General features: G+C 71.4%; 39 protein-coding genes, 2 pseudogenes and 1 riboswitch (1 of these 42 cut by a window edge). Of the genes and pseudogenes, 22 read left to right on the forward strand and 19 right to left on the reverse strand.

Annotation, left to right across the window (positions count from 1 at the left end):
- The 6 genes from ACZ7L1_RS25270 to ACZ7L1_RS25295 form a co-directional block, all read right to left on the reverse strand.
- A protein-coding gene (locus ACZ7L1_RS25270; protein ID WP_471440290.1) for a PP2C family protein-serine/threonine phosphatase crosses the window boundary here: on the reverse strand, positions 1-526 show its 5' portion. The gene continues 230 nt to the left of window position 1, outside the view; only the first 526 of its 756 coding nucleotides appear in the window; the start codon lies at positions 524-526; its stop codon lies beyond the left edge, outside the window.
- A 34-nt stretch (positions 527-560) separates the two neighbouring features.
- Complete coding sequence (locus tag ACZ7L1_RS25275) at positions 561-749, reverse strand: hypothetical protein (RefSeq protein WP_471440291.1); 189 nt, start codon at positions 747-749, stop codon at positions 561-563.
- A gap of 98 nt (positions 750-847) precedes the next feature.
- On the reverse strand, positions 848-1,522 hold the full coding sequence (locus tag ACZ7L1_RS25280) for a pentapeptide repeat-containing protein (protein WP_471440292.1): 675 nt from the start codon (positions 1,520-1,522) through the stop codon (positions 848-850).
- A gap of 53 nt (positions 1,523-1,575) precedes the next feature.
- The gene (locus ACZ7L1_RS25285; protein ID WP_471440293.1) at positions 1,576-2,076 is read right to left on the reverse strand and encodes a hypothetical protein; all 501 of its coding nucleotides are present in this window, start codon (positions 2,074-2,076) and stop codon (positions 1,576-1,578) included.
- Between the two features lie 13 nt (positions 2,077-2,089).
- Positions 2,090-2,602, reverse strand: coding sequence for a GNAT family N-acetyltransferase (locus ACZ7L1_RS25290; protein ID WP_471440294.1), 513 nt, complete (start codon positions 2,600-2,602; stop codon positions 2,090-2,092).
- A gap of 111 nt (positions 2,603-2,713) precedes the next feature.
- Positions 2,714-3,289: a TerD family protein gene (locus ACZ7L1_RS25295; RefSeq protein ID WP_471440295.1), complete on the reverse strand. Its 576-nt coding sequence runs from the start codon at positions 3,287-3,289 to the stop codon at positions 2,714-2,716.
- A gap of 151 nt (positions 3,290-3,440) precedes the next feature.
- Between ACZ7L1_RS25295 and arfB the strand changes: the two genes are divergently transcribed.
- On the forward strand, positions 3,441-3,878 hold the full coding sequence (arfB, locus tag ACZ7L1_RS25300) for an alternative ribosome rescue aminoacyl-tRNA hydrolase ArfB (RefSeq protein WP_471440296.1): 438 nt from the start codon (positions 3,441-3,443) through the stop codon (positions 3,876-3,878).
- 21 nt (positions 3,879-3,899) lie between these two features.
- Here arfB and ACZ7L1_RS25305 read toward each other — a convergent pair.
- A pseudogene (locus tag ACZ7L1_RS25305) lies at positions 3,900-4,114 on the reverse strand (GNAT family N-acetyltransferase); the annotation flags it as partial.
- 52 nt (positions 4,115-4,166) lie between these two features.
- Positions 4,167-4,742, reverse strand: a complete 576-nt coding sequence (locus tag ACZ7L1_RS25310; RefSeq protein ID WP_471440297.1) for a flavin reductase family protein — start codon at positions 4,740-4,742, stop codon at positions 4,167-4,169.
- A 376-nt stretch (positions 4,743-5,118) separates the two neighbouring features.
- Between ACZ7L1_RS25310 and cdgB the strand changes: the two genes are divergently transcribed.
- Positions 5,119-6,798, forward strand: coding sequence for a diguanylate cyclase CdgB (gene cdgB, locus ACZ7L1_RS25315; RefSeq protein ID WP_471440298.1), 1,680 nt, complete (start codon positions 5,119-5,121; stop codon positions 6,796-6,798).
- A gap of 117 nt (positions 6,799-6,915) precedes the next feature.
- Complete coding sequence (locus ACZ7L1_RS25320) at positions 6,916-7,854, forward strand: CBM35 domain-containing protein (RefSeq protein WP_471440299.1); 939 nt, start codon at positions 6,916-6,918, stop codon at positions 7,852-7,854.
- 22 nt (positions 7,855-7,876) lie between these two features.
- Here ACZ7L1_RS25320 and ACZ7L1_RS25325 read toward each other — a convergent pair whose 3' ends face one another.
- The 3 genes from ACZ7L1_RS25325 to ACZ7L1_RS25335 form a co-directional block, all read right to left on the reverse strand.
- Positions 7,877-8,806, reverse strand: coding sequence for a 1-phosphofructokinase family hexose kinase (locus tag ACZ7L1_RS25325; protein ID WP_471440300.1), 930 nt, complete (start codon positions 8,804-8,806; stop codon positions 7,877-7,879).
- A gap of 155 nt (positions 8,807-8,961) precedes the next feature.
- Positions 8,962-10,104 carry an N-acetylglucosamine-6-phosphate deacetylase gene (gene nagA / locus ACZ7L1_RS25330; protein ID WP_471440301.1) on the reverse strand — a complete coding sequence of 381 codons (1,143 nt, stop codon included), beginning with the start codon at positions 10,102-10,104 and terminating at the stop codon, positions 8,962-8,964.
- Positions 10,104-11,048, reverse strand: a complete 945-nt coding sequence (locus ACZ7L1_RS25335; RefSeq protein WP_471440302.1) for an ROK family protein — start codon at positions 11,046-11,048, stop codon at positions 10,104-10,106. The genes nagA and ACZ7L1_RS25335 overlap by 1 nt, the downstream gene beginning before the upstream one ends.
- 105 nt (positions 11,049-11,153) lie before the next feature.
- On the opposite strand from ACZ7L1_RS25335, the gene ACZ7L1_RS25340 reads away from it, so the two are divergent.
- The 3 genes from ACZ7L1_RS25340 to otsB all read left to right on the forward strand — a co-directional run bounded on the left by ACZ7L1_RS25340 (position 11,154) and on the right by otsB (position 13,649).
- A complete protein-coding gene (locus ACZ7L1_RS25340) occupies positions 11,154-12,446 on the forward strand; it encodes an ABC transporter substrate-binding protein (protein WP_471440303.1) in 1,293 nt (430 codons plus the stop codon).
- A gap of 49 nt (positions 12,447-12,495) precedes the next feature.
- Positions 12,496-12,723 (forward strand): DUF3263 domain-containing protein, encoded by a 228-nt coding sequence (locus ACZ7L1_RS25345; protein WP_103839790.1) that lies wholly within the window; start codon positions 12,496-12,498, stop codon positions 12,721-12,723.
- Positions 12,724-12,803: 80 nt separating this feature from the next.
- Complete coding sequence (gene otsB, locus ACZ7L1_RS25350; RefSeq protein ID WP_471440304.1) at positions 12,804-13,649, forward strand: trehalose-phosphatase; 846 nt, start codon at positions 12,804-12,806, stop codon at positions 13,647-13,649.
- A gap of 49 nt (positions 13,650-13,698) precedes the next feature.
- Here the strand turns inward: otsB and ACZ7L1_RS25355 are convergent, their stop codons facing one another.
- Entirely contained in the window at positions 13,699-15,132 is a 1,434-nt protein-coding gene (locus ACZ7L1_RS25355) for an alpha,alpha-trehalose-phosphate synthase (UDP-forming) (protein ID WP_471440305.1), read from the reverse strand.
- 105 nt (positions 15,133-15,237) lie between these two features.
- Positions 15,238-16,182 carry a glucosyl-3-phosphoglycerate synthase gene (locus tag ACZ7L1_RS25360; RefSeq protein WP_471440306.1) on the reverse strand — a complete coding sequence of 315 codons (945 nt, stop codon included), beginning with the start codon at positions 16,180-16,182 and terminating at the stop codon, positions 15,238-15,240.
- 192 nt (positions 16,183-16,374) lie between these two features.
- Positions 16,375-16,518, forward strand: a riboswitch (SAM riboswitch).
- Positions 16,519-16,536: 18 nt separating this feature from the next.
- Between ACZ7L1_RS25360 and thrC the strand changes: the two genes are divergently transcribed.
- From thrC to ACZ7L1_RS25405, 9 genes and pseudogenes are all read left to right on the forward strand, one after another.
- Complete coding sequence (gene thrC / locus ACZ7L1_RS25365) at positions 16,537-17,817, forward strand: threonine synthase (RefSeq protein WP_471440307.1); 1,281 nt, start codon at positions 16,537-16,539, stop codon at positions 17,815-17,817.
- A gap of 52 nt (positions 17,818-17,869) precedes the next feature.
- Entirely contained in the window at positions 17,870-18,145 is a 276-nt protein-coding gene (locus ACZ7L1_RS25370; RefSeq protein WP_389001487.1) for a MoaD/ThiS family protein, read from the forward strand.
- Positions 18,146-18,594: 449 nt separating this feature from the next.
- The gene (locus ACZ7L1_RS25375; RefSeq protein WP_004986573.1) at positions 18,595-18,798 is read left to right on the forward strand and encodes a cold-shock protein; all 204 of its coding nucleotides are present in this window, start codon (positions 18,595-18,597) and stop codon (positions 18,796-18,798) included.
- 349 nt (positions 18,799-19,147) lie between these two features.
- Positions 19,148-20,773 carry a chaperonin GroEL gene (gene groL / locus ACZ7L1_RS25380; RefSeq protein WP_471440308.1) on the forward strand — a complete coding sequence of 542 codons (1,626 nt, stop codon included), beginning with the start codon at positions 19,148-19,150 and terminating at the stop codon, positions 20,771-20,773.
- Positions 20,774-21,002: 229 nt separating this feature from the next.
- Positions 21,003-22,127: an NADH:flavin oxidoreductase gene (locus ACZ7L1_RS25385; protein ID WP_471440309.1), complete on the forward strand. Its 1,125-nt coding sequence runs from the start codon at positions 21,003-21,005 to the stop codon at positions 22,125-22,127.
- 127 nt (positions 22,128-22,254) lie between these two features.
- A pseudogene (locus tag ACZ7L1_RS25390) lies at positions 22,255-22,771 on the forward strand (MFS transporter); the annotation flags it as partial.
- Between the two features lie 135 nt (positions 22,772-22,906).
- A complete protein-coding gene (locus ACZ7L1_RS25395; RefSeq protein WP_471440310.1) occupies positions 22,907-24,460 on the forward strand; it encodes a carboxylesterase/lipase family protein in 1,554 nt (517 codons plus the stop codon).
- 86 nt (positions 24,461-24,546) lie between these two features.
- Positions 24,547-25,692 carry an FUSC family protein gene (locus ACZ7L1_RS25400; protein WP_471440311.1) on the forward strand — a complete coding sequence of 382 codons (1,146 nt, stop codon included), beginning with the start codon at positions 24,547-24,549 and terminating at the stop codon, positions 25,690-25,692.
- Positions 25,693-25,775: 83 nt separating this feature from the next.
- Complete coding sequence (locus ACZ7L1_RS25405; RefSeq protein WP_471440312.1) at positions 25,776-26,441, forward strand: DedA family protein; 666 nt, start codon at positions 25,776-25,778, stop codon at positions 26,439-26,441.
- Between the two features lie 142 nt (positions 26,442-26,583).
- Here the strand turns inward: ACZ7L1_RS25405 and ACZ7L1_RS25410 are convergent, their stop codons facing one another.
- Complete coding sequence (locus ACZ7L1_RS25410; protein WP_471440313.1) at positions 26,584-29,364, reverse strand: P-loop NTPase; 2,781 nt, start codon at positions 29,362-29,364, stop codon at positions 26,584-26,586.
- A 154-nt stretch (positions 29,365-29,518) separates the two neighbouring features.
- Here ACZ7L1_RS25410 and ACZ7L1_RS25415 point away from each other — a divergent pair, with 154 nt between their 5' ends.
- Positions 29,519-30,571: a macro domain-containing protein gene (locus tag ACZ7L1_RS25415; RefSeq protein WP_471440314.1), complete on the forward strand. Its 1,053-nt coding sequence runs from the start codon at positions 29,519-29,521 to the stop codon at positions 30,569-30,571.
- An 18-nt stretch (positions 30,572-30,589) separates the two neighbouring features.
- On the opposite strand, the gene ACZ7L1_RS25420 is transcribed toward ACZ7L1_RS25415, so the two are convergent.
- From ACZ7L1_RS25420 to ACZ7L1_RS25430, 3 genes are all read right to left on the reverse strand, one after another.
- Positions 30,590-32,050, reverse strand: coding sequence for a PTS transporter subunit EIIC (locus tag ACZ7L1_RS25420; protein ID WP_471440315.1), 1,461 nt, complete (start codon positions 32,048-32,050; stop codon positions 30,590-30,592).
- 78 nt (positions 32,051-32,128) lie between these two features.
- Positions 32,129-33,064, reverse strand: coding sequence for an N-acetylmuramic acid 6-phosphate etherase (gene murQ, locus ACZ7L1_RS25425; protein ID WP_471440316.1), 936 nt, complete (start codon positions 33,062-33,064; stop codon positions 32,129-32,131).
- Positions 33,065-33,116: 52 nt separating this feature from the next.
- Positions 33,117-34,055, reverse strand: a complete 939-nt coding sequence (locus ACZ7L1_RS25430) for a MurR/RpiR family transcriptional regulator (protein WP_471440317.1) — start codon at positions 34,053-34,055, stop codon at positions 33,117-33,119.
- A gap of 55 nt (positions 34,056-34,110) precedes the next feature.
- On the opposite strand from ACZ7L1_RS25430, the gene ACZ7L1_RS25435 reads away from it, so the two are divergent.
- Positions 34,111-34,494, forward strand: a complete 384-nt coding sequence (locus ACZ7L1_RS25435) for a hypothetical protein (protein ID WP_471440318.1) — start codon at positions 34,111-34,113, stop codon at positions 34,492-34,494.
- Positions 34,491-34,811, forward strand: coding sequence for a DUF4031 domain-containing protein (locus ACZ7L1_RS25440; RefSeq protein WP_471440319.1), 321 nt, complete (start codon positions 34,491-34,493; stop codon positions 34,809-34,811). The genes ACZ7L1_RS25435 and ACZ7L1_RS25440 overlap by 4 nt, the downstream gene beginning before the upstream one ends.
- On the opposite strand, the gene ACZ7L1_RS25445 is transcribed toward ACZ7L1_RS25440, so the two are convergent.
- Complete coding sequence (locus ACZ7L1_RS25445) at positions 34,759-35,823, reverse strand: GNAT family N-acetyltransferase (RefSeq protein WP_471440320.1); 1,065 nt, start codon at positions 35,821-35,823, stop codon at positions 34,759-34,761. The genes ACZ7L1_RS25440 and ACZ7L1_RS25445 overlap by 53 nt on opposite strands.
- Before the next feature lie 25 nt (positions 35,824-35,848).
- The gene (locus ACZ7L1_RS25450) at positions 35,849-36,496 is read right to left on the reverse strand and encodes an HD domain-containing protein (RefSeq protein ID WP_471440321.1); all 648 of its coding nucleotides are present in this window, start codon (positions 36,494-36,496) and stop codon (positions 35,849-35,851) included.
- 46 nt (positions 36,497-36,542) lie between these two features.
- Between ACZ7L1_RS25450 and ACZ7L1_RS25455 the strand changes: the two genes are divergently transcribed.
- The 4 genes from ACZ7L1_RS25455 (at position 36,543) to ACZ7L1_RS25470 (ending at position 41,798) form a co-directional block, all read left to right on the forward strand.
- On the forward strand, positions 36,543-37,220 hold the full coding sequence (locus tag ACZ7L1_RS25455) for a maleylpyruvate isomerase family mycothiol-dependent enzyme (protein ID WP_471440322.1): 678 nt from the start codon (positions 36,543-36,545) through the stop codon (positions 37,218-37,220).
- Between the two features lie 120 nt (positions 37,221-37,340).
- A complete protein-coding gene (locus ACZ7L1_RS25460; RefSeq protein ID WP_471440323.1) occupies positions 37,341-38,030 on the forward strand; it encodes a copper homeostasis protein CutC in 690 nt (229 codons plus the stop codon).
- A gap of 56 nt (positions 38,031-38,086) precedes the next feature.
- Complete coding sequence (locus tag ACZ7L1_RS25465; protein WP_471440324.1) at positions 38,087-38,224, forward strand: HAD hydrolase-like protein; 138 nt, start codon at positions 38,087-38,089, stop codon at positions 38,222-38,224.
- Between the two features lie 232 nt (positions 38,225-38,456).
- Positions 38,457-41,798, forward strand: a complete 3,342-nt coding sequence (locus ACZ7L1_RS25470) for a choice-of-anchor D domain-containing protein (protein ID WP_471440325.1) — start codon at positions 38,457-38,459, stop codon at positions 41,796-41,798.
- Positions 41,799-42,160 lie beyond the last annotated feature (362 nt).

The following is a 42,160-nucleotide window of genomic DNA, read 5'->3' on the forward strand; positions in this document are numbered from 1 at the left end:
GGGAGCCGCCGAGGCACTGCGTGACCAGCGAGGTGGTGCGCTGCCCGGGCGCCGGCGGCGGGCTGTCGTCCACGCTCACCTGCCGCAGTCCATTCCGGGACGCGGCGAAGACCCTGCTGTCCCCCACGTTGAAGACCAGCAGCTCCTTGGGCAGGACGACGGCACCCGCGAGGGTGGTGCCCATCATCGCGAGGCCGCGACCGTCGTCCTCGCCGCCCTCGGCGGCCGTGTAGACGGCACGGTTGCTGGAGTCCACGGCGCCCCGGAGGGCGTCCTCACTGCCGAGCGCCGGCCCGAGGGCCGCGAACCGCCGTGCCACCAGCGCGCTCGCCACCTCGCCCCCGGGGTGCCCGCCGAGTCCGTCCGCCACGGCGACCACCAGGGGCGTCCCCAGGGGGAAGACCAGCGTCTGCGGGTTCTCGGTGACGGTGGCACACAGCGTCCACGGCCCGGCGACGAGACTGTCCTCGTTCTTGTCCCGCAGCAGTCCCGGGTGGCTGAGCGCGCTGACAGCGACATACGACACCGAAGGCCACCGCCGATCTTCGGATCACCCGTGGTCAGTGGGGGTTCGGCCCCTGCTCGTCCGTGCCCCGCTCGCCCTCCGCCTGGGACGGCTCCGTGCGCGGTACGTCCGGGTGCTGCTCCATGGTGCTGCGCTCGCCCGGCTCGTCGCGCTCGCCCTCGGCCTGCGACGGGGTGTGCGAGTAGAGCCAGGTGTCGTAATCCGAGGCTCCGGATGACTTCATGGCGGGCCTCCTTCGTCGCTCCCCCTCCATGGTCCACCCCCACGACGGCCGTGGCGAGACGAGCCGTGTCGTACGTCGCCGCTCGGGCCCGTCCGCCGTCAGTCCGCATCCGCGACGCGCAGCCCCATCGCCGCCGCCAGCACCGGCGCGAGGTCCAGCAGCTGCGCGTGGCTGATCGCCGCGCCGGACAGGCGGTCCACCCCGCGGGCGATGTCCAGCTCCGCCGCACGGCGCAGGTCCACGTCGACCAGGGTCGCCGCCGTCAGGTCGGCTCCCTTCAGCACGCAGTCCACGAACTCCACCCGCTCCAGCCGGGCGCCCCCGAAGTCCGGCTCGATGAGGACACAGCCCTCGAAGACGACGTCCTTCAGCCGCGCCTTGCGCAGGTTCAGGTAGTCGATCTTGCCGCCGTGCACCAGTACCCGCTCCAACACCGCCCCGTGCAGCTGCGTCCCGCCGAGCCGGGCGTCCACCAGCTCCACATCGCGCAGGGTCGCCTCCGCGAGGTCCGTGCCCACGCCCCGTACGCCCGTGAGGACCGAGTCCAGCACCCGCGCGTGGTTGAGCCCCGTCCCGTCCAGCGCGCACCCCGTCAGCGCGCAGTCCATGAACCGGGCGCCCCCGCCGTCCTGCCCCGCGAGATCCGCGTCCCGGAAATCCAGCCCGTCGTAGTCCCCGTCCGGCACCACCGCCCCGTCCGTCCACGCCACCAGCTCGGGCAGCCGCACCTCCGGCCGCCGCGCCGCCTTCACCACCTGCGCCCTCCGCACCATGCCCCCATGCTGCACCCCACCACCGACAATGGCCCCGGCCTGCGGCTCCTGCGTCAGGCGACCCGGGGGAAACGGGCCTGCAGGGTCCAGATCGCCGGGTTCTCGCCGAGGTCCTCGTGCAGGTCCGTCAGGTCGGCGAGCAGGTCCTGCAGGAAGTCGCGGGCCTCGCGGCGCAGTTCCGCGTGGGGGAACGTCAGCGGGGCCTCGGCCGGCGGCAGCCACTCCGCCTCGATGTCGACCCAGCCGAAACGGCGCTCGAATATCAGGCGGTCGGTCGACTCGGTGAAGTCCAGCTCCGCGCGCTGCGGCCGGGCGGCACGGCTGCCGAGCGGGTCCCGGTCGAGCCGCTCGACGATGTCGCACAGCGCCCACGCGAAGTCGAGCACCGGCACCCATCCCCAGGCTGTGGACAGCTCCCGGTCCGCCTCGGTGTCGGCGAGATAGACGTCACCGCAGAACAGGTCGTGCCGCAGGGCGTGGACGTCCGCGCGGCGGTAGTCGGTCTGCGGGGGGTCGGGGAAGCGGTTGGAGAGGGCGTAGCCGATGTCGAGCACGGGGGCGATGGTGTCACAGGGCCTTGCGCAGCACGGCGCACGGGCGGCCCCGGTCACGGTCGGGGCGGCGGTCGACGACCTCGTAGCCGAGCGCCGTCCAGAAGGAGAGGCCCGCGGGGTTGTTCTCCAGCACGGCCAGGCGTACGGCGGTGCGGCCCGCGGCGCGGAAGCGGTCCTCGACCAGGGATGCCAGGAGTCGCCCGTGCCCGTGCCGCTGCATCGCCGCGTCCACCATCAGCAGGCCGATCCACGGGTCCGGGTCGGCCGGGTCGGGGTGGTGGGCCAGGGTGACGACGATTCCGACGAGCCGCCCGAAACTGCGGGCGAGCAGGACCTCCACGTCGGGGTGCGCCAACTCGTCGGCCAGTGTGGCCGCCACCTGCTCGGGGCGGATGTCGTCCGGGTCGGGGAAGTCGCCGCTCAGGGCGTGGAACTCCCGGTTGGAGGCGTAGAGCGCGGTGAGTTCGGTCAGCAGCTCACCCGGGATGTCGTGGTCGGGGGCGGGGGAGAGGGGCTCGAGGATCACTCGGGCAACGTATCGCGGACGGGTCCCGGAGAGGTTGCGGGAGGCCGCGGAAAACGCCGGGGCCCCGGCCTGCCACGGCCGGGGTCCCGGTGCGGAGCTCGAGGGACTCCGTCAGACGTTCACTCCGAAGTCCTGGGCGATACCGACCAGGCCCGACGCGTAGCCCTGGCCGACCGCGCGGAACTTCCACTCCGCGCCGTTGCGGTACAGCTCGCCGAAGATCATGGCCGTCTCGGTGGCCGCGTCCTCCGACAGGTCGTAGCGGGCGATCTCCTGGCCGCCGGCCTGGTTGACGATGCGGATGTAGGCGTTGCGCACCTGGCCGAAGTTCTGCGAGCGGGACTCCGCGTCGTAGATGGACACCGGGAAGACGATCTTGTCGATGTCGGCCGGGAGCGCTGCCAGGTTGACGTTGATCGCCTCGTCGTCACCCTCGCCCTCGCCCGTGCGGTTGTCGCCCGTGTGGACGATCGAGTTGTCCGGGGTCTGCTTGTTGTTGAAGAAGACGAAGTGCTGGTCCGAGTAGACCTTCCCCTGGGCGTTGACCGCGATCGCGGACGCGTCGAGGTCGAAGTCCGTGCCGGTGGTGGTGCGGACGTCCCAGCCGAGGCCCACGGTGACGGCGGTCAGGCCCGGAGCCTCCTTGGTGAGCGAGACGTTGCCACCCTTGGACAGGCTTACAGCCATTGTTGGGAGTCCCTTCCCTCGTTACGTGTGCGGATGAAGCTACCGCCACCTCTAGCAACGCCAAGGGGGGTACCCGCGGTTCCGGGTTCCTTTACCTTTTTTACCTGCCGTTCGGAAATCGGGATGACGCGGACCGGGCGGAGCGGGGAACATGGACGGCATGTCCGGTCCTTACGTCATCCGCGGCTCCGTCTCGCTCCCCGAGGCCGAGCTGATGTGGCGTTTCTCGCGGTCGTCGGGGCCCGGCGGACAGCACGTCAACACCAGCGACTCGCAGGTCGAGCTGCGCTTCGACCTGGCGAACACCGAGGCGCTTCCCCAGGTGTGGAAGGAGCGCGCCCTCGAGCGTCTGGCGCCCCGCCTGGTGAACGGGGTCGTCAGCGTCCGCTCCTCCGAGCACCGCTCCCAGTGGCGCAACCGAGAGGCCGCCGCGGTACGCCTGGCGGCGCTGCTCGCGGAGGCGACCGCGCCCCCGCCCAAGCCCCGCAGGCCGACCCGGATCCCACGGGGGATCAACGAGCGGCGACTGCGGGAGAAGAAGCAGCGCTCGGAGACCAAGCAGGGCCGATCCGGCCGGGGCTGGGGGTAGCGACTCCTCGGCGGGGTTCAGGACGTCGAAGAAGGCCATGACGAACCCGACGGGCCGGTCGCCGTCGAGGATCAGGCGCGGCCAGGCGACGCCGGCGGGGTGGACGTAGGCCTCGGCGAGGGATTTCACGACCGGTGCGACGGCGCGTTCCTGGTCGGGTCGGACCCGAATGCCGATCGCGGCCTCGAATTGCGGGGCGTGATCTGTTCCAGCCGGAGGGCCGAAGTAGTCGTCATCCGGGCACCGTAGGCGGGACGACGACCGGCGGGCGACGCACATTCCGGGGGATCACCCCAAGTGCCGGTACCGCCCCCGGAAATACATCAGTGGTCCGCCCTCCACGCTCGGCACCCGGGCCGTGAGCACCCTGCCGATCACCAGTGTGTGGTCGCCCGCCTGCACCCGCTGTTCCGTGCGGCACTCCAGATTCGCCAGTGCGCCGCCGACCAGGGGTGCGCCGGAGGCCTCGCCGCGGACGTACGGGATGTCCTCGAAGAGCAGGCGGTCGCTGACGCGGCCCTTCATCGCGAAGCGTCCCGCGATGTGCCGCTGGCTCTCGGAGAGGACGGAGACCGCCCACAGCGGCTGCTCGGCGAGCATGTCGTCCATGCGGGCGCCCTCGCGCAGGCTCACCAGCACCAGGGGCGGGTCCAGGGACACCGACATGAAGGCGGTCGCCGTCATGCCGACGTCCTCGCCCTTCGGCCCCTCGGGATCCAGCGCCGGCTCGTGCGAGGTCACCAGGACCACGCCCGCCGCCAGCCGGGACATGGCAGCGCGGAACTCGTCGTTGCTCACCCCCTCAGGATGCCCGGAGGAGGGCGGCACGGCGGACAGGGACGGGACAGCGGAAGTCTTGAGCACGTCAAAACGCTAGCCCCCGCTCAGGGCCGCCCACATCGGGCCCGGGCCCGAATCGCGGCCTAGGACCAGCGGCGGACGTCGTAGGATCACGGGGTCTACACAGAGGGCCCGCACCGAGTCCGGAAGCATTCCGCGGAAACACAGGGAAAATGCGGAACCCCTCCTCAATTGTTCACCTTTGGCTGTGACTTGAGTCACAGGAAGCGTATTTTGTTGACCCTGTGTACCTAGTGGGCAGCGCGCTGTGATTCAGTGGCGGAGGCGCTGCGCGACGCTACCCGTGGAGTACGCCGAGTAGCGTGCCGCGGAAAGCCGGGAGAACGGTAGTACGCCGACGCGTCCCTGGAGCTGCTGCGAGATCTCGAGGGGAGGGCGAATGGAGACCGAGTCGGAGCCGTATGTCCGTCTTGCGACCCTGAGGCAGCTGCACCAGGTGATGGCGGACATGAACACCGCCCGCAGCCTGGCGGACACGCTGCAGACGGTGGCCGACGGCATCGTGAACGGTCTCGGCTACGAGCTGGCCGCCGTCAACCTCGTGCGCCCGGACGGTGACCTCGTCGTCGCCGCGCTCGCCGGGAACTCCGCAGCGGAGGCGCTGATCACCGGCCGCGTCGGCTCCCGCGCCTCCTGGGAGCGGCGCCTCTGCATGGGCGAGGCCTGGGGCACGCTGCGGTTCATACCCCACACGGAGGGCTGGATCCTCGACGAGGACGACGTGCCGCAGTGGTACACCGACGGTCCGGAGCCCCGCTTCGAGGACGAGTGGCACCCCTCCGACCGCCTCTTCGCGCCCATGTACACGCCGGGTGGCCAGGGCAGCTCCTGTGGCGAACTCCTCGGCGTCATCTCCGTGGACCGGCCGCGCAACGGGCGGCGACCGGGCGCCTGGGGGCGCGAGGCGCTCCAGATGTACGCCTTCCACGCCGCCATCGCCATCAGCAACGCCCGTCTGCGGGCCAACATGCAGCGGGCCCTGGTCCGCCTGGAGCGGGAGCAGCAGGCGCTGCGCGCCAGCGAGGAGTCCTTCCGGCAGGCGTTCGAGTACGCCCCCTCGGGGATGGCCATCGCCGAGATGGGCGGCGACCAGCACGGCCGCATCCTGCGCACCAACGACGCGCTGTGCCGCCTGCTCGGCCGGCCCGCCTCCGCGATGCGCCGCTACTCGTTCTCCGACCTCGTCCACCCCGAGGACATCGGCACCCTGCTGCGCACCTCCGCCGAGGGCGGGCGGGCCGAGCTGCGGCTCGGACGCCGGGACGGCACCTATGTGTGGGTGTCCCTGCGCAACTCCGTCGTCGCCGACGCCGCCGACGGGCCCCGCTTCCTGCTCACCCACGTCGAGGACATCGAGGAGCGCAAGCGCCGCGAGTTGCAGCTCGCCCACCGCGCCTCGCACGACTCGCTCACCGGCCTCCCCAACTCGGCGGAACTGCGCGCCCGTCTGTCCGCCCGACTGTGCCGGCGCCCGCAGTCGCTGCCGCCGAGCGCGGCGGACTCCCTGGACGCCGCGTACGGCGACGGGTTCCGCAGCGACCACCCGGCCGCCCACGACAGCGGCGGCCACGCCTTCGACTTCCACGCCGGGCCGGGGCCGTACGACGCCTTCGACCACCATGTGCACACCGTCGCCCCGGACGGCGACGCCGACGACGGCACCAAGGGCCTCGCGGTGCTCTTCTGCGACCTCGACGGCTTCAAGTCCATCAACGACCGGTTCGGGCACAACGCGGGCGACGCCGTCCTCATCGAGGTCGCCCGGCGGCTCAGCCGCGGGGTGCGGGACGGGGACACGGTGGCCCGGCTCGGCGGTGACGAGTTCGTCGTGCTGGCCGACGGGCTCGGCAAGGCCGACGCCCAGGACCTCGCCGTCCGTCTGCGCAACGAGATCATCCAGCCGATCCGGGTCGACGGCCGCGCCATGCGGGTCGGCGCGAGTTTCGGCATCGGCTGGGCGCACTGCGGCATGACGGCGGACGAAGTGCTGAAATCGGCGGACGAGCGGATGTACGTAGAGAAACGATCTCGTCCCAAACAGCACAGGCGTGCGGGATAAACCGCAGGTCAACCCTTGGGTGATGGGAACAACAGCCGTGTGCGGTCCGGGGACCGGGTAGGCTCGCCATTCAGCCACGTACGCATCTGGACCCGCACCTGTTGAGGAGACCTAGGGATGACGCCCGGCAACAACGGCGCGAGCACGCCCGAGGACGACGACCCGTTCGGCTACCTCTACGCCGACGGTCAGGCCAACGGCGCCCAGCCGCCCTCCGGCGGCTACGGCTACCCGGGCTCCGTCAACAGAGTGCGCACGGTCGGTGAACGTCAGTACGGCCAGCCGCAGGCCCAGACGGCCGCCTACGGCCAGGTCCCCCAGCAGCAGGCGTACGGCCGCCCGAACGCGCACTACGCGGCCCCGGAAACGGTGCCGGGCGGTGCCCAGACGACCCGTCCGACGCCGACGGCCCCGCCGCCCGGCGGCGGCCGCGGCCGGGGCCCCAACACCAAGGGCCTGTTGATCGGTGCGATCGCGGTGGTCGCGGCGGTCGTCATCGGCATCGGCGTCGCCATGATCACCGGTGACTCGAACGACGGGAAGAAGGGCGACCAGGCGGCCTCCAGCCCGTCGGCAGCGCAGAGCCCGTCCCCGAGCCGGTCCGCCACCCAGCAGTCCGGGGACGAGGGCAAGCTGCCGACGATCGACGCGAAGGCGCTGCACCTGGAGGGCGGCGCCACGACCGCCTCCGACGTCAAGGGTGCCCAGGCCGACGGCGGTGTCTACGTCGGCAACTTCAACAACGTGGGCGCGGCCGTGACCTGGACCGTGGACGTCCCCTCGACCGGCAAGTACACCCTGCACACCGGCTACGGCGTGCCCGGCGTCGACGCCACCGCCACCCTGACGGTCGACGGCACGGCGCAGACCACCCCCATGTCCCTGAAGAACTGGGCCAATGCGCCCCAGGGCGACTGGGAGAAGGGCTGGACGAAGACGTACAACTACATCCAGCTCAACAAGGGCACCAACACGATCCGGATCTCCTGCGAGCAGGGGAACCAGTGCAACGCCTACCTCGACCAGCTGTGGCTGACGAAGGGCTGGTCGAAGTAGGGCCCTCAGAAGGGCTCCACGACTACGCCGCCGTGACCTCGCCCGTCACCGCCACCTGGTCCAGCAGCTCCTCGTAGGTGCGCCGGTCGAACTCGCCCGCTGCCGGGGCGAGTACCGTCGCCGCCGACAGGGCCGCCGCCCGCGCCAGCCGAGCCGGCCACGGCAGGTGGTCCACCAGGCCCGACAGCAGGCCTGCGACCGCCGAGTCGCCCGCACCCGTCGGGTTGCCCGTCAGGCGGCGCGGCGGGGCGGCTCGCCAGCGGCCTTCGGTGTTGACGGCGAGCAGGCCCTCCGCGCCCAGCGAGGCGACCACCGTGTGCGCCCCGCGCCGACGGGCGTCCCGGGTGGCCTGCAACGGCTCGTGTGAGCCGGTCAGTTCGGCCAGTTCGTCGGCGTTCGGCTTGACGATGTCCGGGCGGGCGGCGACCCCGCGGCGCAGCGGCTCCCCACTGGTGTCGAGCAGCACCGGGACGCCCGCCGCCCGCGCGGTGCGCACCAGGTGGGCGTACGCCCCAACGGGCACGCCGGGCGGCAGGCTGCCGCACAGGGCCACGGCGGCGGCGGAGCGCACCAGGTCGTCGTACGCCTGGAGGAAGGCCGACCACTCGGCGGGCGTTATCACCGGGCCGGGTTCGTTGAGCTGGGTGGTGTCGCCGGTGGACTGGTCGACCACCGCGACGGTGCGCCGGGTGGCACCCGCGACCGGGACCAGCGCGTCCACGAGGCCGTGCGTGCGGGTGAGTTGCTCCCGCAGTGAGCGGCCCGTCGCGCCGCCCGCGAAGCCCGTGGCGGTCACCTGGTGACCGAGCGCGGCGAGCACCCGGGCGACGTTCAGCCCTTTGCCGCCGGGCCGTTCGGTCACCTCGGTCACCCGGTGCGAGGTGTGCGGCCTCAGTTCCCGTACCCGATAGGTGATGTCGAGAGCGGTGTTCAGCGTGACCGTCAGGATCACGTCGGGACCTCCCTCGAGAGTCGTGCCGGCGCGGTCCGGGGCCCGGAATCGTCAGTGCGCCTGCCGTCGGCGGTTGCGGAGGCTCGATCATGCCAAAGAGTCGGCGGTCGGCCCAGTCCCAGGAGCCAACCGCCGCACGCCAACAAACGGATCAATCACCCCAGTTGGGGATCGACCACCCACTGCCCGCGGCGCATCACGCCCTTGAGGCGGAAGTCGTCGTCCAGCAGCACCAGGTCGGCGTCCTTGCCGGGCTCCAGGGAGCCCACCCGGTCGTAGACGCCGAGCAGCTTCGCCGGGCCCGCCGAGATGGCCGTGACGACGTCCTCCACCGCCAGCCCGTCCACGGTGACCGCCCGGCGGAACGCGCGGTCCAGCGTGAGCGTCGAGCCCGCGATCGAGCCGCCCTCCACCAGCCGGGCCACACCCTCGCGGACCTCGACCTCGAGCGGGCCGAGCATGTACCGCCCGTCCCCGATACCGGCCGCGTCCATGGCGTCCGTGATGAACGCCACCCGCGCCGCGCCCGCCTGACGGAACGCCAGCCGCAGGGCCGCCGGGTGCAGATGGACGCCGTCGTCGATCAGCTCCACCGTGATCCGCTCGTCCTCCAGCAGGGCGGCGACGGGGCCGGGGGCGCGGTGGCCGAGCTGCGGCATCGCGTTGAACAGGTGGGTGGCGACCGTGGCGCCCGCGTCGATGGCCTGGACCGTCTGCTCGTAGGTGGCGTCCGTGTGCCCGATCGCCGCGATCACCCCGTGCTCGACGAGCAGCCGTACGGAGTCCAGGCCGCCGGGCAGTTCGGTGGCGAGCGTCACCATCGCGGCCCGGCCGCGTGCGGCGTCGATCAGCTTGCGCACCTCCGCCGGATCGGGGTCGCGCAGCAGCGCCTCGGAGTGCGCCCCCTTGCGGCACGGCGAGATGAACGGCCCCTCGAAGTGGATGCCGGCGACGTCCCCCTGCTCGGCCAGTTCCGACAGCAGTCCCGCCTGCTGGACGAGGACGTCCATGTCGTCGGTGACGGTGGAGGCGACGAGCGTGGTGGTGCCGTGCTCCCGGTGGGTGCGCAGGGCCGTCAGGACGTCGTCCACCGTGCCGGAGAAGGACGCACCGCCGCCGCCGTGGTTGTGGATGTCCACGAAGCCGGGGACCAGCCAGTGGCCGCGTACGTCGATGATCTCGGCGCTCTCGGGGGCGGACCCGGCGATGCGCGTGCCCTCCACGACCAGGCGGCCGTCGTCCACGACCCCGCTGGGCAGTACCACCCGGGCACCGGCGAGAACCTTCGTAGTGGCCATCAGATGGTTACCTCCGCAGGGTCAGTGGTTTCGAGGAGATCCCAGGCCATGAGCCCGGCACCGAGGCATCCGGCCGCATCGCCCAGCGTGGCGGGGACGATCGACGGCAGCTTCTGGAAGGTCACGCGGCGGCGCACGGCCGCGCGCAGCGGTGTGAACAACGTTTCCCCGGCCTCGGCGAGCCCGCCACCGATGATCAGGGTGCGCGGGTCCAGCAGGGTGAGTGCGGTCACCAGGCCGTCGGCGAGGGCGTCCACGGCCTCCTGCCAGACCTTCCGCGCCCGCGGGTCCCCCGACGCCACGGCCTTCGCGCAGTCGGCGGCGTCCGCCTCCGGGGCGCCGGCCGCCTCGGCCCACGCCTCGCCCACGGCGGCCGCGGACGCGTACCGCTCCAGACAGCCGCGCTGACCGCACGGACACGGGCTCCCCTGCGGCCGTACGACGATGTGACCGATCTCGCCCGCGAAACCGTGCGCCCCGGCCTCCACTCGGCCGCCGATGCCGATGGCGCCCGCGATCCCGGTGCCCAGCGGCACGAACAGGAACCGGTCCGCCCCCCGGCCGGCGCCGAGGCGCCCTTCGGCGAGCCCGCCGGTGCGCACGTCGTGCCCCAGCGCCACGGGCACGCCGTCGAGCCGGCGGCTGAGCAGATCCCGCAGGGGCACATCGCGCCAGCCCAGGTTGGCCGAGTACGCGGCGACACCGCGCTCGGCGTCCACGATCCCGGGGACGGCGACGCCCGCGGCGGCCGCGGCTTGGCCCAGGTGGCGCTCGCCGTGCGCGCGCAGCTCGGCGGCGAAGGCGAGCACCGACTCCACCACGGCGTCCGGCCCGCGCTCACGGCCGGTGGCCCGGCGCGCCCGGTGCAGCAGCTCACCGCCGGCCCCGACCAGAGCGGCCTTCATCCCGGTGCCGCCCACATCCAGGGCGATGACATGTCTCACGGGGAACAGTGTCGCTCCTGGACCCGGAAGAGGTCTAGTCCACTCAGGTGGTGTAGACCTTATCCTTTGGATATTCCGAATGACGAGACGGCAGGGCTAGAGCAAGTGCAGCGACGCGGAACGCGCAGGACGACATGGCGCAGGGGTCTGATCGCGGCGGTGTCCGCCCTCGGCATGACCGGAGCCCTGGCGAGCTGCGCGGGTGCGGTGGGCTCCGGGGACGTCACCCTGCGGTTGGTGGCCGCGGACTACGGGGACTCGTCGGCGAACAGCTCCAGGAAGTACTGGGACCAGCTGGTCAAGGACTTCGAGGCGGAGCACTCCGGGATCAAGGTCGACGTCAGCGTCTACTCGTGGAACGACGTGGACCGCAAGGTCAAGGAGATGGTGGCCGGGGGCGACGCTCCCGACATGGCGCAGATCGGGGCGTACGCGGACTACGCGGCGGCGGGCAAGCTGTACGAGGCCTCGGACGTCCTCTCGATCCCCGTCCAGGCGGACTTCGCCTCTGAGCTGAGTGACGCCGGCAAGGTGAACCGGACCCAGTACGGCATGCCGTTCGCCGCCTCCACGCGGATCCTCTTCTACAACAAGACGCTGTTCTCCGAGGCCGGCATCACCACCCCGCCGCAGAGCTGGAGCGACCTGGCGACGGACGCGCAGCTGCTCGAGGCCAAGGGCGTGAAGTACCCCTACGCGCTGCCGCTGGGCCCCGAGGAGGCGCAGGCGGAGACGATGCAGTGGCTGCTCAGCGGCGGTGCCGGCTACCTGGACGCCTTCGGCTCCTACGACCTCGACTCCACGCAGAACGTGGCCACGTTCACCTGGCTGAAGGACAACCTGGTGGGCAAGGGGCTGACGGGCCCGGTGGCACCGGGGAAGCTGAACCGCGCCGACGCCTTCGCCGCGTTCACACGCGGCGAGGTCGGGATGCTGAACGGCCACCCGTCGCTGATGAAGATGGCGCGCGAGAAGGGCGTGAAGTTCGGCATGGTGCCGATGCCCGGGATCAACGGCCGGGCGAAGTCGACCATGGGCGTGGCGGACTGGATGACGGCGTTCAAGCAGGGCGGCCACAAGGACCAGATCCGTGAGTTCCTCGACTACGTGTACAGCGAGAAGAACGTGCTGTCCTTCTCCCGCGAGTACGACCTGCTGCCGGTGACGAGCTCCGCCCAGGAGGCCATGGCGCAGTCGTCCCAGGACCAGGCCCTGGAGCCGTTCCTCCAGGAGCTGCCGAGCGCCGAGCTGTACCCGGTCGGCAAGACGTCGTGGGCGACGGTCAGCTCGGACATCAAGAAGCAGATAGGCAAGGCGGTCGGCCCGGACGGCAGCCCGGCGGCGATCCTGGGCCAGCTGCAGCGGGCGGCCGTCACGGCCGACAACGCGGCCCGCTGACGGCAGGCGCGCGGGGGAGCGTGTCGGACCCACCGGTTACGGTTCCCCCATGGACGACCTGAACCCCAGAGAGAAGGCCATCCTGGCCCTGGAGGGGCGCGGTTTCTCCGGGCCGGGGGCCAAGGAGCGGGCCATACGGGAGCAGCTCCATCTCGCCCCCGTCCGCTACTACCAGCTGCTCAACGCCCTCCTCGACGACCCCAGGGCCCTGGCCCACGCCCCGGTCACCGTCAACCGCCTCCGCCGCATCCGCGAGGCACGCCGCGCGGAACGTTGAGCGCGTGGCCGTGGGACGCGCCGGGCGCGCCCCCGTGACCCCGTGGGTGCGCCCGGCGGCGCGCCGATAGGGTCGGACCCATGGGCAGCCACACGGACTCCTTGCCGACGCCCGCCACCCCGGCCGGGCGTGACGGTCTCGACGCCATCCTCGCCCGGCCCGAGCGGGCCGTTCTCGCCTTCGACTTCGACGGGACGCTCGCCCCGATCGTCCCCGACCCCGACCAGGCCCGCGCCCACCCCGACGCGGTCCCCGCCCTCGCGGCCCTCGCCCCGAAGGTCGCCTCCGTCGCGGTCGTCACCGGCCGCCCCGCCGGCGTCGCCGTCCGCCACGGCGGCTTCGCGGGCGTCCCCGGACTCGACCACCTCGTCGTCCTCGGCCACTACGGCGCCGAACGCTGGGACGCCCGCACCGGCACCGTCACCGCCCCGGCCCCCCACCCCGGGGTCGCCGCCGTCCGCGCCGAACTCCCCGGCTACCTCGACGAGATCGGAGCCTGGCGCGGCACCTGGATCGAGGAGAAGGGCCGCGCCGTCGCCGTCCACACCCGCCGCGCCGAGGACCCGCAGGCCGCCTTCGAGGCCCTGCGTGAACCCCTCGCCGATCTCGCCGCCCGCCACGGCCTGATCGTCGAACCCGGCCGCATGGTCCTGGAACTGCGCCCGCCGGGCATGGACAAGGGGGTGGCCCTGTCGGAGTACGTCCGCGAGACGGGCGCCGAAGCGGTCCTGTACGCGGGCGACGACCTCGGCGACCTCCCCGCCTTCGCCGCCGTGGACAAACTCCGCTCCGACGGCGTCTCCGGCCTCCTCGTCTGCAGCGGCAGCGACGAGGTCACGGAACTCGCGAAGAGGGCGGACCTGGTGGTCGACGGCCCGCAGGGGGTCGTACACCTTCTGAGGTCACTGACACGAACGCTGAGCTGAGGCGCCCCTGCGAGAAGCCCCGATCGGCCCGCACCCCGAAACGAGACCCTCAGACCTCCAGCGCAGCCAACTGATCCAGGAACCACCGGGCCGGCGGAAGCGCCGTGGCCTGCGCAGCGAGCCGCTTCGAGCGCTCCGCCCGCTCACCCGCCGGCATCGACAACGCCTCGTGCAAGGCCTCCGCCGTCCCCCGGATGTCGTACGGATTGACCGTCACGGCGTCGTCGCCCAACTCCTCGTACGCGCCCGCCTCCCGCGACAGCACCAGCGCACACCCCTGGTCCGACAGCACCGGAACCTCCTTGGCGACGAGGTTCATGCCGTCCCGGATGGGGTTCACCAGGGCCACGTCGGCGAGCCGGTACGCGGCGAGAGAGCGCGCGAAGTCGTCCTTGACGTGCATCTCGACCGGGGTCCAGCCCGGCGTCCCGTACCTCTCGTTGATCTCCGCGGCCACCCGCTGGACCTCCGCCGTGTACTCCCGGTAGACGGCCAGGTCCTGGCGGGAGGGGTACGCGAACGCCACGTGGACCACCCGTTCGCGCCACTCCGGACGGGACTCCAGCAGTTCCTCGTACGCCAGCAGACCCCGCACGATGTTCTTCGACAGCTCCGTCCGGTCCACCCGCACGATCACCTTGCGGGGGCGGCCGTCGGGGCCGGTGCCGATCTGCTCCCGCAGGATCGCCATCCGTTCGTCCACATCCGGTCGGTGCGCCCGCTCGCGCAGGAAGTCCGCGTCCGCGCCCAGGCCGTGCACCCCGATCCGGGTGTTCCCCAGCCCGCCGACGAGCGCCTCGCAGCACCCGGCGAAGGCGTCCGCCCACCGCTGGGTGAGGAAGCCGAGCCGGTCGGCGCCCAGCATGCCGCGCAGCACCTGACCGGCGATGTCGTCCGGAAGCATCCGGAAGTAGTCCACCGGTGCCCACGGCGTGTGCGAGAAGTGACCGATCCGCAGGTCCGGCCGCAGCTGCCGCAGCATCCCCGGGACCAGCGTCAGGTGGTAGTCCTGCACCACGACCGCCGCCCCCTCGGCCGCCTCCTCGGCCAGCGCCTCGGCGAACGCGTGGTTGTAGGCCTCGTACGACGCCCACGCGTGCCGGAACTCCCTGCCGAAGACCGGCTCGAGCGGCGTCTGGTACAGCATGTGGTGGACGAACCACAGCACCGAGTTCGCGATGCCGTTGTACGCCTCGGAGAACACCGTCGCGTCGATGTCGAGCATCCGGACCCGCCGGCCACCGGTGTGGGCCGGATCCAGCGCGCCACCCGTGCGGCGTACGGCCTCGCGGTCGCCGTCGTTCAGGGCCGCGCACACCCAGACCGCGTCCGCGTCCGGGCCGATCGCCGACAGACCGGACACCAGACCGCCTCCGCCCCGTTTGGCGGTGAGCTGCCCGGAGTCGTCCAGCGCGTACGAGACGGGGCCGCGGTTGGAGGCGACGAGGATGCGGGCGCCGTGCGCATGCTGCGTGGAAGCCATGCCACGAAACCTAGCCCGCGCCGAAAACGCTCAAACGTACGGTTCGGCCGTATGCGGAACCGTGTCCGTCACGTCCGGACGTTCGGACGTCCGGCTGCGTACGGTTCAGGCCACCTTTCGTTCCATGTACTCCGCGATCTCCGCCATCGGCGGCCTCTCCTCCGTGTCCACCCGGTACGTCCGGGGCTCGAAGCCGTCCGCCCCCCGTTCGAACTGCGTGAGGGCCGGGCGGACCAGATGGCCGCGGGCCAGGCGGAGCTGGGCCGTGCGGTAGATCGCGGCGGCCATGCGGCCGAGCGCCTGCCCGTCCTGGTGGCGGTGCTTGCGCACCCCGACGTCGACCTGGGCCAGCGCGTCCAGGCCCACCAGGTGCAGCGCGTCCACCAGCATGCCGAGCTCGACGCCGTACCCGACCGGGAAGGGAAGCCGTTCCAGCAGGGATCGGCGGGCCGCGTACTCGCCGCCGAGCGGCTGGACGAACCCGGCGAGCTGCGGCCAGTGCATGTTGAGCAGCGGGCGCGCCACCAGTTCCGTGACGCGGCCGCCCTGGCCCGCTGCGCCGCCCAGCGGCCGGTCGTACATCGCCTTCACCAGGTCCACGTCCGGGTCGGTGAGCAGCGGGCCCACGATCCCGGTCACGAAGTCCGACGAGAACTCCTTCAGGTCCGCGTCGACGAAGCAGACGATGTCGCCGCCGGTGACGAGCAGGGAGCGCCAGAGCACCTCGCCCTTGCCGGGCACGGCCGGTATGCGTGGCAGGATCGTGTCGCGGTGCACCACCCTCGCGCCGGCCGCGGCGGCGACCTGGGACGTGCGGTCGGTGGAGCCGGAGTCGACGACGACGATCTCGTCGACCAGCGGGACCTGCCGCACGAGGTCGTGGCGGATGGCGGAGACGATCTCGCCGACCGTCTCCTCCTCGTTGAGCGCGGGCAGCACGACGCTGACCGAGGAGCCCGAGGCTCGCTTCGCGGCCATGATCTGGTGGAGCGGGCGGTCGGTGACGGACCAGGAGCGGGTGCTCAGCCAGCGCTCGACTTCTTCCAGCACAGTCTGCGGCTCCTCACGTTCGTACGGGTGGGGGGTGAGTCGGGGACGGTCGAATGGTCTCTCTTGTGATCCATCTCGCGGTTCGGACGACTATCTCAACTCTCCCGGCCGTCGGTTACAGTCTTGAACAACGCCGGTGACCATCGCATGTCGGGGTCACCCCGGCCCGTCGCCGGCGACACAACCACATACAGCTCATCCAGAGGGGCAGAGGGACACGGCCCGGTGAAGCCCCGGCAACCCTCCAGTCGGCTCTCGTCTTCGCAGGCGGGGCTCCCGGCTAGGGAAGGTGCCAATTCCGTCTCACGGCGAGATGCGTCGTGAGGAAGATGAGGAGAAAGGGCCTCGCCTGACATGGCTGTGCAGACAGTTGCAAGCACCACCGACTCCGTGAACCTCGGCCCCGCCGCGGCTCTGTCCTGCCGCGAGTGCGGCCACCGGGTGCCGCTCGGCCCGGTCTTCGCCTGCGAGGAGTGTTTCGGCCCGCTCGAGGTCGCCTACGACTTCTCCGGCTACGACACCGAGGAACTGCGGAAGCGCATCGAGGCGGGCCCCGCGAACATCTGGCGCTATGCGCCGCTGCTGCCGGTCCCGGCGGACGTCGCCGACAAGCCGAACCTCAACCCGGGCTGGACCAAGCTCGTCAAGGCCGACAACCTCGCTCGGGAACTCGGCGTGACCGGCGGTTTGTATGTGAAGGACGACTCCGGTAACCCGACGCACTCCTTCAAGGACCGCGTGGTCGCCCAGGCGCTGGAGGCGGCGCGCGTCTTCGGCTTCACCACCCTGTCCTGCTCCTCCACCGGCAACCTCGCGGGCGCGGTCGGCGCCGCGGCGGCCCGTGCCGGCTTCCGCTCCTGCGTGTTCATCCCGCACGACCTGGAGCAGGGCAAGGTCGTCATGGCCGCGATCTACGGCGGCGAGCTCGTCGGCATCGAGGGCAACTACGACGACGTGAACCGCTTCTGCTCGGAGCTGATCGGCGACCCGGCGGGCGAGGGCTGGGGCTTCGTCAACGTCAACCTGCGGCCGTACTACGCGGAGGGCTCCAAGACCCTGGCGTACGAGATCGCGGAGCAGCTCGGCTGGGAGCTGCCGGAGCAGATCGTGGTGCCGATCGCCTCCGGCTCGCAGCTGACGAAGATCGACAAGGGTCTGCAGGAGCTGATCAAGCTCGGGCTCGTCGAGGACAAGCCGTACAAGATCTTCGGTGCGCAGGCCGAGGGCTGCTCGCCGGTGTCGGTCGCGTACAAGGCGGGCCACGACGTGGTGCGGCCGCAGAAGCCGAACACCATCGCCAAGTCGCTGGCGATCGGCAACCCGGCCGACGGCCCGTACGTCCTGGACATCGCCCGCCGCACGGGCGGCGCCGTGGAGGACGTGACGGACGAGCAGATCGTGGACGCCATCAAGCTGCTGGCGCGCACCGAGGGCATCTTCGCCGAGACGGCGGGCGGCGTGACCGTCGGTGTCACGCGCAAGCTGATCGAGAACGGCGTCCTCGACCCGGCGAAGACGACGGTCGTCCTCAACACCGGGGACGGTCTGAAGACGCTGGACGCGGTGGCCGACACGGGGCTGACCGCGACGATCCGTCCTACCCTCGAGTCCTTCCGCGAGGCCGGTCTCGTCTGATCTCCTCCCGCCACAACCCAGCAGCCGTACCCCGACCGGAGGTCATCCCCCGATGAGCGTCAACGTCCGCATCCCCACCATCCTGCGCACCTACACGGGCGGCCGGGCCGAGGTCACCGCCGAGGGCGCGACCCTCGCCGAGGTCATCGCCGACCTGGAGAAGAACCACACCGGCATCGCCGCCCGCGTCCTGGACGACCAGGGCAAGCTGCGCCGCTTCGTCAACGTCTACGTGAACGACGACGACGTCCGCTTCGAGCAGGGCCTTCAGACCGCCACCCCGGACGGCGCGGGCGTCTCCATCATCCCCGCGGTCGCGGGCGGCTGACGGTCGTTCGGACGCGCGATCCTTACCCTCGGTAACGCAGGTAACCGAGAGTTCATCGAATTGCCCTCTCCGTGAGAGAAACGGAGGGGGCAATTCTGCATGGTTGAGCGCGGTAGAGTTGGGGAACGCGCTCCCGGACTCCCCTTCCGGACCCGCGATCACCTGCCGCGCGCTCGACAAGAAGCAGCCAAAGTGTGCAGGGCTTTTGCGCCATTCATTCCCTTCGCCCGGCCCGACTTGCCCTGAATTCGGGCGAGTTCTCCGTACATTCCCGACCGGTCGGGCCCCGAATTCTCGTCCGATTGACCTGTTGCAGACGGCAGTTGGACAGATACATTCAGCCGCGGTCGACGCGTTCCGGCGCACGCCCCCAACCGTTGGGGGGTGAGGTCTGACCCGGATCCGCGAAGTGTGGATCTGTGCAAGGGCCAGTAATAGGGGAGTTAGGCATGGCTCAGGGCACCGTCAAGTGGTTCAACGCGGAGAAGGGGTACGGCTTCATCGCGGTCGACGGTGGTGCGGACGTCTTCGTCCACTACAGCGCGATCCAGATGGACGGCTACCGCACCCTTGAAGAGGGCCAGCGGGTCGAGTTCGAGATCTCACAGGGTCAGAAGGGCCCGCAGGCGGACATGGTCCGCGTGACCGCCTGATACAACGCGCCGACGACTGAACCGTTCGACGTGTCGAGGGGCTCGTATCCCGTCCGGGGTACGGGCCCCTCGGTCTGTTCGCACCCTGCTCGGACACTGGTCCGGGGCGGGTGCCGACAGGGGGCGCACCGTAGCGTTCACCTCCTCCTCCCCTCGGAGCCGCTTGCACTCGGCAGGGGCGAGTGCTAATCATTGGCGTTAGCACTCTGAAGGTGAGAGTGACAACAGAAGGACCGGGTCGGTGAGGCCGCGGGCCGGGTGGGGCAAGGAACCTCCGGCCGGGGCCGTCCGTCGCGGGCGCGGGCGCGGTCCGAAGTAATCACCCCCAGTCCTGGAGGGACCACTTCACATGGCCAAGATCATCGCGTTCGACGAGGAGGCACGGCGCGGCCTCGAGCGCGGCATGAACCAGCTCGCGGACGCCGTCAAGGTGACCCTCGGCCCCAAGGGCCGCAACGTCGTCCTCGAGAAGAAGTGGGGCGCCCCCACGATCACCAACGACGGTGTCTCCATCGCCAAGGAGATCGAGCTCGAGGACCCGTACGAGAAGATCGGCGCCGAGCTGGTCAAGGAAGTCGCCAAGAAGACGGACGACGTCGCCGGTGACGGTACGACCACCGCGACCGTGCTCGCCCAGGCGCTGGTCCGCGAGGGCCTGCGCAACGTGGCCGCCGGTGCCAACCCGATGGGCCTGAAGCGCGGTATCGAGAAGGCCGTCGAGGCCGTCTCCGCCGCCCTGCTCGAGCAGGCCAAGGACGTCGAGACCAAGGAGCAGATCGCCTCCACGGCCTCCATCTCCGCCGCCGACACCCAGATCGGCGAGCTGATCGCCGAGGCCATGGACAAGGTCGGCAAGGAAGGCGTCATCACCGTCGAGGAGTCGCAGACCTTCGGTCTCGAGCTGGAGCTCACCGAGGGCATGCGCTTCGACAAGGGCTACATCTCGGCGTACTTCGCCACCGACATGGAGCGTATGGAGGCCGTCCTCGACGACCCGTACATCCTGATCGCCAACTCCAAGATCTCCTCGGTCAAGGACCTGCTCCCGCTCCTCGAGAAGGTCATGCAGTCCGGCAAGCCGCTGCTGATCATCGCCGAGGACGTCGAGGGCGAGGCCCTGTCGACCCTGGTCGTCAACAAGATCCGCGGCACCTTCAAGTCCGTCGCCGTCAAGGCCCCGGGCTTCGGCGACCGCCGCAAGGCCATGCTCGGCGACATCGCCATCCTCACGGGCGGCGAGGTCATCTCCGAGGAGGTCGGCCTCAAGCTGGAGAACGCGACCCTGGACCTCCTGGGCCGCGCCCGCAAGGTCGTCATCACCAAGGACGAGACCACCATCGTCGACGGCGCCGGCTCCGCCGACCAGGTCTCGGGCCGCGTCAACCAGATCCGCGCCGAGATCGAGAACAGCGACTCCGACTACGACCGCGAGAAGCTGCAGGAGCGCCTGGCGAAGCTGGCCGGCGGCGTGGCCGTCATCAAGGCCGGTGCCGCCACCGAGGTGGAGCTCAAGGAGCGCAAGCACCGCATCGAGGACGCCGTCCGCAACGCGAAGGCGGCCGTCGAGGAGGGCATCGTCGCCGGTGGTGGCGTGGCCCTGGTCCAGGCGGCGCAGAACTCCTTCGAGAAGCTGGACCTCGAGGGCGACGAGGCCGTCGGCGCCGAGATCGTCCGCAAGGCCCTGACCGCCCCGCTGACCCAGATCGCCGTCAACGCCGGCCTCGAGGGCGGCGTCGTGGTGGAGAAGGTCCGCAACCTCACCCCGGGCCACGGTCTGAACGCCGCGACCGGTGAGTACGTGGACATGATCGCCGAGGGCATCATCGACCCGGCGAAGGTGACCCGTTCCGCGCTGCAGAACGCCGCCTCCATCGCCGCGCTGTTCCTCACCACCGAGGCCGTCATCGCCGACAAGCCGGAGAAGGCCGCCGCGCCTGCCGGTGGCGGCATGCCGGGCGGTGACATGGACTTCTGATCCTTCCGAGGATCGGTACCAGTCCTTCCGTACGAGGGCGGCACTCCCTGTCTGTGGCAGGGGGTGCCGCCCTCGGGCGTGTCCGGGATCGCGCGGGCCACCAGCCCGGCCGGGAATGTGGTGCAGCCGGGAATGTGGGGCAGCGCATAGGCGGTTGCTTCAGAAGCTGCAACAATGCGCGCGCACATACCAGTCGGTTAAACACAGCGATCCCCGAGGAGCCCCTCACGTGACCGTCACCACTCCCGCCTCCCGCGCGGCCCAGATCCTCTCCCGCCCGATCGCGCTGGGTGGCCTCACCGTCCCGAACCGGATCGTGATGGCGCCGATGACCCGGATGTTCTCCCCCGGCGGCATTCCCGGCGAGGACGTGCGCGCCTACTACGCGCGCCGTGCCGCCGCCGGTGTCGGGCTGATCGTCACCGAGGGGACCTACGTCGGCCACGAGTCGGCCGGCCAGAGCGACCGCGTCCCGCGCTTCCACGGCGAGGAGCAGCTCGCGGGCTGGGCCGAGGTCGCCGAGGACGTGCACGCCGCCGGCGGCACGATCGTCCCGCAGCTGTGGCACATCGGCATGGTCCGCAAGCAGGGTGAGCCCCCCGTCGCGGGCGCCCCCGCCGTCGGACCGTCCGGCCTCGTCACCGCGGGCGCCGAGCCGACCGGCAAGGCGATGACCCAGCAGGACCTGGACGACGTCATCGACGCGTTCGCCCAGGCCGCCGCGGACGCCGAGCGCATCGGCTTCGACGGCGTGGAGATCCACGGCGCCCACGGCTACCTCGTCGACCAGTTCCTGTGGGCGGGCACCAACCGCCGCACGGACGCGTACGGCGGCGACCCGGTGGCCCGCACCAAGTTCGCGGCCGAGATCGTCGCGGCGGTCCGCGAGCGGGTGTCCCCCGACTTCCCGGTGCTCTTCCGCTACTCGCAGTGGAAGCAGCAGGACTACACCGCCCGGCTCGCCGAGACCCCCGAGGAGCTGGAGGCGATCCTCACCCCGCTCGCGGCGGCGGGCGTGGACGCCTTCCACGCCTCGACGCGCCGCTACTGGCTGCCCGAGTTCGAGGGCTCCGACCTCAACCTCGCCGGCTGGACGAAGAAGCTCACCGGCAAGCCGACGATCACCGTGGGCTCGGTGGGCCTGGACGGCGACTTCCTCCGCGCGTTCCAGGGCGAGGGCGCCCCGGTCAAGACCCTCGACAACCTCCTGGACCGACTGGAGTCGGAGGAGTTCGACCTGGTGGCGGTGGGTCGGGCGCTGCTCCAGGACCCGGAGTGGGCGAAGAAGGTCCTTCAGGGTCGCTTCGACGAGCTGGGCGCGTATGACGCGGCCGCGCTGAAGACCCTGCACTGACGAACGGGGAATGCGGCCCCTCGCCCTTCGGGGTGGGGGCCGCACTCATGGGCGGCTTCGCCGCGTGGGGTGTTCTCCGGTCCCGTTCGCTGCGAATTCGCGTGCTTAAGTCGATCAATAGCAATAATTGGTGATGATGGCCGTGGCACCGATCTCCGCGACCGTCTCCAAGGCCCGGGGGCCGAAGACGACCCTGATGATCGGCGCGCTGATCGTGGCCGCCGGCTACGTGCTGAACATGGTGCTGATGGACCAGGTCTGGCACTTCGTCCTGGTCTCCTGCGTCATCGGCGCCGGGCATCGGCTTCACCTACGGCTCCATGCCCGCGCTGATCATGGGCGCCGTGCCCGCGTCCGAGACCGGTGCCGCCAACAGCCTCAACACGCTGATGCGGTCCGTCGGCACCTCCACCGCGAGCGCGGTCGCCGGCGTGATCCTCGCCAACATGACCAAGACCCTGGGGCCCGTCACCCTGCCCTCCCAGGACGGCTTCCGTACCGTCCTGGCCATCGGGGCCGGTGCCGCGCTCCTCGCCTTCGCCGTCGCCTCCTTCATCCCGCGCCGGCGTTCGGCCGCCGGGCAGACGCCGCCCGCGGTGGACGGCCCGGCCGGGCACGCGGAGGTCTCCGACGCCAAGGCGTAAAGTCCAACCGATCGTCAGGCCGGGCGGTCGCGCTCCCGCCTCGCGCGGGCGGCGGCCGCCCGGCCGCCCGTGCACCAGGTGTTCCACCGGCACCCGGACGAGGGGCCGTACCGGCGACAAGTTGGAGGTCACACGATGACGACAGCCGAATCCCGCACGCCGAGCACCGACGACGAGACCGGGCCCGTGGTGCGCACCGCGACCGGCGCGGTGCGCGGGCGCAGGGAGGACGGGCTCGCGGTGTTCCGCGGCATACCGTTCGCCGAGCCGCCGGTGGGGGAGGAGCGCTTCCGGGCGCCCCGCCCGGTACGGGCCTGGGAGGGCACACGGGAGGCGTACGCGTTCGGGCCGCCGCCCCCGCAGGAGACGGCCTTCCTGGGCCGTATCGGCGTCCCGGACGCGTCCGTCGGCGACGACTGGCTGACCGTCAACGTCTGGACGCCCGACCCGGATCCGGCCGCCCGCCGACCCGTGATGGTGTGGATCTACGGCGGCGCCTACAAGCTCGGCCACGCGGGCAGCCCCGGCTACGACGCCCGGCACATCGCCCGCGACGGCGACCTCGTCGTCGTCACCTTCAACTACCGCGTCGGCATCGAGGGCTTCGCCCGCATCGAGGACGCCCCCGCCAACCGCGGTCTGCTGGACCAGGTCGCGGCCCTGGAGTGGGTGCGGGACAACATCGAGGCCTTCGGCGGCGACCCGGAGCAGGTCACCGTCTTCGGCGAGTCGGCGGGCGCCGGCTCGGTCGCCGCGCTGCTGGCCATGCCCCGCGCGGCCGGACTGTTCCGGCGGGCGATCGCCCAGAGCATGCCGGGCACGTACTTCTCCGACGAACTGGCCCGCGACCTCGCGACCGCCATCGCCGCGGAGGCGGGCCTGCGTCCCACGGCCGCCGACCTGTCGGCCGTGGACCCGCGCCGACTGACCGACGCGGGCCAGGCGCTGAGCGCGAAGATGCTCCAGCACCAGGACCGCTGGGGACAGGTCGCACCCACGGTGACCCCCTTCTCACCGGTCGTCGACGGCGAGGTGCTGCCCACCACCCCCTGGCGGGCGCTGGCGGGCGGCGCGGGCCGGGACGTCGAGCTGATCACCGGGCACAATCGGGAGGAGTACCAGCTCTTCCTGATCCTCGGCGGCATGCTCGGCCGGATCACCGACGAGCAGGTGACAGGAGCTCTGCGCCTGTTCGCCCCGGGCCCGGACGGCGAGGGCGCCTACCGCGCCGCGTTCCCCGACGCCACGCCCGACGAGCTGTACGAACGGATCCAGTCCGACTGGCTCTTCCGCATGCCCACCCTGCACCTGGCCGAGGCGCAGGTGGCCGGGGGCGGCCGTGCGTACATGTACGAACTGACCTGGCCCGCCCCGGGCAACGGAGGCGTCCTGCGCGCCTGCCACGCTCTGGACATCCCGCTGCTGTTCGGCACGTTCACGGCGGACCTCGGCTCCCTGCTGTTCGCGGACGGGGAGCCCGGCCCGGAGGCCGAGGCGCTGGCCTCCCGCCTCCGCACGTCCTGGACGACGTTCGCGAGGACGGGCGACCCGGGCTGGCCGGCGTACGACACCGAGCGCCGGCTGGTGCAGGTGCTGGACGTGGAGCCGACGGTCACGGCGTATCCGGAGGAGGCGTCGCGGCGCATCTGGGAGGGGTACGGGTTCCCGGCGCTGCCGCTGCTGCGCTGAGCCGGTACCCGCTCCGGAACCGGCCACCGCAGGTCACCTGGGGCCGAAGGGGCATTCATCGCGTGCCCCGTGGCACTTGGTGTGCCATGAGAGGGAAGCGTACGGCGATCCAGTCGGTGTGGCACTGGCTGCAGACGGCCGGCCAGGCGGTGCGGCGGGCCTGCGAGGGACCGGGCCGGGAGCGGGACATCGTCGTCCAGGCGCTGAAGGCGGCGCTGGCCGCCTGGGTGGCCTGGGCCGTGGCGGGCTGGTGGCTGAAGGCCCCGGTGGCTTTCGTCGCGCCCTGGGTGGCGGTCGTCCTGGTGGAGTCGACCGTGTACCGGTCGATCGCGCACGGGCTGCAGCAGCTCGCGGCGATCGCCACCGGCACGGTCGTGGCGACGGCGGCGGCCCTCGTGCTGCACGACACGATGACCGCCATGGCGCTGGTGCTGCCGACGGTCGTCCTGCTGGGCCACTGGCAGCGCCTGGGCAGCCAGGGCATCTACGCGGCCACCGGCGCCCTGTTCGTCCTGACCAACGGGCAGGTCACCGTCGCCACCTCCGGCGCCCGGATCGCCGAGGCGGCCTTCGGTGCCCTGGTCGGCATCGCCGCCAACGCGCTGATCCGGCCCCCGGTGTACCTGCGCGACAGCCGGGCGGCCCTCCAGGACGCCGCAGGGGAGGCCCACGACATCCTCGAGGCGGTGGCCGACGGGATGGCCGAGGACCGGTGGGACGCCGACGAGGCCACCACCTGGCACGAGCGCGCGCTGCGTCTGGAACGCCTGGTGGACCAGGCCCGCTCCGCGATCGGCTGGAGCCGGGAGAGCATGCGCATCAACCTCCGCCGCCGCTCGCGCGCCCACTCCGTGCCGGGCAAGGACTACGACGACGCGGTCGTGGTCCTGGACTACGCCGCCGTGCACACCGCCGGTGTCACCCGGGCCGTCCTGGAGGCCGCGTCGGAGGACCGCCCGGCGGCCCGGCCGGACCCCTCCGCCGCCCGCCGCTACGCGGACTTCCTGCACCAGACCGCGCAGGCGCTCCAGCTCTACTGCCAGAGCCGCTTCGGCACGGAGGACGACCACGAGCTGCGCCAAGCCGTGCGCAAGCTGCGCGACACGCATGACGAACTGCGCCGGCACCTGACCCGCTCGGTACCGGACGACCCCGGCGAGGTCGCCACCTACGGCACCCTGCTGACCCAGGCGCGCCGCCTGGTCGACCAACTCGTCGCCACGGAGCCGTGACCGTCCCGCTCGTGCCGCGCGGGCGTGCAGGACCATGGAAACCGGTGCCGACAGCTCATGCCCAGCCGCACGGGAGACCGCCGATGACACAGCCACCGCTTCCCGGAGTCCTGGCCGACGTCGCCCCGATCCTGGACCACTGGGGTTATCTGGCGGTCGCCGGCCTGGTGTTCGTCGAGGACTTCGGCGTGCCCGTACCCGGCGAGACGATCCTGATCGTCGCCGCCGTCTACGCGGGCGCGGGCCGGCTCGACATCGTCCTGGTGGCCGTCATCGCCTTCTTCGCCGCCGTGATCGGTGACAACGTCGGCTACGCCATCGGCCGCTTCGGCGGCCACCGGCTCGTCGAGCGCTACGGCCGCTACGTGCTGCTCACGCCGGCCCGCGTCGAGAAGGCGGAAGGTTTCTTCACCCGGCACGGCGGCAAGGTCGTCACCGTCGCCCGATTCATCGAGGGCCTGCGCCAGGCCAACGGGATCATCGCCGGGATGGCCGGAATGCACTGGCGCCGTTTCCTGTTCTTCAACACCTTGGGCGGAGCACTGTGGGTCGGCACCTGGGTGATGTTCGGTGGCCTGGCCGGGGCCCATCTGAACACCCTCTACCCGGCGATCCAGCGCTACGAGCTGTATGTGCTGGTCGCCATGGCCGTGCTGATCGTGGTCCTCATCGGCCGTCACCTGTACCACCGCCGCCGCAGCGACGCGGAGCGGCAGCCGGACGCCGGAGGACACGGCGGAGGGCGCTGAGCCGGGCGTGGTTCCTGGTCAGTCGCTCGACCCGGGAGCTGCCCCGGAGCGGTGCCGGCGGACCGTGGGAGCCGTAACGGACGGGAACGAGGGCGGCGTGGCCGTCGGCGACTTCCTGGGCCTGACCTCTGGGCCTCGTTCCTCACCTCCCGTCGGGTCCCACCTCGGCCAGTCGGCGCAACGTGTCGAAGGACAGCGCGTCATCGAGGCCGAGCTGGACGCCCGTTTCCTTCTCCGCCGACTTCGCCGCGGTGCTCATCGCCGTGGCCAGACGAGCGCACAACTTGATGGCGCTCAGGCTGCGGAACTCCTCCAGCGGCGTCAGACGCGTGCGGATCACCCCCAGGAACTGTTCCGCCTCGTACCCCCCGCGGATGCGTTCGAGCAGGATGTAGGAGATCTCCGGGGCATCACTTGTTGCTCCCGTACCCGTCTGCGCGTTCAGCTTGAGCGCAGACTTCCCGAGGCTCACCAGCGCGTACCCTGCGCGAGTGGAGTCGAGCCTGAACCCGACCCTGTCGTCGAGCGCGAGCGCGGCGAGTCCGGAGGAGGTCTGCGCATGCTCGTCTCGCATGCAGTTGGAGAACTCCACAAGGAACCCTCTCAGGGCGGCTCGGAAGTCGCGGTACTCGTGCGCATGCTTGGCCAGGTCCCGGGCGTACTTGACGGCTCGTCCTCCAGGTTCCCGGCGAAAGGCCCGCAGCAGGCTCACCCGGGATTCCAGCAGCTTTCCTGTGCCTTCGACGGCCCCGGCGGCCGCCCACACGGCCTCGGGAACCGACAGGTGGCGGGAGAGCAGGTAGGCGTCGCGGAACCCGTCGATCTCGCTCGCTTCCGCCGCTCTCAGTGCTCCACCGGCCCTGCCCACCAGCGTATAGACCTTCTGGGCGGACCCATCCCTGTTCACCTGTTCGACCACGGCCGAGGCGATGGCCGGATGCCGGGAGTACACCCGGTCACCCGCGAAGGTGACGGCTGCTTCCCGGCCAAGGATGCGCAAGATCTTGCCGTCCGCGAAGACCTCCCCCTTCCCCACCATTTCCGCGATCACCGAACGGCTTGCGCCTCTGCCCCGGTTTCCGTCCTTGTCGAGAACATGCTGCATCACACAGATTCCAGCGAACACGTCGCCGAGCGTCACGGTGTCCGTCAGGTTGATGTCCCGGAGCTTCCTCAGCAGGTCCTCGACGCGGTGGCCGAGTTCCGGTCCGTACCGGACGTCGAGCACAGCGCCGAAGAGTGTGTTGGTCTTCATCGCCATCGCGCCCGCCGACGTCGCGAGTCGCTGGGCCGCGGCTTCAGCACTGGCCAGGGAGGGCGGCAGCAGTCCCATCGCCTGCCAGGCGCCGGCGATGTTGGCGGCGTCGTCAGCGGTGATGCCATGGAAGAGAACAGGGCTGATGCGCGCCCGCAGGTAGGTGCCCGCGCCTTGCCACCACAGCCGGTCGTGGCTGGCGAGCAGGAAGGCGAAGCCGGAGTTCTCCGCTCCCCACAGACTCTCGGTGGCCACGAGTTCGTCCATGACCAGATCGGCCTCGTCGATGCAGATCAAGGTGCGGTCCGAGGTCTTGCGGACCTCACGTAGCCAAGTCTCTGTGATGGGAGGCGCGCCGGGTTCGCGCCACACCACATCCCAGTCCGGTCGGGCCGAAGCGGCTGATGCTGCCAACTGCCGCACCGCCAGTGACTTGCCTTCACCGAGAGGACCGATGGCGACCACTCCACCTCCCCCGCCCTTGGCGAGGCAGCCGAGCAGTTCCTCCTCCAGCGTCTGCGTGGAGCTGAGCAAGGGCCAGCGGCCCGGCTGGGCATCGGCCCAGTTCGGAGGACGTCCGTCTGCGAAGTGGGCCGGCTCGTACTCGGTGGATGCGCTTGGACGGGGCACCCTCGAATAGCCGAAGGGGGAGGCCTTCTCCTGCGCTGCGCTGTCGTCGACCTCGATTTCCCCGCTGAAGAGCTCGTGTCCGTCGACTCCCAGATAAAGACTGAAGCCGGGCGCGCCCACGAGGTCGTTGAGCACGCCGTCCCCGAGGGCGTCGGAGGCGTTCGGCTCATAGGCCGCCCACAGGACTTCGGCTTGGAGGAGGTCCGCGTCATTGAGTACTCGGCCGCGCAGACTCTTCATGAAGCCGTCGAGCCAGCCGCTGTATCCCACCACCAGAACGACGGAGTTGGTGAGTATCTTCTGAAGCACGGCATCGAGCTGGGGCCTGTCTGCTGTGATCCGAGACGGAACGTTGCTCGTCGCCGGACCCGTCCAGTACCCGTGGATGTGCAGAACGGGATGGGTCGTGGCCTCCCGCAACTGGTCCGGTGTGGGAGCGGAGTCCGTGGGGACCGGGATCGGGACGGCGTCGACACCGGCCTTGGTGAGAGCTATCTCGACGAGCGGGTCGAAGTTCGTGGTGATGATCGGTCCGCGCACTCTTCCGTCGAGGGAGGCGAAGAAGCGGGCGAACCTCTGGTAGCCCAGCGGGATCTCCCACGAACCCGCCCGAACCAGTCCGCGGCATTGTTCCTCGTCGCGCGCGACCTTGCCGGCGTCCTCATCGGACACGTCATGGCATGCCTTCAGCACCGCGGTGCGGATCGCACGCATCACCGTCTGTTCGCCGGCCTGGCGGGTCAGGATGGCGGCCGCGTTCTGGTACTTGAGGCCGGGGTCGGTGATGGCGTCGATCGTCTCGTTGAACCTCGCCCGCCCCGCGCGCGGCACGTGCGCCCGGAAAAGCTCCGTCAGTTCCGGAACCCCCGGCAGCACCGCGTTGCTGATTCCAGAACCGAACACGGTGACGAGGCGGCGATCGGCCTCTTCGGCAAGCAGGTGCAGACGCACCCTGAGTTCGAAGAGGTCACCGAAGTCGATGGGGTTCATATGAACATGAAACCACCCGTGTGAAGCCGGTACGTGACGTTCCGTCATATTCACGCGGCAACCGTGGTGCAGCCCTCGGCGAAGGTGGCGAAGGCCATCACTGGTGGCCCTGCCCGACCCTGTGCTTCTCTTGCTGTGCCGAGGCTGCCCGAAGCCGTTGACCGGCGGCGCGGAGGCCGAGAGAAGGGATGGCGTGTCGCCCATGAGCCCGCTGCAACTGTGCCTGACTGCACTCCTCATCCTGTCCGGCGTCGGCCTGCAAGCCTGGTCGTCCGCGCCGGCCCGTGCGGGGCGGCACTATGCCCTCCAACTTCCCGTGACGCTGCTGTACTCCCTGGCGGGGGCACTGTTCCTCTTCGCGACCTTTCCCGACTCGATCTCAGAGGGACGGGCGCTGGGCTTCAGTCTGGGAGGTGCGGCCGGGTTCGCCGCCTTCTTCATGCTGGCGTCCTTCACGTGGCTGTCCAAGACGCGTGGCAGGGACGAAATGGCGGCGGAACTGCAGAAGGTGAAGACGGAGAACGCGGCGCTGCGTCGGCAATTGCTCGGTGAGCGTGCTCCGGACCGGCCGGCTCGCCCTCTGGTGACCGGCACCCGGCACGAGGTCGCCGTCCCCGGTGTGCGGGGGCACCGAGTGGGGATGGTCACGGGCAACCTTGCCGGCGTGACCGGCATGGACGTCTGGGTGAACACCGAGAACACCCGTATGGAAATGTCACGCATCAACGAGCCCACCATCTCCGCGACCATCCGTTATCACGGGGGGCGACGGGACGCGGCCGGAAACCTGATCGACGACACCATCGCCCTGGAACTGGCCGACCGGATGGGAGGCCAGACCCGGGTCGTGCCGGGACAGGTCCTCGTGACGGGAGCCGGAGAACTGGCGGCGAGCCATCAGGTCAAGCGCATCCTCCATGTCGCTGCCGTCGAGGGGGAACCGGGGTCCGGCTTCCGCCCCGTCCTGGACCTGGAGAGGTGCGTCCGGAACGTTCTGGCCGAGGTGGATCGGCTGAACGACGCAGGCGAGGAGTTGCGCTCGGTCGTCCTCCCCCTGCTTGGAACCGGCGGAGGAAACAGCGACCTGAGGAAGACGGCGGAGACCTTGGTGGCCGGCGTGGTCGGATACTTCCGATCACATGTCGCCTCTCGTGTACGAGCCGTCTACCTGTTGGCGTACACCGATGTGCAAGCGGCTGTGTGCAGGGCGGTGCTGGACGTGGAGGCGGGGTTGGCCGAACCCTCCCCGCACTGAAGCCACCTCGGTGGCCGGTCAATCCGATGACGGGAGGAGAAGAGCACGCCGTCCGCTGAAGCCGAACGCGTACGTCGTCACGAAGCCCACCGCGTACCCCGTCAACAGCCCGCCCCCGTAGATCGCCGCCGTCACCCCCGGCCCCCTGCTCCCCGCCAGCAGCGGGAACAGCGCCCACCCCGACGGTCCGATCGCCGTCGCGCCCACCTTGTAGCCGAGCATCGCGAAGCCGCCGACGAAGGCTCCGCCCGCCGCACCGCCGACGCACGCCGTGAGGAACGGGCGGCCGAGCGGTAGCGACACTCCATAGATCAGGGGCTCGCCCACGCCCAGCAGGCCCGCCGGGAGGGCGGACTTGATCGTCGTACGGAGGGACAGGTCGTGGCGGAGGCGGACGTAGACCGCCAGCGCCGCGCCCACCTGGCCCGCACCCGCCATCGCCAGGAGGGGGAGCAGGACGGTGGAGCCCTGCTGTTCGATCAGGGTGGTGTGGATCGGGATCAGGGCCTGGTGCAGGCCCAGCATCACCAGAGGGAGGAACAGGCCCCCGAGGGCCAGGCCCGCTGCCGCGCCCGTCGTCGACAGGAGCCAGTTCGCCGCCGTGCCGATGGCGCTCGCCGCCGCTCCGGCCGCGTACATCAGGACGTAGAGCGTCACCAGGCCGGGGACCAGGACCGTGAGCGTCGGGGTCAGCAGGACGTCCAGGGTGGCCGGGACCCAGGTGCGGCACCACTTCTCGACGTACGTCGCGAGGAGCGCGGCGGCCAGGGCGCCCAGCACCCCGCCCTGGCCGGGGGCGAGGGCCGTCCCGAGCACGGAGACCTTGGCGACCCCCGGGTAGACCACGACCGCGGCCACCGCGCCGCCCAGCACCGGCGTGCCGCCGAACTCCTTCGCCGTGTTGTGGCCCACGAAGACCGCGATCAGGGCCATGAAGGAGGAGGAGAGGGTGGTGAGGGCGGGCGTGAGGGACGGCAGCAGGCGCAGGTTGAGCAGCAGGCCCGTCGCTCCCGCGATGACGCCGCAGCCGATGAGGGCGGGGATCAGCGGCACGAAGACGTTCGCCACGCGGCGCAGGAGGATCTTGCCGGGGGTGGCGTTGCGCTGTCGCCGGGCCGCCTCCAGCGCGGAGCCCCGGGCAGCCGGTTCTCCGGCCGACGAGGCCCCCAGGGCACCCGGTTCTCCGGCCGACGAGGCCCCCCGCACGGCCGGTTCATCGGCGCTCGTGCGGACGAGGGCCTCGAACTCCGCCGTGACCTGTGCGGCCTTCCCCGGCCCGAGCACGATCTGGTACGTGTCGTCGCCCACCACCCCCAGCACCTCGGGCAGCGCGCGCAAGGCGTCCTCGTCGACGAGGGAGCGGTCGGCCAGACCCAGCCGCAGTCGGGTCATGCAGTGGGCGACGGAGGTGACGTTCGCGGGGCCACCGACCAGGGGGAGCAGCGCGGCGGCGGTGGCGGCGTGTGAGGTACTGGGCACGGGTCGAGGGTGCGGCGCCTGTAAGCGCCGAGGTGGGCGCCGCGCGGAAACCTCCGCCGCTCTCCACCGAAAGGTGGCTCAGCCGGCCGACTTCTCCAGTGCCGCGCGCAGATGCCCTCCGCTCTGAGCGAGGAGACGTTTCGCCGTCGGGCCGTCCACGCCGCCCAGGATGGTGAGGATCGCGTTCTTGACCTCTCCGCCCGTGGCCGCGAGGGCACGCTCGATCTCCTCGTCGCTCGCGCCGGTCGCCAGCCCCACGATGCGGTGGGAGCGGGCGCGCAGCTTGTCGTTGGAGGCGCGGACGTCCACCATCAGGTTCCCGTAGGTCTTGCCGAGGCGGATCATCGTGATCGTCGAGAGCATGTTGAGGACCAGCTTCTGCGCCGTGCCCGCCTTCAGCCGGGTCGAGCCGGTCAGCAGTTCGGGGCCGACCACGATCTCGATGCCGTGGTCGGCGGCGGCCGCGAGCGCGCTGTCCGCGTTGCAGGACAGGCCGACCGTCAGCGCGCCCCGCGCCCGCGCGTGCTCCACCGCGCCGACCGCGTAGGGCGTGCGCCCGGACGCCGAGACGCCGACCACCGTGTCACGCTCCGTCAGCTCCAGCGCGTCGAGGTCCTGCGCCGCCAGCTCCCTGGAGTCCTCCGCGCCTTCGACCGACGTCACCATGGCGCCCGGGCCGCCCGCGATCAGGCCCACGACCTGGGAGGGGTCCGTGTCGAAGGTCGGCGGGCACTCGGACGCGTCCAGGACGCCGAGCCGCCCGGCGGTCCCCGCGCCCGCGTAGACGAGCCGGCCGCCGCGGGCCATCCGCTCGGCGATGGCGTCGATCGCGGCGGCGATCTGCGGCAGCCGCGCGGCCACCGCGGCGGGCACGGTCGCGTCCTCACCGTTCATCAGTTCCGCGATCTCAAGCGTCGGCAGCCGGTCGATCTCGGCCAGCTCGGGACGGAACGCCTCGGTGGTCAGCGTCTCCAGCTCGGCGCGGAGGTCGCGGGGGTGGGACGAGGAGGTCATGAGGGTGGCTCGTTTCCGGTGCGGCGCTGCTCTGGGAGGAGGGCGGACGGGCCTAGCGCTTCGTTCCGCCCCGTGGGCGGTGACGGTGCGCCAACGCCTCGTACGAGGCGGCCAGCGCCGGCGCCGCCGTCTCGTACGTCCGTTGCGCCACGCCCACGAACAGGCAGTCCACCACGAGCAGTTGGCTGGTGCGGGACGACATCGCGGCCGGGCGCAGCTCGCTCTCGCGGGCCGTGGACGTGGTCAGGACGTGGTCGGCGTACTGCGACACCGGGCCGTCCGGGCGGCCGGTGATCGCGACGGTGGTCGCGCCGTGCTCGAAGGCGACGCGCAGCGGTTCGATGACGTCGCCGGTGGAGCCGGAGTGCGTGATCGCGATCGCCACGTCCTTGGCGCGCAGCTGCACGGCGTTGGTGACGGCGAGGTGCGGGTCGCTGTGCGCGTGGGCTATGAGACCTATCCGCAGCAGCTTCTGCACCAGGTCCTGGGCGACGAGCCCGGAGGCGCCTATGCCGTAGACGTCGACGCGGCGGGCGGCGGCGAGCGCGGCGACGGCGGCGCCGAGCTGCACGGTGTCGAGTCCGGCCGCCGTGTCGGCCAGGGTCTGCTGTTCGTCGTGGGCGAGCTTGGCGACGACGTCGGCGATGGGATCGTCGACCGCGATGTCCGCGGTGACGGACGGGGCGCGGCCCGACTGCTGTTGGGCGGCGAGGCCGGCGAGGGCGAGCCGCAGGTCGCGGTAGCCGGGGTAGCCGAGCAGGCGGGCCGTGCGGACGACGGTGGCCTCGCTGGTGCCGGTCAGTTCGGCGAGCCCGGTGACCGTGAGCGCCGCGCAGCCGGCCGGGTCCCCGGCGACGGCCTCGGCGACGCGCTGCATGGACCGGGTCATGGACGGTGCGAGGGTGCGCACCTTGGCGGCGAGGGCGGCGGGGGCGGGTGGCACCCCCGGGCCCACCGGCCCTGCGAAAATTTCCTTCACGTCGCGGCTCACATGTGAAAGCTATTTTCGATTCGGCCGTCCGGTCAAGAGTGCGCACAATAGGGGCATGGAGCCCATCAGCCCCCTGGAGCAAGCCCTGCACGCGGCGCGCGCCCTGGTGCTCGCCGACCTGGTCGCGGGCGAGGTCGCCCAGGCGGACGTGGTTTCACTCGTCGAGGACTCCGTGGCCCAGCGGCGATGGTGGGTCGAGCAGTGGCCGGACGGCGCCGACTACGTGGCGGGCCTGGTCGCGCAGGACGTCCAGGACGCGCTCCTGGAGCGGTACGGCCGCTGGCCGCTGTGCCCGGTCTGCGGTTCCGGCGACCCGCACGCCCTCGACGTCGAGCCGGAACTCGGGGCCAACCCGCACTGGGTGTGTCCCAAAGCCGGTGTGAAGGTCGCGGCGGTGGGCTCGCTGGGGAGGGCTACGGGCGGGATGACGTCCTCGTGACGGTCTACATCGACCCTCCCGCCTGGCCGGGGCACGGCCGCCTGTGGTCGCATCTGATCAGCGACGTCTCGTACGACGAACTCCACGCCTTCGCCGCGAAGCTGGACGTGCCGCGCCGCGCCTTCGAACGCGACCACTACGACATCCCCTCGCACCGGTACGCGGACGTCGTGGCCGCCGGCGCGGTGGAGGTCTCCAGCCGCGAGGTGGTGCGGCTGCTGCACGCGTCCGGACTGCGCCGGCGCAAGGGCCGCGAGCAGGGGCTCAGCGGTGCAGCGCGTACGCGTACGTCTCCTCGTCCTCACTCACCCGGGTGAACCCGGCCCGGGTGACAACACCCTGCGACGGGATGTTGGCCCGCTCGACGGTGGCGAACAGCGTGCCGACGTCGTCCCTGGCCAGCGCCCACGCGGCGAGGGAGCGCAGCGCCTCGGTCGCGTAGCCGTGGCCGCGGGCGCCCTCCACCAGGTCGTAGCCGACCTCCGCGCGTCCCTCCTCGTCCGGGGCTCCGTGGAAGCCCATGCTCCCGACCGCGCGCCCGTCTTCCCTCCGTACGAGCACGAAGACGCCCCACTCCGGCCGGTGCACCCCGGCCTCGTACGCCTTGACGAGCATCCCGGCGGCTTCCCGTGTGCCCTGGAAGGGCTCGCCGTCGAGCCACTCGAAGCCTCCGGTGCCGCCCATGCGCAGATCGGTGGCGGCCGCCGGGGTGACGCCCTGAAGGGTGAGACGCTCGGCGGGGATGACAAGGGCGTTGCTCCACCGCCACTCGGTGACCGGCTCACGCCCCGGCAGGTCGCCGCGGCCCGTGGCCCACAGGAGGGTGCGCCAGTGGTCGGGGCCGGGCCGTACGTGCGGGAAGAGCCGCGTCAGCACGTCCTCGCACAGCTCGGCGGGCGGCTCGTAGGCGAGCCCCAGACCCTCGGCGATGTCGTGCGTGTGCAGCAGGACCTCGGTGACCCCCATCGCGGCGAAGCCTTCACGGTTCGCGCTGCGGAACGGGTGCGGGTGGAAGGCGCGCACCTCGCGCGGGGTGGTGCGTATGGCGGCGACGAGCAGGGCGCCGGTCGTCTGCAGGATGTCGAGCGCCGCGTCGTTGCCGACGTCCTTCGCGATGCCGAACGTCAGGGGCAACCGCGTCTCGGCCCGCCCCGCCAGCCCGCCCGCGTACCTGAGGAGAGCCTCGGCCATGTGCTCCGCCGTGCGTCGGCAACTCCAGTCCAGCCGACCCGCCTTCACCCTGTCCCAGTCCCGGTCCACCGCCGTCCGCAGGACCGTCACGGCCCCCGCGACCGCTTCCGTCACCCGTTCCCCGCCCATGCTTCGCATACGGGGCAGCGTATGGGCCGGGCGCTCAACGGAGCGACAGCATTTCCAGCTCGGAGGTGATGTTGTAGCGGGCCGTCGCCTCCCACTTCTCCCGCCCGTACGGGGTGCGGAACAGCCGTGACAGGTCGAGGAGTTGGCGCAGAACGGCCGCGCGGCCCTCGCGGAAAGCCTCGCTGGGCACGAAGTGGTACTCCTCGCGGACGGCCGCGGTGTAGGCGGCGTACGCCGACGGGGGCGAGGCGAGGATCGCGAGGTCCGCGTCGCACAGGACCTGGCCGTTGCGGTCGTCGTCGGCGGGGTCGTGGGTGACGGTGAGGCGCACCAGACGGGCGACCTCGGTGGTCCTCTCCCCGGACACCCCCGCCTCCGGCAGCGCGCGCTCGGCCAGACGCGCCGAGCGCTCCTCGTTCTCCGACCGCTCCGGCAGGTACACCGCGTCGTGGAACCAGGCCGCGAGGCGCACCGCGTCCGGGTCGTCCGCGTACTCCTCAAGGACGTCGACACGGTCGAGGACCGCCGCCAGGTGCTCCACCGTGTGGTACCGGCGCTGTGGCTCCGACCAGCGGCGCAGCAGGTCGTCGGCGTAGGGCGCGGGATCGGGCCGCTCCGCACCGCCCCGCACCGCGAGCAGGGTGCGCCGCCAGCTCTCACACAACGCGTCGAGGTCGGTCATGGGGGCATTCTCCCCTGTTCGCCGGTGGGCACCTAGCGTGGGGCGCATGACGAATGCAGACCTGCACGACGACGTACGAGACCCCGAACTGCCCGGCCTGCTGCTGACCACGGAGCGCGACGCGCTGATCCCGCTGCTGCGCTCCCGTCCGGACGCGGACTTCGCGCGGCCGACGGCCGCGTGTCCGGGCTGGACCGTGCGGCACGTCCTCGCGCACTGTTCGGCCGCCCTGACGCGGGTGGTGGAGAGCCGCTTCGAGAAGGGGGTGTTCAGCCCCGAGTCGAACGACCGCGACATCGCCGAGCGCGCCGACTGGACCAACGCCCAGGTCGTCGACGAACTGGAGCGCGGCATGACCGAGGCGGGCGCAGCGATCGCGAAGGCGGGCGGGGTGCTCGACATGGTCGCGCTCGGGGAGTGGGTGCACGGCGGGGACGTGCGGGAGGCGTTCGGGGAGCCGGGGGCGTACGCCGGCGACGGGCTGGCGTACGCGCTGACCCTGCTCGCCCGCGTCTCCCGGGAGAAGGGGCACGTCCCGCTCCACGCGGACCTCGACGACCTCGACGAGCCCCTGCTCCTGGGCGACGCGAACGGGGAGCACCCGCCCGCCCGGTTCATCGGCGAGGCGTCCACGCTGGTGCGGCTCTACTCCGGCCGCCCGCTTGCCGGGGCGTGGTACGAGCTCGCGGGGGTCGAGGAGAGGGAGCTGAACCTCTTCGGCTGAGGACGGCCGTACGTCCGAGGCGGCGGCCGGCGCCCTGTCGCCGCCCGCCCCCCGTCGTCGTACCCTGGGATTGGACTAGACCTGTAGCCGCTCCAGGGGAACACCGACGGAAGGGGTCGTATGAGCACGCGTGCAGTCCTGGAGGTGATCGCCCTCGACGTCGAGGACGCGGTCGCCGCCCAGGCCGGAGGCGCGGACCGCCTCGAGCTGGTCACCGACATGGGCTCCGACGGGCTCACCCCGCCCGTCGCGGCCTTCGCCGGGATCCACGCCGCCGTCGACATCCCCCTGCGCGTGATGCTCCGCCTCGGGGACGGGTTCGCGGCCGGTGACGTCGAGGCGCTCGTACGGGCCGCACGGGAGCTGCGTGCCGTCGGCGCGGAGGAGTTCGTGCTCGGGTTCCTCGGCGAGGACGGCGGACCCGACCTCGACGCCGTGGAGCGGCTGGCCGGGGAGCTGGACGGCTGCCGCTGGACCTTCCACCGCGCGATCGACCGCGCCGCGGACCGCGACGCCCTGCGCAAGCAGCTCGCCGAGGTGCCCGGCCTGGACACCTACCTCACGGCGGGCTCGCCGGACGGCGTGGACGACGGCCTGCCCACCCTCGTCGCCGAGGCCGCCCGGCGCGGCGAGCCCGGCTACACCCAGCGCCTCATGGCCGGCGGCGGCCTCCGCCTGGACCACGTCCCGCGGCTGCGCGCGGCGGGCGTCGACGCCTTCCACATCGGCGCGGCGGCCCGCACGGACGGCTGGACGACACCGGTGTCGGCGGAGGCGGTCCGCGTCTGGCGCGAGGCGCTCGACGGTTAGGGCCCGTGCTCGTACGACTCTTACTCGAACGTGCGGAGGCGTCAGCGCCTGAAGCGGTGCTCATCGGTGACACGCCGGCCGACGTGGAGGGCGCACACGCCAACGTCGTGCGGGTGATCGCGGTGGCGTCGGGTCCCAGTGACGAGGCTGCGTTGCGGGATGCGGGATGCGGGGGCGGAGACGGTGCTCTCTGACTTCAGGGACACCGAGCTGCCGGTGAAGCTCCGCCCGCCGCCGCCATGCCCAGGGGCAGGGCGCTCATGAGGGCGTGGAAAAATCCACAACCGTAGGCACGGATGCCGGTTTGTGATTGGATGCGCGGACTGTGCCCGTGCGCCGCGGTCTCCCACGTGATCGTGGAGGCCGCCGTGGCGCGGGAGGAGGGCCTGGGGAGGCCTTCGCGGATGGGGACTCAGGGGGGTTTCCTTGGCGATTTCACGAGGCGATGTGGTGGCGGGTGCCACCCGACACGTACCCAGACGCAGACAGACCCGGCGGCGCGGCCTGGCGCTCGCCGTGACGGCCGCGGTGACCGCGGGCCTGATCGGGCTGGGCGTCCCACAGGCGCAGGCGAGCGAGACGACCGGCTCGGTGGACACCCTCCGGACCGGCTGGGACCAAAGCGAACCGAACCTCGGCCCGTCCGACGTCCGCTCCTCTTCCTTCGGGCAGCTTTGGAAGGCTCCCGCGCAGCTCGACGGGCAGATATACGCCCAGCCGATCGTCATCGGCGGCACAGTGGTGGCGGTCACCGAGAACAACAAGGCCTACGGCCTCGACCGTGCCACAGGAGCCGTGCTGTGGCAGCGCAGCTTCGGGCTCGCATGGCCCGCGTCCACCCTCACCTGCGGGGATCTCGTGCCGAGCATCGGCAGCACCGCGACGCCGGTGTACGACCCTGCCAATGGGGCCGTCTATCTGACCACCAAGGTCGACGACGGTTCCAACGCCCTGAGCCCGCACTGGTACATGCACGCGCTCGACCCGGTCACCGGGGCGGAGAAGTCCGGCTTCCCCGTGACGATCCAGGGCACCCCGTCCAACGACCCCACCCAGTCCTTCCTGCCCGCGTACCAGATGCAGCGTTCGGGCCTGCTGCTGCTCGACGGGGTGGTGTACGCGGCGTTCGGCGGGCACTGCGACGCCAAGCCGTATCGCGGCTACGTGGTCGGCGTCAGCACCACCAACCCCTCGGTGACCTCGATGTGGGCGACGGAGACCGGCGCCAGCAACAGCGGGGCCGGTATCTGGCAGGCCGGCGGGGGACTCGTCTCGGACGGTCCCGGCCGGATCTTCCTCGCCACCGGCAACGGTGTCAGCCCGGCGCCCGGCCCCGGCAGCGCCTCGCCCGGCACTCTCGCGGAGTCCGTGGTCCGGCTGCAGGTGCGGGCCGACCGGAGTCTGAAGGCCGCCGACTTCTTCAGCCCGTCCAACGCGCCGACCCTGGACCAGCAGGACAAGGACCTGGGTTCCGGCGGGCCGGTCGCCCTGCCGGACAGCTTCGGCACCGCCTCCCATCCGCATCTGATGGTGCAGCAGGGCAAGGACGGCCGGGTCTTCCTGCTGGACCGCGACGACCTCGGCGGGAGGTCGCAGGGCGCCGGCGGGGCCGACGACGTGGTGGGAACCACCGGCCCGCTCAAGGGCCAGTGGGGACACCCCGCGGTCTGGGGCGGTGACGGCGGTTTCGTCTACTGCGTCGGCAACGGTGGCTCACTGGTGGCGCTGCACCGAGGCGTGACGGGCTCGGGCGACCCCGCGCTGACCGTTGCCGCGTCCAGTCAGGACGCCTTCCCCTACACCAGCGGATCGCCCGTGGTGACCTCCGACGGGACACGCTCGGGCAGCGCCCTGGTGTGGGTGGTCTGGTCGGGCGGGTCGACCGGCGTCAACGCGCAGCTGCGCGCGTACGACCCGGTTCCCGATGCGAACGGCGTCCTGCCGCTGGTCTGGTCCGCGCCGATCGGCACCGCGTCGAAGTTCGCCACCCCGGCCACCGACGGCGGGCAGGTCTTCGTCGGCACCCGGGAGGGCAAGGTCTACGCCTTCGGCAACCCGGTGGGCAGCCCGTTCAAGGGCGGCCCGGTCGACTTCGGGCTCGTGCCGGTGGGCGGCTCGGCGAGCACCGACGTCGTCCTGACGGAGAACCAGGACCCGTCCCAGTCCCTCGGCATCAAGGGCGTCACGGTCGACGGTCCGTTCACCGCGGACACCTCGTCGCTGCCGTCGGCGATCGCGGCGGGCGGGCAACTGCATATACCCGTCTCCTTCAAGCCCACCGCGGTCCTGGGCGCGAGCGGAACGCTCACCGTGGCCACCGACGCCGGCAGTTTCGCACTGAGCCTGCACGGCGTCGGCACCAGGCCCGGTCTGGCCGCGTTCCCGGGCACGGTGTCCTTCGACAACCAGCCGACGGGAACGACGGCCACCGCGAACGTCCAGCTGACGAACACGGGCACCGACCCCGAGACCATCGCCTCCGTCACCCCGCCCGACGGACCGTTCACGGCCGCCGGCCTGCCGAGCGCCGACCCGGCGAACCCGACGGTGATCCCGGCCCAGAGCTCGATCGTCCTGCAGGTCGGGTACGCGCCCACGGCCACCGGCCAGAACTCCTCGTCGATCACCCTGGGCAGCACCAGCGGTCCGCTCACCCTCCCGGTCGAGGGCAGCGCGATCAGCGGTCAGGGCCACCTGGTGTTCAATCCGACGACCCTCTCGTTCGGCGCGGTGGTCCGCGGCACGTCGAGCACCCGGACCTTCACCGTCACCAACACCGGGAACATCCCGGTCACCGTCACCAAGGCGAAGGCCCCGGCAGGTGTGTTCAGCAGTGCCGACCCGCTCCCCGAGGGCCTGGTCATCGGTCCGGAGCAGAGTGTCCGACAGACGGTCACCTTCGCCCCGACGGTGAGCGGCAGCCAGTCGGCCACGTACGAGGTCACCGGCGACGCCGGGCAGGGGGCACAGCTGGAGCCGCTCACCGGCACCGGTGTCCCCCCCGCGTCGCAGCTGGGCACCGTGCTGGCACGGGACTACTCCGGCACCCTGTGGCAGTACCGCGGCACCGGTGTGCCCTCCGGGGCACTCGCCGCCCGGGCCGCCATCGGAACCGGCTGGAACACCTACAACCTCATCACCGGTGTCAGCGGTGAGATGGCGGACGGCACCGGAACCGCCGTAGGCCGGGACAGCAACGGCAGGCTGTGGTCCTACCAGGGCACCGGCGACCCGAAGGCGCCCTTCGCACCCCGGAAGCAGGTCGGCACCGGCTGGAACATCTTCAACTCCATCGTCGGCGTCCGTGACGTGACCGGGGACGGCAAGGCGGATCTCGTCGCCCGTGACGGCAAGGGCGGCCTGTGGCTCTACCGGGGCACCGGCAACGCCTCGGCGCCCTTCGCGGCCCGCACGTCCATCGGCTTCGGCTGGAACATCTACAGCCCCATCGTCGGGACCGGTGACCTCACGGGGGACGCGAAGGCGGATCTCGTCGCCCGTGACGGCAAGGGCGGCCTGTGGCTCTACCAGGGCACGGGCAACCCGAACGCGCCTTTCGCGCCCCGGAAGCAGATCGGTTACGGCTGGAACATCTACAGCTCCATCATCGGCACTGCTGACCTGACAGGGGACGGCAAGGCGGATCTCGTCGCCCGCGACAGCCAGGGCGGCCTGTGGCTCTACCGCGGCACCGGCAACGCCTCGGCACCTTTCCTGGCCCGCACGTTCATCGGTTACGGCTGGAACATCTACAACTCGCTCATCTGACCGAGGCCGGAGGCGCGGCACCGCGTGAGGTGCCGCGCCTGCCCCTATGGGAATCCGGTGGTGGCGCCACCTGGTGCTGTGGCCGGAAAGGTTCACCGGCTCGCGACGCCCGGCACGGCACCTCGCCGCGTTGTCGCACCGCCCGAGTGCAACCAGTACGCGGGCGACGCTCCGCCTTGCGATGCTCCCCCACTGCCTGAAGGGCGTGGGAGGTGCCCCCAGCACCGGACGCCGCGAGCTTTCCGGCAGACCTTTCCGGCCACAGCACTAGTAGGACTCCGTTACGTCTGTCTGCGTGCCGTGTTCAGGGGCATGAGGACTGTGTGGACGCACATGAAGTCAATCGTGTTCGGGCGACGTTG

The sequence above is a fragment of the Streptomyces sp. NPDC107546 genome (assembly GCF_055639175.1).

What these genes read in the sequence shown, in the direction of transcription:
- ACZ7L1_RS25275 (WP_471440291.1), bottom strand. Translation starts at nt 749, where the DNA reads ATGAAGTCATCCGGAGCCTCGGATTACGACACCTGGCTCTACTCGCAC.
- ACZ7L1_RS25280 (WP_471440292.1), bottom strand. Translation starts at nt 1,522, where the DNA reads ATGGTGCGGAGGGCGCAGGTGGTGAAGGCGGCGCGGCGGCCGGAGGTG.
- ACZ7L1_RS25295 (WP_471440295.1), bottom strand. Translation starts at nt 3,289, where the DNA reads ATGGCTGTAAGCCTGTCCAAGGGTGGCAACGTCTCGCTCACCAAGGAG.
- arfB (WP_471440296.1), top strand. Translation starts at nt 3,441, where the DNA reads ATGGACGGCATGTCCGGTCCTTACGTCATCCGCGGCTCCGTCTCGCTC.
- cdgB (WP_471440298.1), top strand. Translation starts at nt 5,119, where the DNA reads ATGGAGACCGAGTCGGAGCCGTATGTCCGTCTTGCGACCCTGAGGCAG.
- ACZ7L1_RS25320 (WP_471440299.1), top strand. Translation starts at nt 6,916, where the DNA reads ATGACGCCCGGCAACAACGGCGCGAGCACGCCCGAGGACGACGACCCG.
- nagA (WP_471440301.1), bottom strand. Translation starts at nt 10,104, where the DNA reads ATGGCCACTACGAAGGTTCTCGCCGGTGCCCGGGTGGTACTGCCCAGC.
- ACZ7L1_RS25345 (WP_103839790.1), top strand. Translation starts at nt 12,496, where the DNA reads ATGGACGACCTGAACCCCAGAGAGAAGGCCATCCTGGCCCTGGAGGGG.
- otsB (WP_471440304.1), top strand. Translation starts at nt 12,804, where the DNA reads ATGGGCAGCCACACGGACTCCTTGCCGACGCCCGCCACCCCGGCCGGG.
- ACZ7L1_RS25355 (WP_471440305.1), bottom strand. Translation starts at nt 15,132, where the DNA reads ATGGCTTCCACGCAGCATGCGCACGGCGCCCGCATCCTCGTCGCCTCC.
- thrC (WP_471440307.1), top strand. Translation starts at nt 16,537, where the DNA reads ATGGCTGTGCAGACAGTTGCAAGCACCACCGACTCCGTGAACCTCGGC.
- ACZ7L1_RS25370 (WP_389001487.1), top strand. Translation starts at nt 17,870, where the DNA reads ATGAGCGTCAACGTCCGCATCCCCACCATCCTGCGCACCTACACGGGC.
- ACZ7L1_RS25375 (WP_004986573.1), top strand. Translation starts at nt 18,595, where the DNA reads ATGGCTCAGGGCACCGTCAAGTGGTTCAACGCGGAGAAGGGGTACGGC.
- groL (WP_471440308.1), top strand. Translation starts at nt 19,148, where the DNA reads ATGGCCAAGATCATCGCGTTCGACGAGGAGGCACGGCGCGGCCTCGAG.
- ACZ7L1_RS25395 (WP_471440310.1), top strand. Translation starts at nt 22,907, where the DNA reads ATGACGACAGCCGAATCCCGCACGCCGAGCACCGACGACGAGACCGGG.
- ACZ7L1_RS25400 (WP_471440311.1), top strand. Translation starts at nt 24,547, where the DNA reads ATGAGAGGGAAGCGTACGGCGATCCAGTCGGTGTGGCACTGGCTGCAG.
- ACZ7L1_RS25405 (WP_471440312.1), top strand. Translation starts at nt 25,776, where the DNA reads ATGACACAGCCACCGCTTCCCGGAGTCCTGGCCGACGTCGCCCCGATC.
- ACZ7L1_RS25410 (WP_471440313.1), bottom strand. Translation starts at nt 29,364, where the DNA reads ATGACGGAACGTCACGTACCGGCTTCACACGGGTGGTTTCATGTTCAT.
- ACZ7L1_RS25415 (WP_471440314.1), top strand. Translation starts at nt 29,519, where the DNA reads ATGAGCCCGCTGCAACTGTGCCTGACTGCACTCCTCATCCTGTCCGGC.
- murQ (WP_471440316.1), bottom strand. Translation starts at nt 33,064, where the DNA reads ATGACCTCCTCGTCCCACCCCCGCGACCTCCGCGCCGAGCTGGAGACG.
- ACZ7L1_RS25435 (WP_471440318.1), top strand. Translation starts at nt 34,111, where the DNA reads ATGGAGCCCATCAGCCCCCTGGAGCAAGCCCTGCACGCGGCGCGCGCC.
- ACZ7L1_RS25445 (WP_471440320.1), bottom strand. Translation starts at nt 35,823, where the DNA reads ATGCGAAGCATGGGCGGGGAACGGGTGACGGAAGCGGTCGCGGGGGCC.
- ACZ7L1_RS25450 (WP_471440321.1), bottom strand. Translation starts at nt 36,496, where the DNA reads ATGACCGACCTCGACGCGTTGTGTGAGAGCTGGCGGCGCACCCTGCTC.
- ACZ7L1_RS25455 (WP_471440322.1), top strand. Translation starts at nt 36,543, where the DNA reads ATGACGAATGCAGACCTGCACGACGACGTACGAGACCCCGAACTGCCC.
- ACZ7L1_RS25460 (WP_471440323.1), top strand. Translation starts at nt 37,341, where the DNA reads ATGAGCACGCGTGCAGTCCTGGAGGTGATCGCCCTCGACGTCGAGGAC.